Origin of the sequence: Clostridioides sp. GD02367, from assembly GCF_045900275.1 — a bacterium.
GTDB classification, from domain to species: domain Bacteria; phylum Bacillota; class Clostridia; order Peptostreptococcales; family Peptostreptococcaceae; genus Clostridioides; species Clostridioides difficile_A.
The window spans coordinates 1-51,504 of sequence record NZ_JBJODK010000020.1 but is presented as its reverse complement, the minus strand read 5'-3'; the positions used below and the strand labels follow the sequence as shown (position 1 = coordinate 51,504).

At 29.6% G+C, this 51,504-nt stretch carries 39 protein-coding genes and 1 pseudogene; 8 read left to right on the top strand and 32 right to left on the bottom strand.

The features are described from left to right. Window positions 1-27 precede the first annotated feature (27 nt). Together mgtA and Q3223_RS18965 are read left to right on the top strand one after the other, a co-directional pair. Window positions 28-1,452: pseudogene (gene mgtA, locus Q3223_RS18970) on the top strand (magnesium-translocating P-type ATPase); the annotation flags it as partial. 542 nt (window positions 1,453-1,994) lie between these two features. Continuing rightward, window positions 1,995-3,533: an ABC-F family ATP-binding cassette domain-containing protein gene (locus Q3223_RS18965; protein ID WP_407812392.1), complete on the top strand. Its 1,539-nt coding sequence runs from the start codon at window positions 1,995-1,997 to the stop codon at window positions 3,531-3,533. Between the two features lie 175 nt (window positions 3,534-3,708). On the opposite strand, the gene Q3223_RS18960 is transcribed toward Q3223_RS18965, so the two are convergent. Then, on the bottom strand, window positions 3,709-4,422 hold the full coding sequence (locus Q3223_RS18960) for a response regulator transcription factor (RefSeq protein ID WP_054271776.1): 714 nt from the start codon (window positions 4,420-4,422) through the stop codon (window positions 3,709-3,711). Between the two features lie 311 nt (window positions 4,423-4,733). Here Q3223_RS18960 and Q3223_RS18955 point away from each other — a divergent pair, with 311 nt between their 5' ends. Beyond that, a complete protein-coding gene (locus Q3223_RS18955; protein WP_153885153.1) occupies window positions 4,734-4,946 on the top strand; it encodes a glycosyltransferase in 213 nt (70 codons plus the stop codon). Here Q3223_RS18955 and Q3223_RS18950 read toward each other — a convergent pair. The 5 genes from Q3223_RS18950 to Q3223_RS18930 all read right to left on the bottom strand — a co-directional run bounded on the left by Q3223_RS18950 (window position 4,909) and on the right by Q3223_RS18930 (window position 9,709). Further along, on the bottom strand, window positions 4,909-6,288 hold the full coding sequence (locus tag Q3223_RS18950) for an MATE family efflux transporter (RefSeq protein WP_407812391.1): 1,380 nt from the start codon (window positions 6,286-6,288) through the stop codon (window positions 4,909-4,911). The two genes, Q3223_RS18955 and Q3223_RS18950, sit on opposite strands and share 38 nt — an antisense overlap. 250 nt (window positions 6,289-6,538) lie before the next feature. Further along, a complete protein-coding gene (locus tag Q3223_RS18945; RefSeq protein WP_223195635.1) occupies window positions 6,539-7,060 on the bottom strand; it encodes a CDP-alcohol phosphatidyltransferase family protein in 522 nt (173 codons plus the stop codon). Between the two features lie 21 nt (window positions 7,061-7,081). Next, entirely contained in the window at window positions 7,082-7,876 is a 795-nt protein-coding gene (locus tag Q3223_RS18940; protein ID WP_176702494.1) for an ABC-2 family transporter protein, read from the bottom strand. Continuing rightward, complete coding sequence (locus Q3223_RS18935; RefSeq protein ID WP_054271779.1) at window positions 7,873-8,727, bottom strand: ABC-2 family transporter protein; 855 nt, start codon at window positions 8,725-8,727, stop codon at window positions 7,873-7,875. Before Q3223_RS18935 ends, Q3223_RS18940 begins: the two co-directional genes overlap by 4 nt. Beyond that, complete coding sequence (locus Q3223_RS18930; RefSeq protein WP_284182435.1) at window positions 8,720-9,709, bottom strand: ATP-binding cassette domain-containing protein; 990 nt, start codon at window positions 9,707-9,709, stop codon at window positions 8,720-8,722. The genes Q3223_RS18935 and Q3223_RS18930 overlap by 8 nt, the downstream gene beginning before the upstream one ends. A 706-nt stretch (window positions 9,710-10,415) precedes the next feature. Between Q3223_RS18930 and Q3223_RS18925 the strand changes: the two genes are divergently transcribed. Further along, window positions 10,416-11,372: a GGDEF domain-containing protein gene (locus tag Q3223_RS18925; RefSeq protein ID WP_284182436.1), complete on the top strand. Its 957-nt coding sequence runs from the start codon at window positions 10,416-10,418 to the stop codon at window positions 11,370-11,372. Window positions 11,373-11,584: 212 nt separating this feature from the next. On the opposite strand, the gene Q3223_RS18920 is transcribed toward Q3223_RS18925, so the two are convergent. The 16 genes from Q3223_RS18920 to Q3223_RS18845 form a co-directional block, all read right to left on the bottom strand. Further along, a complete protein-coding gene (locus tag Q3223_RS18920; protein WP_284182437.1) occupies window positions 11,585-12,280 on the bottom strand; it encodes a hypothetical protein in 696 nt (231 codons plus the stop codon). Continuing rightward, window positions 12,273-13,004: an ABC transporter ATP-binding protein gene (locus Q3223_RS18915; RefSeq protein ID WP_054271783.1), complete on the bottom strand. Its 732-nt coding sequence runs from the start codon at window positions 13,002-13,004 to the stop codon at window positions 12,273-12,275. Before Q3223_RS18915 ends, Q3223_RS18920 begins: the two co-directional genes overlap by 8 nt. Before the next feature lie 453 nt (window positions 13,005-13,457). Beyond that, the gene (locus Q3223_RS18910) at window positions 13,458-13,586 is read right to left on the bottom strand and encodes a hypothetical protein (protein ID WP_255645921.1); all 129 of its coding nucleotides are present in this window, start codon (window positions 13,584-13,586) and stop codon (window positions 13,458-13,460) included. Next, a complete protein-coding gene (locus Q3223_RS18905; protein ID WP_219673702.1) occupies window positions 13,583-13,795 on the bottom strand; it encodes an RNHCP domain-containing protein in 213 nt (70 codons plus the stop codon). The genes Q3223_RS18910 and Q3223_RS18905 overlap by 4 nt, the downstream gene beginning before the upstream one ends. Before the next feature lie 655 nt (window positions 13,796-14,450). Next, complete coding sequence (locus tag Q3223_RS18900; protein ID WP_284182438.1) at window positions 14,451-14,597, bottom strand: hypothetical protein; 147 nt, start codon at window positions 14,595-14,597, stop codon at window positions 14,451-14,453. 201 nt (window positions 14,598-14,798) lie between these two features. After that, a complete protein-coding gene (gene rlmD, locus Q3223_RS18895; protein ID WP_074179246.1) occupies window positions 14,799-16,157 on the bottom strand; it encodes a 23S rRNA (uracil(1939)-C(5))-methyltransferase RlmD in 1,359 nt (452 codons plus the stop codon). Window positions 16,158-16,331: 174 nt separating this feature from the next. Beyond that, on the bottom strand, window positions 16,332-18,092 hold the full coding sequence (gene pyk / locus Q3223_RS18890) for a pyruvate kinase (protein ID WP_054271840.1): 1,761 nt from the start codon (window positions 18,090-18,092) through the stop codon (window positions 16,332-16,334). Between the two features lie 51 nt (window positions 18,093-18,143). Then, window positions 18,144-19,103, bottom strand: coding sequence for a 6-phosphofructokinase (gene pfkA / locus Q3223_RS18885; RefSeq protein ID WP_054271841.1), 960 nt, complete (start codon window positions 19,101-19,103; stop codon window positions 18,144-18,146). Between the two features lie 208 nt (window positions 19,104-19,311). Continuing rightward, on the bottom strand, window positions 19,312-22,881 hold the full coding sequence (locus Q3223_RS18880) for a DNA polymerase III subunit alpha (RefSeq protein ID WP_074179245.1): 3,570 nt from the start codon (window positions 22,879-22,881) through the stop codon (window positions 19,312-19,314). Between the two features lie 153 nt (window positions 22,882-23,034). Continuing rightward, entirely contained in the window at window positions 23,035-23,985 is a 951-nt protein-coding gene (gene whiA / locus Q3223_RS18875) for a DNA-binding protein WhiA (protein WP_054271843.1), read from the bottom strand. A 16-nt stretch (window positions 23,986-24,001) separates the two neighbouring features. Then, window positions 24,002-24,427, bottom strand: coding sequence for an NUDIX hydrolase (locus tag Q3223_RS18870; protein WP_003416968.1), 426 nt, complete (start codon window positions 24,425-24,427; stop codon window positions 24,002-24,004). Window positions 24,428-24,495: 68 nt separating this feature from the next. Then, on the bottom strand, window positions 24,496-25,602 hold the full coding sequence (yvcK, locus tag Q3223_RS18865) for a gluconeogenesis factor YvcK family protein (RefSeq protein WP_176702492.1): 1,107 nt from the start codon (window positions 25,600-25,602) through the stop codon (window positions 24,496-24,498). 11 nt (window positions 25,603-25,613) lie between these two features. Continuing rightward, entirely contained in the window at window positions 25,614-26,471 is an 858-nt protein-coding gene (gene rapZ / locus Q3223_RS18860) for an RNase adapter RapZ (protein WP_054271845.1), read from the bottom strand. A gap of 27 nt (window positions 26,472-26,498) precedes the next feature. Continuing rightward, the gene (locus Q3223_RS18855; RefSeq protein ID WP_054275752.1) at window positions 26,499-27,215 is read right to left on the bottom strand and encodes a PHP domain-containing protein; all 717 of its coding nucleotides are present in this window, start codon (window positions 27,213-27,215) and stop codon (window positions 26,499-26,501) included. 3 nt (window positions 27,216-27,218) lie between these two features. Continuing rightward, window positions 27,219-28,133 (bottom strand): UDP-N-acetylmuramate dehydrogenase, encoded by a 915-nt coding sequence (murB, locus tag Q3223_RS18850; protein WP_074179242.1) that lies wholly within the window; start codon window positions 28,131-28,133, stop codon window positions 27,219-27,221. 272 nt (window positions 28,134-28,405) lie between these two features. After that, the gene (locus tag Q3223_RS18845) at window positions 28,406-29,176 is read right to left on the bottom strand and encodes a formate/nitrite transporter family protein (RefSeq protein ID WP_284182439.1); all 771 of its coding nucleotides are present in this window, start codon (window positions 29,174-29,176) and stop codon (window positions 28,406-28,408) included. Window positions 29,177-29,493: 317 nt separating this feature from the next. Here Q3223_RS18845 and cls point away from each other — a divergent pair, with 317 nt between their 5' ends. The 4 genes from cls to Q3223_RS18825 all read left to right on the top strand — a co-directional run bounded on the left by cls (window position 29,494) and on the right by Q3223_RS18825 (window position 35,497). Next, on the top strand, window positions 29,494-30,975 hold the full coding sequence (gene cls / locus Q3223_RS18840) for a cardiolipin synthase (RefSeq protein WP_054271849.1): 1,482 nt from the start codon (window positions 29,494-29,496) through the stop codon (window positions 30,973-30,975). A 317-nt stretch (window positions 30,976-31,292) separates the two neighbouring features. Then, window positions 31,293-31,790, top strand: a complete 498-nt coding sequence (locus Q3223_RS18835) for an NAD(P)H-dependent oxidoreductase subunit E (protein WP_003416946.1) — start codon at window positions 31,293-31,295, stop codon at window positions 31,788-31,790. A 16-nt stretch (window positions 31,791-31,806) separates the two neighbouring features. After that, entirely contained in the window at window positions 31,807-33,693 is a 1,887-nt protein-coding gene (locus Q3223_RS18830; protein WP_054271850.1) for an NADH-quinone oxidoreductase subunit NuoF, read from the top strand. Window positions 33,694-33,715: 22 nt separating this feature from the next. Beyond that, on the top strand, window positions 33,716-35,497 hold the full coding sequence (locus tag Q3223_RS18825) for an NADH-dependent [FeFe] hydrogenase, group A6 (RefSeq protein ID WP_054271851.1): 1,782 nt from the start codon (window positions 33,716-33,718) through the stop codon (window positions 35,495-35,497). Window positions 35,498-35,619: 122 nt separating this feature from the next. Here Q3223_RS18825 and Q3223_RS18820 read toward each other — a convergent pair whose 3' ends face one another. From Q3223_RS18820 to Q3223_RS18775, 10 genes are all read right to left on the bottom strand, one after another. Next, entirely contained in the window at window positions 35,620-37,416 is a 1,797-nt protein-coding gene (locus Q3223_RS18820; RefSeq protein WP_284182440.1) for a MutS-related protein, read from the bottom strand. A 146-nt stretch (window positions 37,417-37,562) separates the two neighbouring features. Next, complete coding sequence (hprK, locus tag Q3223_RS18815) at window positions 37,563-38,492, bottom strand: HPr(Ser) kinase/phosphatase (protein ID WP_054271853.1); 930 nt, start codon at window positions 38,490-38,492, stop codon at window positions 37,563-37,565. Further along, window positions 38,492-40,309: an excinuclease ABC subunit UvrC gene (uvrC, locus tag Q3223_RS18810; RefSeq protein WP_074179240.1), complete on the bottom strand. Its 1,818-nt coding sequence runs from the start codon at window positions 40,307-40,309 to the stop codon at window positions 38,492-38,494. Before uvrC ends, hprK begins: the two co-directional genes overlap by 1 nt. A 257-nt stretch (window positions 40,310-40,566) precedes the next feature. Continuing rightward, window positions 40,567-43,392, bottom strand: coding sequence for an excinuclease ABC subunit UvrA (uvrA, locus tag Q3223_RS18805; RefSeq protein ID WP_284182441.1), 2,826 nt, complete (start codon window positions 43,390-43,392; stop codon window positions 40,567-40,569). 18 nt (window positions 43,393-43,410) lie between these two features. Then, a complete protein-coding gene (uvrB, locus tag Q3223_RS18800) occupies window positions 43,411-45,417 on the bottom strand; it encodes an excinuclease ABC subunit UvrB (RefSeq protein WP_054271856.1) in 2,007 nt (668 codons plus the stop codon). Window positions 45,418-45,566: 149 nt separating this feature from the next. Continuing rightward, the gene (locus Q3223_RS18795; protein ID WP_407812390.1) at window positions 45,567-46,829 is read right to left on the bottom strand and encodes an alkaline phosphatase family protein; all 1,263 of its coding nucleotides are present in this window, start codon (window positions 46,827-46,829) and stop codon (window positions 45,567-45,569) included. 62 nt (window positions 46,830-46,891) lie between these two features. Then, window positions 46,892-48,196, bottom strand: a complete 1,305-nt coding sequence (locus Q3223_RS18790; RefSeq protein WP_407812389.1) for an ABC transporter substrate-binding protein — start codon at window positions 48,194-48,196, stop codon at window positions 46,892-46,894. A 30-nt stretch (window positions 48,197-48,226) separates the two neighbouring features. Then, window positions 48,227-49,087, bottom strand: a complete 861-nt coding sequence (locus tag Q3223_RS18785; RefSeq protein WP_054271859.1) for a carbohydrate ABC transporter permease — start codon at window positions 49,085-49,087, stop codon at window positions 48,227-48,229. 37 nt (window positions 49,088-49,124) lie between these two features. After that, entirely contained in the window at window positions 49,125-49,994 is an 870-nt protein-coding gene (locus Q3223_RS18780; protein ID WP_074179237.1) for a carbohydrate ABC transporter permease, read from the bottom strand. Then, window positions 49,978-51,048 (bottom strand): ABC transporter ATP-binding protein, encoded by a 1,071-nt coding sequence (locus Q3223_RS18775; protein ID WP_054271861.1) that lies wholly within the window; start codon window positions 51,046-51,048, stop codon window positions 49,978-49,980. The genes Q3223_RS18780 and Q3223_RS18775 overlap by 17 nt, the downstream gene beginning before the upstream one ends. Between the last annotated feature and the right edge of the window lie 456 nt (window positions 51,049-51,504).

The window sequence follows — 51,504 nt, the reverse complement described above, 5'->3', positions numbered from 1 at the left end:
ACAGGAACCCTGTGACTTTAGTCATGGGAGGTTCAGGAAATTCCATTTGATTTTAATAGAAGAAGAATGAGTGTAGTAGTTAAAAATAAATTTGGAAAAACTCAGCTTATCACAAAAGGTGCTATTGAAGAAATGTTATCAATCTGTACTCATGTTGAGTATAAAGATGAGATTCAATTAATGACAGATGAAATATGTAAAGAAGTTATTGCAACAGTTTCTAAATACAATGATAAAGGTATGAGAGTTTTGGGAATTGCACAGAAAAACAATCCTTCACCTATAGATGAATTTTCAGTTTCTGACGAAAGTAACATGGTTTTAATAGGTTATCTTGCATTCCTTGACCCACCAAAGGAAAGTACATCTAGTGCAGTAAAAGCTCTACTTAAAAATGGAGTTGATGTAAAGGTTCTAACTGGTGACAATGATGCAGTAACAAAGTGTATTTGTAAACAAGTAGGCATCAAAATTGAAAATATCTTGCTTGGCTCAGATATAGAAGGCCTGGATGATAAAAATCTTGATAAAATGGTAGAACATACAAGTATATTTGCAAAGCTTTCTCCAGAACAAAAATCTCGTATAGTTGAATCTCTTCGCAGAAATGGACATATTGTTGGATTTATGGGAGATGGTATAAATGATGCTGCTGCTATGAAGGCATCTGATGTTGGAATATCTGTAGATACCGCAGTTGATATAGCTAAAGAATGTGCAAATATTATACTACTTGAAAAAGACCTTATGGTACTAGAGCAAGGTGCTATTGAAGGAAGAAAAACATATGCAAATATTATAAAATATATAAAGATGACTGCAAGTTCTAATTTTGGTAATATGTTCTCTGTATTAATAGCAAGTGCATTCTTGCCATTTTTACCAATGTTACCAATTCAACTCTTAATATTAAACTTAATTTATGATATTTCATGTATAACTATTCCATGGGATAATGTAGACGATGATTATCTAAAAATTCCAAGAAAATGGGATTCATCATCTATAAGTAAATTTATGACTTGGATTGGTCCAACTAGTTCAGTCTTTGATATTACAACATATATACTAATGTATTTTGTAGTATGCCCAAATGTATTTGGTGGAAGTTTTCATAGCTTAGATACTATAGGTCAGCTTGGGTTTATATCTCTATTTCATGCTGGATGGTTTGTAGAATCTTTATGGTCTCAGACATTAGTTATTCATATGATAAGAACTCCACACATCCCATTTATTAAAAGTCGAGCTTCATGGAAATTAACTCTTTTTACAACAATGGGAATTGTGATTGGTACTATTATACCATATACATCTCTTGGTCATGCTATTGGTATGATGCCACTTCCAGGTATATATTTTATTGGATTGATTTTTACTATTTTATCTTATATGGTTTTAGTAACTATATTAAAAAAGGTATTTGTAAAAAAATATGGAGAATTATTATAATTAAAACTATCCTTCATCTTAATAATATAAATTTTAATTTATTATGTTATCAAAGTGACTACATGAAAATAATTTTCTTGTTGACTATAACTATGTATTATGATAACATAACTTAAGTTATAATTAGTAAATTATACTTTAAATAAATAAGATGATACCAAAAGTACAAAGTACAGTTTAAATATAAATAAACTAGAATTAAGATTAGGATGTGAATAATTATGATTTATATAGAATTAGTTAAACTTGTTAGAAAACTTAACTCTACACAAATGTATACGATGAAGCGTTGTGTAGAGGTTAATCTGGAGGCTTAGAGCTTTCTATCTTCGTCGGCAAATATAGGTTAGTATAGTTTTTTTAGCTATGCTTATTTAAAATCGCCTATTTGCCGATAGATATATAGATTTTCTGGTCATAGACAACAATGCTTGTCTATGACCTTTTGTTTTTCCAAAAGCAGAGGTCGGCATTTTAGAATGCCTTTCCTCTGCTTTTTTTATTTTCATAAATTTTTTAATAAAAGAAAAGGAGTTTGAATTATGAGTTTATTAAAAGTAACTAATTTATCACAAGGTTTTATGGATAAGTCACTGTATGAGAAAGCTAACTTTGATTTATTCAAAGGTGAACATATTGGTATAGTTGGTCAAAATGGTGTAGGGAAAAGTACCTTAATCAAAATTTTATTAGGAGAAGTTATTCCAGATGAAGGAGAAATTAAATGGCAAACTAATATCAAAATTGGTCATCTAGACCAATATGCAGAAATTAATAGAGATACAACAATATCCCTCTATTTGCACTCTGCATTTGAAGAGCTTTATAAAATAGAAAAAGAGATGAATTTGCTATATCAAGAGAGTGCTCTGTCTGGAAATGAACAACTACTAATTAAGGCATCAGAATATCAAGAACAACTAATAGCAAACAATTTCTACTCTGTAGACAATGAAGTTAACAAAATAGCAAATGGTCTTGGGTTAGATTCAATAGGAATGAATCGTGTAGTTGAAGAACTTAGTGGCGGGCAAAGAGCAAAAGTAATCTTGGCGAAATTACTACTTTCTAATCATGAAGTTTTATTATTAGATGAGCCAACAAATTTTTTAGATAAGGAACATGTTGAGTGGCTTTCAAGTTATTTAAATACATTTGCTGGAGCATTTATTGTAGTTTCCCATGATTTTGACTTTTTAGAGAAAATCTCTACAGGCATTCTTGATATAGAATTTGGTATGATTAAGAAGTATCATGGAAAATACTCAGAGTTTCTTAAACAAAAATCACATTTAAGAGAGGATTATATTAGAAGATATCAAGCACAACAAAAGAAAATAGAAAAAGAAGAAACATTTATACGTAAAAATAAAGCTGGAGTAAATTCAAAAATTGCAAGAGGAAGACAAAAACAATTGGATAAAATAGAAAGAATAGCTCCTCCTAGCTTTGTAGGAAAACCAAATGTTCAATTTTCAGAGATTGAAATATCTGCTCAAAATGCTCTTACAGTTACCAATCTTGAAGTCGGCTACTACTATTCTTTGCTTCCAAAACTAAATTTATCTGTTGATGGAGGTCAAAAAATAGTTATAACTGGATTTAATGGAATTGGTAAATCAACTTTGTTAAAGACATTAGTTAAAGATATTCCTTGTATCGCTGGAAGTTTTAAGTTTTCAGAACAAGTTAAAATTGGTTATTATGAACAAGATTTAAAATGGGAAAATCCTACTAAAACACCACTTCAAATAGTGGCAGATAAGTATCCAAAATTTAATACAAAAGAAATTAGACGTCACCTAGCTAAATGTGGAGTAAAAGAAGAGCATGTTTCAAGAAGTGTATCTACTCTAAGTGGTGGTGAACAATCTAAGGTTAAATTATGTTGTATGATGTTATCTCCTTGCAATTTTTTGATTCTAGATGAACCAACCAACCATTTTGATGCAGAAACAAAGGATGCTTTACAAAATGCCTTGAAACAGTTTAAAGGAAATATCATACTAGTATCCCATGAAGAAAAATTTTATAAAGGTTGGATTGATAAGGTATTTAATATAGAAAAACAATTAATATAAATCTATCTGTAATATTGTTTAATCAATACTTCAATACATGTATTAATCTTTTGGCTGAAGTTTCATTGCTAAGAAACTTAAAAAATAAGAATCTACTAGATTATAAAGTCTATTACTAGAATACAAATATTAATAGGCACTCATAAATAAGTGCCTATTAATATTAAAATCCATTCTAATCAACTCTATTTACAAGTTTATATCCTAGACCTTTAACTGTTATAAGTATTTTAGGATTTGAAGGATTATTTTCAATTTTTTCTCTTATATGACGTATATGTACCATAATTGTATTATCACAGATGCTACTATATGCCCCCCACACTTGTTCATATAATCTTTCTTTACTTATAATTTTATTTACATTTTGAGCCATATAACTTAAAAGTTGATACTCTCTTCCAGTTAACTCAATTTCATTTCTATCTTTATAAACACGACTTCCTTCTGTATCTATAGTAATATTCCCTAACTTAATAAATACATCATCTGATGGTATAATGCTTTGGTATTGTTGTCTACGTAATTGAGCTTTAACTCGAAATACAACCTCTCTTGGGCTAAATGGCTTCGTTATATAATCATCCCCACCACTACTAAGACCAAGTATTTTGTCAATATCATCATCTTTTGATGAAAGAAAAAGAATTGAACAGTATGAGAACTCCCTAATTTTTTTACACACTTCTATTCCATCCACATCTGGTAACATTATGTCAAGAATAATGACATCTGGGCATTCTGTCTTACATAAAGAAATAGCATCTAAACCATTGTAGACTTTAACAATATTTTTAAAACCATCATTTATAAGTACTTCTTCAATTAAATCTATTATATCTTTTTCATCATCCACGAGTAATATTTTTTTATTAAAGTATGTCTCCATTTTAAAATCGCTCCTATAAAGAGTTCTTATTTTTTGTCTATTTCATCCCTCTCACTCCCTAGGTTCTGCTTAAAGTATATTCAAATAATTAAATAAAATCAAGTATATATATCTATCGATTAATGAAAACTATTTACTATATGCATGTCAATGCATATTTCACAGTATAATTCGATGTTTCATAAATATGTCAAATTAAAGAATATAGGATAAATGAATAAAATATTGTATCATCCTACTATATATGAAAATTTTATTTATAAATTCACCTTTTTCTGGACATGTCTACCCTACTCTTGGGTTAGTAGAAAATTTATATTTATCCCTTTACACCACAACTTGAAATATTAGAAAAAGCAGATGTTTTTATTACTCATGGTGATTTAAATAGTGTTATGGAATCTCTTTATTTTGGAGTTCCTATGGTGGTTAGGCTAAATGATATACAGTTAAAAAGATATATGTTAACTATGATTATTCTTATATTTATATATAGTTATACTTATTCTTATATTTATATATAAAACTAACTGTTAAAAATAAGGTTAATAACTCAGCAATTGGTACCGCTAGCCATATACCATATATATCAAATATATTTGGTAATATCAGCAAACCTATAGTTATAAAGCCAAACGTACGTAAAAAAGATAGTATTGCAGATATTTTTCCATTTGATAGTGCTGTAAACATAGATGATGTAAAAATATTGAATCCACAAAAAATAAAACTAAAAGAAAATATATAAAATCCAGACCTTGCAATCTTATAAACATTACTTCCTCTTTGAGAAAAAATCTCTACTAAACTTGGTGAACATATCATAGAAAACACAAACACCAATAAAGAAGCTATTGAGATAAATAACATACAAATTTTAAAAATGTATTTTAATTGTATATTATTTCTGCTTCCATAATTATAGCTTATTATTGGAGCAACTCCCATTGAAAAACCTATATAAATTGAGGTTAAGAGAAACTGAGAATAAATAATTATTGTAATAGCCGCAACTCCATCTTCACCAATCAACTTCATCATTATAATATTAAATAAAAAAGTGGTAACTGCTGTGGATAATTGACTTACCATTTCAGATGAGCCATTAAAACAAGTCTCAAACAACACTTTCTTATCTATTTTAGGTATACAAAATCTAAGTACCCCATTACTTTTTGAAAAGAAACCTAACCCTGCAATAGTAGGAATCAAATATCCTATACCAGTTGCAAGCGCTGCCCCACCAAGACCCATTTGTAATGGAACAATAAACACATAATCTAAAATTATATTAGTACACCCTGCACCTATTACTAACCATAATCCAAACTTTGGTTTTCCAGCTGTCACAAATAGACTTTGAAATAATACTTGTAATATGTTGGCAAAAGCGAAAATCAAAATAATAAGAAGATATGAGCGACAATATTTAATCAAAATCTCACTTGCTCCTAACCATATAATAATATAATCCATAAATACAAATCCAATACCAGTAATTATCATCCCAAGTACAACTCCAGATAACACAATTAAAGTAAAAACCTTATTTGCTTCATCAGTCTCACCGCTTCCCATCTTACGAGCTACTATAGCACTCCCCCCAGTAGCAAGCATCGTTCCAAGTCCAACTATAATATTAATAATAGGACAAACAATATTAATTGCTGATAAAGCATTTGTATTAACAAATCTTGATACGAATATAGTATCAACAATTGTATATAATCCCATAAAAACCATCATAAAAATAGTGGGAAATGCAAATTTTAATAGAGAAAACAAATTAAATCTTTGTGCAAGTAAATTATCCTTCGCATGAAGATTATCTTGTTTCCGATTTTCTGAATAAGATATATCACTCATTCAGGTCATTCTCTTGTGCATTACTTATATTTAAAATTATATCCAACCTATTAGACATTAAAGGACCTCCTTTCTCCATAAAGATTATATCTAATTACTTGGATAGATTTTTAATTAATCTTGCTATTATACGTTATCATAATATCTAAAAATAACTCCTTATCCTTTACTCCAAGCATTTTATGATTTTAATCACTAACACTTGTTTTTATTGTTTAGTATCACATGAAACCTGTTTACTTATAAACATTCATATAGTATCTTTTTTCAACTCTTTAGAAAATATATGTATCAGTACTTCTTCAATAGCCGAGATACTTGCTACAACACAAATAATACTAGTAAGCAAACTTATGTTAACCAGATTATAAAATAAAGGTAAACAGAACAACATAAATCCAGATATTTTATTTCCATATGTGTGTAATATAAAAAATGTATTGTATTTATAAATTACTATAATTATTGATGTAATACGAATGATAGCAATTACTACTACCCATAACACTATATACTTTGGTATATTTATTATGGGAAATATAATAACAGATGTGGAAATTACAAAACATATATCTGCTATGCTATCAAGCCTTGAGCCAAATTCACTTGTTAGATTCATTCTTCTAGCTATATATCCATCTAAAAAGTCACTTAAGCCACAAACAATATAGATTATAAAAAATAAATTAGAGAATACTTCTGTTTTAAGTAATACTATTGATAAAATAACTCTAAATATAGTAATAATATTTGCTATATTTTTAATTCTCATCACCTCAAAGCTGTAAAGTTATTAACTACTTGCACTTTTATAATGCTTCATACCTAACTTCCAAAATCTCCACATAAATAATGTAAACAAGAATACAATTAAGATTGAATATATCAATCCATTCATTGTTATTGTTCCTGACAAAATTTGAGTTGGAATTGTTGACATAATTCCATATGGTAAAATTAAATAGAATAATAATTTAAAAACACCTTCATATATTACTCCAGGAATTTTCATGTTCATTGGTAATAAATTATCTTCTAGTCTCATTATAGCAGAAGATGATATAACAAAAAATGAAACTGTTCGAAGTATAATACCTACATCATAGAAAAGCAATGTCATCAATAATACCATACAGATATACATTATTATTGTGATATAAGTTATTTTTGGATTTAATTCAGATACCCCATATAAAACTATAAGTATACTTGCCAAAATTAATGGAGATGAACCAATATTAATGTTTTCAAATGTCAATCTAAATAGTGGGTCTATTGGTTTTGTAATATAATAATCTAACTCTCCTTCTTGAATCTTCCTTGGAATATCATAAATACCAAAACAGAAAATTGTCATATTTATTGCATTTATTAATGAAAAAGTTCCTATAAATATTAACATCTCTCCATGTTGCCAACCTCCTATTGAGTCTATATGAGAATATATACCATTAAACATTAATAGTTGTAATATAAATAGTGAACTATCTACAAAAAATGCTCCAAAAAAATCAAATCTAAATACCATCATCTTTGATAATTTCATCCTTAATAACATAAATATTATTTTAAAATTTTTTTTCATCATATACCCACCCCATCAAATAGTGTTCTCATTCTTTTATACATAATTTTATTCAATATAAAAAAGAACAAAACCCATAATGATATAATAATCAAGCCTTGTACTGCCTCATTACTGTTTCTTCCTATTAGTAACATAGATGGCAAATATGTTGTATAATAAAATGGAAATACCTTCATGACTGTTACTAAAACTTCTGGTAAAAGTATAAGTGGTATCATTGTTCCTGTAACAAATTCAGAGATATTTTCAATTATCATTCTAAAAAAACCAATCTCAAGAAATTTAAATGACAAAATACCAATAAAGAAATGGAGTTGCATCATAAAAATAAGCCCTAAAAAAATCATTAAGATTGAAATTACTATTTGAACTGGATTAGATGTAAAAGCAAAATCCAATTTAAATATGAAAATCCATACAAAAGCAGAAATCATGTTAAATACAAAATAGAAACATGTCATTCCAAAATTTTTAGCAATAAAATAATTTTGAACATTAATTGGAATAATCATATATTTTGAAAATGTACCTAGTTTTACACGATTACATATCTCTTCACTAGTACTCTTTGACATATCAATACCTGATAAAAATGAGCTTATTATGTAATAAGACAACATTGAATTAAATGTAAAACCAGAAACTATTTTATTTTCACCAAAAACTGCTTTCCATAAGATATAAGCAAATAAAATTTTTATAATAGTAAACATCATATTAACTACTACATCAAATCTCCAGATAAGTTGTACTTTAAAATTAATTTTGGCTACTTCATAATATCTTCGGATATTTTGTTTAAATTTATAAAACATTGAATGACTAGAATATACCTGATTGTAGTTACTCACGATACTCCTCACTTCCTTTCTTATATATTCTCTCTACAATATTACCTATATCTTCTTCTTCAATTATCACGTCCTTGACATCATAATTATCAAAAATCCATTTAACAGTTTCATTTCCTCTTTCTTTTGGCATAACTACTGATATCTTATGCTTCGTTTGCTCAATGATTTTACAGTCTTTAGGAAATTTAATATCAGCTTCATCAGCGAAACTAACTGTTATTTTTTTATATTTCTGGAAATGATTAAACAATTCTTCTGTAGAGCCATCATATATTTTATGACTATTTTCTACAACGATACTTCTACTACATAGGCTCTTAATATCCTCCATATAATGAGAAGTAAGTATAATAGTAGTCCCCTTTGTTTCATTCACTTCTTTTAGAAAATATCTAATTTGTTTTTGTGCTACTGCATCTAGACCTATTGTTGGCTCGTCTAAGAACAATATTTTAGGATTATGCAGAAGGGCTACTATTAATTCCATTTTCATTCTCTCCCCTAAAGAAAGCGTCCTAACTTGAACGTTTAAATACTCTGATACATCAAATAATTCGATAAAGTAATCCAAGTTTCTTTTATACTCTTCATCAGATATATCATATAACTCTTTAAATAAAAGAAATGTATCTGCTGGTGTCAATTCAAAGAATAATTGACTTTTCTGTCCCATAACAATAGCGTACTGTCTTTTAAAGCTATTTTCCAATTTATTAGGATAATAACCCATAACAGATATATCTCCAGAAGATGGTGAAATAATACCAGTTAGCATCTTAACAAGAGTGGTTTTACCAGCTCCATTTTGACCTATTAATCCAACAAATTCTCCTTCCTCCACTTTTAAATCAAATGATGATATAGCTGTTTTCTCTGTGTATTTCCTGTTAAATAAAGATTTTACACTTCCCATAAGCCCTGCTTCTTTCTCAAATCTTTTATAAGATTTAGTCAGATGCCTAAGTTCAATTATACTCATTTCAACTACCTCCATATTTTATAATTTATATAAAAAAAGCCCACAGGTATATCTGCCTTTTTCTGTGCATGTATTGACCAGCACAAAAACAGAAAACTCCTGTGGACTAGAAAAGTTAATACTTTCTATTTCAACATAATTATAACCAAAATAATACTATGCAAAATTAATAAAAGCGTAGCAGATTAAAGCCTACTACACCATAGTTTAACAAAGTAATATATATTTCAAATACTATCTGTTGTCATATGTCAGTTATCTATAAAGGCAGAATAAGACACACAAATTAAATGTATCAAAAATACACTTAAAAATTCTGCTTATACAGAATATATGCGTCTCCAACTATTTAATTGTTGGTTACCATTATATAACTCCGACATCAAGGCACTCCTTTCATAGTATCATTATTGACATCATATCATAAAGATTATTTATGTTCAAGTATAGATTAAAACTCTAATTCATTTAGATTTATTTTATTTCTTCATAGTTAAATTCAAATCTAATTTACCATTTTTCTTCATAGTTTTAAAATGTAATACTTCTATTAAATTGATTACTTTACTATAATAATTTTATTATAAAAAACATACTTCTCTTTACACATGATGCAATTTATTTAGTTCTATATTATAATATTGTAATAATAGTTTAATTTATAATACACTAAAACTATAAACTGCAAATCTTAAGGGGGTAATCCATGGAAGATAATACAATACAAAAAACATTAAATGATTTATCAAAAAAGATTTGGCATATTTATGTTTTAAATCCAGAAGAAGAAGGTATTAAATTTATTATTTCCTTATTAGATGATAACCTTACATTAATTGGAACAGGAAAACATGAATTTTATGAATCATTAGAAGAATTTATTATGAATCTTAAAAAAGACCAAAAAGAATCAGAACAGATAGACTTTAAAATTATAGATGAATGGTATTCATGTGTCAAAGTCACAGATGAAACTTTTATCGTATATGGAACTCTTTGGGTTATAGAAAAAGATTATTTAGAAAAAGATGTTTATATAGAAATGGATACTCGCTTTACAATAGTATATAAAGTTACAGGTGATATAATTAGACTTATGCATGTACACCATTCTATTCCAAATTTTGACCAAATGAAAGATGAATATTATCCTAAAACTATAGCTGAAAGAGCACAAGAAGCATTAGCGATGGCACATGAGTTTAAGCAAAAATCAGAAAAAGACCTCATGACTGGACTATATAATCGACATTTTTTTGAAGTACATATAAAAGAAATGCTTGAAACTGTTTCACATGGCTACTTTTACATTTTTGATTTGGATAATTTCAAACAGGTAAACGATATATTTGGTCATATTCGAGGAGATGAGATACTAATACATTTTTCAGAAATTTTGACTAAAGTATTTATCAATGATGCTATTATCGGAAGACTTGGTGGAGATGAATTTGCTGTTTTTGAATATGGCAATCAATCAAAAGAGGATGTTGAAAATAAAGCAAAAAAGGTTTTAGAATTGTGTTCTAGTAGCAACGCTTGCTCTATAGGTATATCTAGATTAGAAAATAATTTAGATACATTTCAATCTTTATATAAACAGTCAGATTATGCTTTGTATTATTCAAAAAGAAATAATAAAGGAAGTTTTAGTTGGTTTTAGCACTAAATATATTCAAATATAAAGTAACATCCAAAATGGTATACTCTTATTATATGCCATTTTGGACACTTATATAAAATTTATTACTATTCTAACTCATACCTTTTAAAACAAATACTCTTCACAAAATTTCATATGATGTATATACTAATGAGCAAATGCAATGAATAGTCTTTCAATTTGACTTTAGTATAACTCATATTTCTTTCTATTTATCCTTCTAAATAATTGATTCTATTCGCTAGTGACTTAACGCTAAGAAACGAAACTATTATTGAAAATATTGTAGTGGCAATTATTGGTATCATTGTAAGAGGTGAAAGAGATAAAATATTAGTAACTAAAGCACAAAGTATTACTGCTACCACAATTGCTGTTGGTACAGATTTACGCTTGAACCCGACTGACATTGATATTGCTGAAAATCCTCCTGCTATAATGGCCATCATCAATGTTATAAAAATAGACTTACTTATTATACTAATTGAAAGGCTATCATTAACAATTGGAAAAACTGCTTCACTTAAGAAAAAAATAACAAACATGAGTAAATTACTCAAAATCATTCCTCCAACAGTAAATAAAGTTACTAATAAGAATTTAGAATAAAATACCTTTTTTCTTTCAATTGGATAAGAAAATAGTAACATAGCTCGTTTGCCGATATATTCATCAATAATAAATCGTGAGTGCATCACAGAGCCAAGTACACAAAAACATGCCATATTTATAGAACTAGTAATAGATAGTATACCTATATAATCAAAAAATTCCCCATCTGAACCTATCATAGACATATATGCAAACATATATAGCATACAAAAACTACACATAGTAATGATTCCTGTAGCTATTAGATAAATTTTAACATTGATACGCCTTAATTCTAATCTCATCAAATTATTCATATGTATTTCCCCCATTCATAATATTAAAGAAATACTCTTCTAACCCCTCTGGAAATTTTTCCTTAATAGACAATAAAGTAATTTCTTCCACAATACTACCATTTACAATCACACCAATAATATCTGCTATATACTCAATTTCACTGAGAATATGGCTAGATATTAGAATAGTCATATGTTCTTCTTGAACAAGTCTTATAAAAAGTTCTCTCATTTCTCGTATTCCCATTGGGTCTAGACCATTTATTGGCTCATCAAGTATTAAAATACGTGGTTTATGAATAATCGCTCTAGCTATCCCTAATCGTTGTCTCATTCCAAGAGAAAATTTAGATACAGGCTGTTTCCCTATGTTAACAAGCCCTACATCATTTAATGTTTTTTCAATATTAGCATCAATACAACCCATATACTTAAGGTGTATTTCCAAATTTTCTGTAGCAGAAAGATGGTCATAAAAAATAGGAGATTCAATCATACATCCAAGTTGTTTCAATATCTTGTTATGGTTTTTACCAATATCTAAACCAAGAATATTTATTTGTCCATAAGTTGGATTTAATAATCCTGTTATGAGTTTAAAAATTGTTGTTTTTCCTGCACCATTTGCTCCTAGAAACCCATAAATTACGCCCTGTGGAACTGTCATATTACATCTACAAATAACTTCTTTCTCACCAAAAGTTTTGGTTAAATTTTGAACATTAATAATTTTATTATTCATACTAATATCTCCTCATGTTTTAATTAATAGATATTTCTTTTCACTCTACATTCGGTTATCAAACATAAACACCAAGATATCTCCTCATACAGTTATATAAATTAACTATTCTTATATAAATCTATAACAGTCATCATGTTGACTATTATAGATTATCACAGGCTCAGAATATTGTCAATATGATGACTATAATAACATATTTAAATAATACAATAAATTAATTTTGCCACCAAGGCCTCATTAAAGTAATAAGTTGGTGGCAAATCTAACATGTTAATAGTATATATACTAAGAAAATGAATGCACAGAATAAAAATAACTCTCATCTAGTCGTGGCATGTCGTCCTTTATCATCATCTATATGCATTTCCTTTGTATTCAAACGCTCTTCGCCCAGCATACAATTTAATTAATGAAGATTTTGCAACCCTTGATGAACCAAGCAGAGCCATATTACCTGATAAAGGTTTTTTCCTGTGAGATAATACGTGCAATATACAAATCATTATATTCGATACTCTGAGTGATAAAGCTGCTATCTAGACCATATTCCTGTAAATCAATCTGTTTTATATCATTCATTTTTCATCCTCCTTTTCTATCTTCTCAGTAATTTTTTCAAGTGGGAAAGGTGGTTGTGCCAACGGTTTTAGTGCAATAGATATCAATTTCACTGGATTGTCGTCTGCTGCCACTTCGTTAGAACTAAGATGACCACATCGTTTACAAATAAAGTTATCCATACAGAAATTATCCTGATAATAAGCTCGTTTTCTATTTGTATAATTCATTTTTCATCCTCCTAAAAATAAACATCTTATGCTTTACACTAAATCTCATTTCTTTTTAAAATCTTTTATGAGACTTAGCTAATTTACTAAGTTCAGTAATATTCACTTTTATTACATGAATATCTTGTATTTTATACAAAAAAAGTCCACAGGTATTTGTATCTGCCTTTTTATGTGGTATATATTTACCTACACAAAAACAGAAAACTCCTGTGGACTAAAAAATTTAATATTTTCTATTTCAACATAATTATATTCAAAATAATACTATGTAAAATTAATAAAGGTGTAGCAGATTAAAGCCCACTACACCACAATTTAACAAAGTAATATATAATATTATTATTTGTTGTCATATGTTAGTTATCTATAAAGGCAGAGTAAGACACAACAATTAAATGTATCAAAAATACACTTAAAAATTCTGATTATACAGAATATCTATGTCTCCAACTATTTATTTGTTGGTTACCATTATATAAAACTCTGACATCAGGCAAAACTCTCCTTTTATAATAATATTATTGCTATTTTATCATAAAATATTTTTATATTCAATTACAATTTAATATACCCAGACATTTAACTTTATCTCTTTTTTACTATAAAGGTCAAAACAAATTCTTATTTTTAGCTATACTCTACTATAAAAACTCTATTTAGTTTTGTTTTTATTACTATCTAATACTACTCCAATAAGTAACCCAATAGATAAACCAATAGCTAAATTTTTAAATATTAAACCCAAAATAACACCAAAGCATAATCCCAATCCCAAATAACTTACGTTCTCATCTTTCATGTCTCTTACTCTCTCCTATCCATATTATATTAAAATAATCTATATTGCCTTTTAAAAGTGCATCTCTTACATTCTTAAATTTTATAAGATTACGAGCTTTGTTCCTTAATTTATCATTTTAAAATTTTAATTTATAAACTAAATTTGCCACCGAAATTAAATTACAGTGGCAAATACAATATATCATCTATATAAATATTACTATTTCTTGACTATCTTAGCTACAGTTTCCACATGTGTAGAATGAGGGAACATATCTACAGGCTGGACCTCAACACATTTAAATCCATGCATATTTAGATAATCTAAATCTCTCGCTAAAGTAGAAGGATTACAAGAAACATAAACTATTCTCTCAGGATTCATTGAAACAATAGTTTCTAGGACTTTTTCGTCACATCCCTTTCTAGGTGGGTCTACAACTACGACATTAGCAGTTTTACCCTCACTATACATCTTAGGCACAACCTCTTCTGCCTTGCCAACATAGAATTCTGCATTATGTATGTTGTTTAATCTAGCATTTATCTTAGCATCCTTTATAGCGTCTTCTATAATTTCTATACCATAAACTTTTTTAGCCTTTTGTGCCAAAAATAAAGATATTGTACCTATACCACAGTAGATATCAAAAACAGTATCAGTATCCTTTAGATTTGCATACTCAAGAGCTTTATCATACAATACTTTAGTTTGGACAGGATTTACTTGGAAAAATGATAATGGTGAAATCTCAAACATTAAGTCGCCTATATAATCATTTATTTTTCCATCACCATAAATAACTATATTTTCTCTTCCCAAAATAGCATTTGTATCTTTCTGATTTACATTTACAACCAAAGTTTTAAAACCAGGTATATTTTCCTTAAGTACAGAAGCTAATTCTTTAAGATATGGAAGTTTATTTCCATTAGCCACTAATACAACCATCACTTCTTTAGTTGTAAAACCTATTTTTGTTACCAAATGTCTAATTAATCCTGTATGAGTCTTTTCATCATATATACTCACTTTATAAGCTCTTATATATGTTTTTATTATCTTAACAATTTTGTCATTTATCTCATGTTGTATTACACATTTTTCTGTCGATATTACATCATGAGTCTTCTTTTTATAAAAACCAATAATTGGGACACCATCATTCTTTTGTATTGGAAATTGTGCTTTATTTCTATATCTATATGGATTCTCCATTCCTATAGTGTCATGAACTTCTACATCTTCTAACTTACCTATTCTAGTAAGTACTTGCTTAACTTCATTCGTTTTCATTTCAAGCTGCTTATTATAATCTAAATCCTGTATCTGACATCCTCCACAATCCCTAAGATTATCATTACACACTCTTTTTACTCTAAATGGAGACTTTTCTATTATCTCAACAATATCTCCTACAGCATAATTTTTCTTTACTTTATTAATCCTAACTTTGACCTTATCTTGTATTAATCCGCCCTCTACAAAAACTGTAATACCATTGTACTTTCCTACTCCTACTCCGCCTTGTCCAATGTCTACTATATCTACAATATACACCTCGTTTTTCGAAAGCATAAATCACCCTCCAATCAATCTATTATATTTAAACCTTTACAAACTTTTTGCTTTAAATTTATATTAAAATATTGCTATTAACTAAACTATATTTTTTACTAAGCTACAATATTTTATTTTACCAAAAAAAAAGGAGCTTATAAAGCCCCTTGATAAATAAATTTATTATTTTTCCTATAAAACTCTAGTTGAACCTCTATATACCACACCTCTTGATGCATCCACAGTTACAACATCTCCATCTTTTACTAGATTTGTTATATCTGTAGCAGACACGATAACTGGTATATCTAAGTTTATACCTACAATAGCTGTATGTGATGTCATTCCACCATTTTCCGTTACTACAGCTCCTGCTTTCTCTATATAATTGTTCATTTCAGCATCAGTAGTAGTAGAAACAAGTATGTCTCCTTCATTGAAATCTATACAAGTCTCACCATTCTTTACTATACGAACTTTACCTTCAACTGTTTGATTACCTACACCTATACCTTGAACAATTTCTTCACTTATTACATGTACCTTTATTAAGTTAGTAGTTCCGCTTACTCCTACTGGTACTCCAGCAGTTATAACTACTAATTCTCCATTATCTATATAATCTGCTTGTCTAGCTGCTTCTATTGCTTTTTCTATAACTTCATCTGTATTTCCTGCAACAGAAGATTTAACTGGATAAACTCCCCATGTAAGAGCTAATTTATTCATAGTCTTTTCATTATTTGTAGTGGCTATTATTGGAGATTTTGGTCTAAACTTAGATACCATTCTAGCAGTGTATCCTGAAGAAGTAGATGTTATTATAGCTGATGCATTTAAATCTACTGCTGTTGTACAAGTTGCATGACTTATTGCATCTGTTACAGTAACATTGTTAGTACCATTTTCCTTTAGTAATCTATCATAATCTAAAGTTTCTTCTGTTCTTTTTGCTATTGTAGCCATCATTTTTACTGCTTCTACAGGATATTTTCCAGCAGCAGTTTCTCCAGATAACATTATCGCATCTGTTCCATCATATATAGCATTAGCAACATCTGTAACTTCTGCTCTTGTTGGTCTTGGATTTCTTATCATAGAATCAAGCATTTGAGTCGCAGTTACAACTGGTTTTGCTAATTCATTACATTTTTTTATCATCATTTTTTGAACTATTGGCATCTCTTCAGTAGGTATCTCAACACCTAAGTCACCTCTAGCTACCATTATACCATCAGAAACCTTTAATATTTCGTCTAGGTTCTCTACACCTTCTTGGTTTTCTATCTTAGATATTATTTGTATATCGGTTGCATTATTATTCTCTAGTATTTCTCTTATCGCTAGTACATCAGATGCCTTTCTTACAAAAGAAGCTGCTATATAATCTATACCTTGACTTATCCCAAACTCTATATCGCTTATATCTTTAGGAGTTATTGCTGGTAAATTTATCTTAACACCAGGTACATTTACTCCTTTATGATTTTTAACTATTCCCGAGTTTTCAACAATACAAACTATATCTTCCCCATTTATTTCTTTTACTCTTAAACCAACTAGACCATCATCTATTAATATAGAATCTCCTGCTTTAACGTCTTCAGCAAGTCCTTTATAGCTTACTGTACACATTTCTTTAGTTCCCATAACGTCTTTCATAGTTATAGTAAACTTTTGTCCTTCTTCTAAAAGTACCTCTGGGTCTTCAAAATTACCTGTTCTAATTTCTGGACCTTTAGTGTCTAATAATATAGCAACTGGCTTATTTAATTTTTCTCTAACTTTTTTCGCCATATCTATTCTTTCCTTATGCTCTTCATGTGAACCATGAGAAAAGTTAAATCTACACACATTTAGACCATTTTGCATAAGTTGAGTTAAAACTTCTTCACTTTGTGATGCTGGACCTAGTGTACAAACAATTTTTGTCTTCTTTACATTATTTAACATATTTGCTCCTCCTGAGATATTATTCCACAGATTTATTTTTAATACTAAAACTTATATAGATAATATTTTTGCCATCTCATAAGCTTCTTTATCAAATACTTTCTTTTGAGCTAAAGCTTCACTTATTTCTAAATCAATTATCTTATTTTCTTTTATTCCTACAACTCTAGCTGATTTTCCATCTAGTAATAATTCTACTGCTCTTACACCAAGTCTACTTGCTAGTATTCTATCAAATACAGTTGGGCTTCCTCCTCTTTGGACATGACCCAATACAGTTACTCTTAAATCTGCTCCTGACTCTTTTTTAAGTTCTTTTTCTAAATCGCTAGCACTTCCGACTCCTTCTGCTAGAACGATTATACTATGTCTCTTACCTCTTTTTTGAGTAGTCTTTAGTCTTAAAGCGACTTCATCCACTTTAATTTCTACTTCTGGTACTATTATAGTTTCAGCTCCCCCTGCAAGACCTGCATATAGAGCTAAGTCTCCACAGTGTCTTCCCATTACTTCAACTATATTAACTCTTTCATGAGAAGATGATGTATCTCTTATCTTACCTATAGCATCTATAATAGTATTCATTGCAGTATCAAATCCTATAGTATAATCTGTATATGCTAAATCATTGTCTATAGTTCCTGGTATACCTATAGCTGGAAATCCTAAGTCACTAAGTTTTTGAGCTCCTGTAAATGAGCCATCTCCACCAATTACAACTAAACAATCAATTTTATACTTTTTAAGAATTTTTACTGCTTTTAGTCTACCTTCTTCTGTTTTAAATTCTTCACATCTAGAAGATTTTAATATAGTTCCTCCTCTGTGTATGATATCTCCAACAGAAGATAAGTTCATTTCAGTTAAATCTTCCTCTAGTAATCCCTTATATCCTCTATTGATTCCATATACTTTGCATCCATAATATATTGCTGACCTTACAACCGCTCTAATCGCAGCATTCATTCCTGGAGCATCTCCTCCACTTGTTAGTAATCCTATAGTTTTCATTTTTTACCTCCTTGGATTTTATGTCAATTTTTTATTATAATCATTGTTATTGTATGTTAATGGACTTTTTTTGTCCCTATATCATTTTTCAATCCCATCAAGACTAAAAAAATTAAATGTCCTTAAATGTCCATTTTGTGATATTATATCACAAAACGGACAATATTTTTCATATTATTATAATATATTTAGATTTTTATCCAAAAAACTAAGCTTTTATTTTTATGTTATCTTTAGGAAGTAACTTTTCTAAGTTATTTATAAATTCATCACATATACAGGTCAATACTCCTGTCATTTTATACGCTTTACGCTTACCATTTATATTTTCATCCATAGGATATAGGTATATACTATCATTGCCTGGATGTTGTTTAGCTATTTCTACAATATTATTGGTTGTATCTGTGTCAGACATACTATCTATTTTCAAATACAATTTTTTACCACTTTCTGGTTTAATATTTTGTATACTTTTAGTTCTTCCTGAATTGTAGTTTCTAGTTGCAAAATCAGTGCTATCGTCTATATCTTTTATTTCTCTAGCTATAAGTTTTGCATTTTCGCCTTCTTTTATACTTAATGTTCCTTTTACATAGATTATATTATCTTCATTTAAAATGACATTGTATTTTTGTAACAATTGAGGAAAAACTACTATTTCTATAGCACCATACAAATCTTCTAATTCAATAAATGCCATAATTTCATTTCTCTTTGTAGTTTTTATAGTTTTATTCACAATCATTCCGCCCATTATGGCATCTGTTTCATTCATTTGTATATATGCTTCTTCGTCCTCTTTTAATGAATTTAATTTTCCATTATCTATAGATGTCTTTTCTTGCAACTCTTTTTCAAATTGTGATAAAGGATGTCCACTTACATACATTCCCAGCACTTCCTTTTCAAGGTTAAGTTTCTCTCTTTCCTCATACTCTTGCCTTTTAGGTAAACTATATATTTGTTGAAAATCATTATCTTCTTCACTATCTCCAAAAGCATCAAATAGAGAAATTTGACCTTGAACATTTTTCTTTCTATCCATAGATACACTTTCTAATAAGCTTTCATAACCAACCATTAAGCTAGCTCTATTTTCACTTATATTATCAAAAGCTCCACATTTTATTAGACTTTCTATTACTCTTTTATTTGTATCTTTTTGGTCTAATCTTTTAACTAAATCTACTAAATCTACAAATAATCCATTAGATTCTCTTTCATCAATTATGTTGTTTATTATGTTTACACCAACATTCTTTACAGCAGCTAGGCCAAACCTTATATTATTCCCTTCAACTGAAAACTTTGAAAAACTTTTATTTATATCTGGAGGTAATACATCTATTTCTAATGCTTTACATTCTCTTATATACTCAACTACCTTGTCAGTATTTCCCATAACACTTGTTATTAATGCTGCCATAAATTCAACTGGATAATATGTTTTTAGATAAGCTGTCTCATATGCTAAAACTCCATATGCTGCTGCATGTGATTTATTAAATGCATAACGAGCAAAGTCTATCATATCATCAAATATTTTATTAGCTATTTCTTCTTCTACACCATTTCTTATGCAGCCTGCAATTTCTATGTTACCATCCTCATCAAACTTACCATGAATAAAATACTGTCTTTCTTCTTCCATTACATCCATCTTTTTCTTACTCATGGCTCTTCTAACTAAGTCACTTCGACCATAACTATAACCGCCCAAATCTCTAACAACCTGCATAACTTGCTCTTGATACACCAAACAACCATAGGTTACTTCCATTATAGGCTTTAGTTTTTCATGTAGATATGTTACATCTTTTGGATTACTTTTATTTTTTATATATGCAGGTATAGAGTCCATTGGACCTGGTCTAAATAGAGATATTCCCGCTACAATATCTTCAAAGTTGTCTGGTCTTAGTTGCTTAATAAAGCTTCTCATACCAGCACTCTCCAACTGGAATACTCCTAATGTATTTCCAGATGAAAGCATCTCATATACCTTTGGGTCATCATAATCCATCTTTGAAAAGTCTATTTTTTCTGTATAATTTTTTATAACTCTATTTTTTTCTATTAGGTCAAGAGTATCTCTTATAACTGTCAGCGTTCTTAATCCAAGAAAGTCCATCTTTAAAAGACCAAGTTCTTCAAGTGTCGTCATAGTAAATTGTGTTGTTATTGCATCTTGATGTTTATATAAAGGCACATACTCATCCACAGGATTTTTTGATATAACTACTCCTGCTGCATGAGTAGAAGCATGTCTTAGCATTCCTTCTATCTGTTTAGATATATTTATTATCTCTTTTGTTTCAGGGTCTTGGTCATACAATTCTTTAAGATTAGGATTTGTATCTAGAGCTTTATCTATTGTCATTCCTAAAGCAAAAGGAATTTCTTTAGCTATCTTGTCAACTTTATTGTAGCCTATATCTAACACTCTTCCAACATCTCTTATTGCAGCTTTTGCACCCATTGTCCCAAAAGTTATTATTTGTGCGACATGGTCATCACCATATTTTCTCTTTACATAATCTATAACTTCTTCTCTTCTCTCATAACAAAAGTCTATATCTATATCTGGCATAGATATACGTTCTGGATTTAAAAAACGTTCAAACAAGAGAGAATATTTTATTGGGTCTATATCAGTTATCTTAAGTGTATAAGCCACGATTGAGCCTGCTGCACTCCCTCTACCTGGACCTACTATAATATTATTTTCTTTAGAGAAATTTATGAAATCCCATACAATTAAGAAGTACTCCACATAACCCATTTTTTCAATTACATCTAATTCATAATTTAACCTCTCTAATACCTCATCACTAGGACTATCATATCTCTCTTTTAGTCCATTAAAACATAGCTCCCTTAAGTAAGTTTCTGGTGTATATCCTTTTGGAACATCATACTTAGGAAGATGTATAGTATTAAAATCAAACTCTACATTACACATGTCAGCTATTTTCGTAGTGTTGTCAATAGCTTCTAATGCATATGGAAATAGTTCTTCCATTTCTTCTCTTGATTTCAAATAAAACTCATCACTACCAAATCTCATTCTATTTGGGTCATTTAATGTTTTTCCCATTTGAATACACATAAGTACATCGTGTATCTTTGAATCTTCCTTATTTACATAGTGAACATCATTAGTTGCAACCAGTGGAATACCAGTCTCTTTTGATAACTTCACTAGTCCAGAATTTACTTCTTTTTGCTCAGGCAAATTATGGTCTTGAATCTCCAAAAAGAAATTTTCTTCTCCAAATATATCTCTGTAATCAATAGCAAATTGTTTTGCCTTATCATAATTTCTATTCATTAAAGCACGTGCTACATCTCCTGCAAGACATGCAGAAAGTGCTATAATCCCTTTATTGTGTCTTTTAAGTTCTTCCATGTCAACTCTAGGCTTATAATAAAAGCCTTCTACATATGAAGTTGAAACTATTTTTATTAAATTTTTATAACCTTCTATATTTTTAGCTAATAGAACTAAATGTCCTTGATATTTATCATAGTTTGGGTCTTTATCTCTAAGCCCACGTGCAGCTGTGTAAACTTCACACCCTATAATTGGCTTTATTCCTTCTTCTATAGCTGTTTTGTAGAAATCTATAACACCAAACATACAACCATGGTCAGTGATAGCTATTGAGCTCATATTTAACTCCTTAGCTCTTTTTATAAGTTTTTTCACCCTCGAAAATCCATCAAGTAAACTATACTCAGTATGTACATGAAGATGAGCAAAATCTTTGTTCATTAAATCACCTCCTGTTTTATAAATTTAATTTTACCACAAATATATGTCTTAAAACAAAAACAGAGACTTTTATCTCAAAATAGGGATTAACTTCAACATATCCCATTATATGTTAAAAATTAATACTTATCCTGAGATTGTCCCCTCATTTTATTACAACGATTTTTTTCTCAAATCTGTCGCGATTTCCTCTATTTTTCTAAGTCTATGATTTACACCAGATTTTCCTATTGGTGGCTCTAACATCTCTCCAAGTTCTTTGAGAGTCATGTCCTCATACTCAATTCTAATCTTAGCTATTTCTTGTAGATTTTCTGGCAAACTGCTAATTCCTATAGTTTCTTGTATGAACTTAATATTTTCCACTTGTCTTACTGCTGCATTTACTGTTTTAGAAAGGTTAGCTGTCTCACAATTTACTATCCTGTTTACATTATTTCTCATTTCTTTTACTATTTTAGTATTTTGGAGACTTAAAAGAGCGTGGTGTCCTCCTATAATACTCAGCAAATCAGATATTTGCTCACTTTCTTTAATATAAACAACATGATTATTTTTTCTAGCCACAATTTTACTATTAAAACCTAAAGAGTTTATAAGTTCTTTTAAAGAATCTGCAAACTCCTCATTGTTAGTCACAAATTCCATATGATAGTTCTTTTCTGGGTCACTTATAGAACCTCCGCCAAGAAAAGCACCTCTTATGAAAGCTCTTTTACACCCTTCGTGTTTAATTAAGTTATCTGGGATTTTGTTTATAGTAAAAAATCCTTCTTTATCTTCAAGTATACCTAATTTTTTTAATAATATTTCTGAACCCATTTCACTCGTTACCATTAATACATAACTGTTATTTCTCTTCAACATTTGATTCTTATTTACAGAGATTGTAGTATTAATATTAAAATTCTTTTTTAATAACTTAAATACTTTTCGGGCTATCGAATTTAATTCAGTTGTTATCTTTAGATTTAGCTTTTTATATCCAACGATTTGTATACTTCCCCCTGATTTGACTAAAGCTGATAATTCAGCTATATTACAACATTCATTCTCAGATACAATTCTCGCTAGTTCATTTTTGGTTTCAGTTGAAAAAGACATCTCTATCACCTATTAACTAATTTTTCTTTAACCTTTTTTTTATTTCTTGTAAAGCAACCTTTATTATCTCCTTTTCATCATCGTACCTAGCTAGGTCTACTACTCTATCTAGATGGATAAATTTGGCATCAATAAAGCCTTCCTCTTTTTGTGGAATAGTATCCATATTCTTTGCTTGCATCAAATACCAAAAAACTGTTTTATGAACTGCTCTGTTTTCATCCCAGTTTTCTTTGAATGTATAATGTATTTCACCTAAATATTTCAATATATCTGCCTTTACTCCAGTTTCTTCACTTACTTCACGTAATGCTGCCTCTTGGTTATTTTCCCCTTCTTCTACTTTTCCTTTGGGTAGCACCCAATCTCCATTGAACTTCCTTAGTAAAAGAATCGTATTGCCAAACAGGACTACACCACCAGCACTAACCTCTTCTCTCATCGATGTTCACTCCTTAAAACTAACATAATGATAAGGATTTCTACACAATTTTTTAAAATCCTTTTTTACTAACTTTTGTTGTAATTATGATTTAGGGCTAACTCAATAACTATGTTAGATATATACTTTGCATCATGTCTTATATAATTATTTTTTATTTCAATTAAATTCTTTTCTACAGTTCTTATACCCATATCTTTTAATTTATCTTTTTGCTTTTTATCTAGCAAAACTTGTTCTGCTCCATCTTGCCTATATAAGTTGAGCATTTCCTCAGGTAATATCTCATTATTTGCTATTACATAATCTATCAAATTTTCATCAGTATGCTTTACTATAGCCTCAACATGTTCTAATACATTATAACCTTCTGTCTCGCCTGGTTGAGTCATTATATTTGATATATATACTTTTGGAGCTAAAGACGATTTAATGGCATCTACAATCCCATCTACAAGCAAATTTGGTATTATACTTGTATATAGGCTTCCAGGACCCATGATTATAATATCAGCATCATAAATGGAAGCAATAACATCCTTTAATGGTTTTACATCTTTTGGACTTAAGAAAATTTTGTCAATAGAGCTTTTCTGACTTTTTGACTCTTCAGGTATGCTAGATTCTCCATTTATTATGTTGCCATTCTCCAATTTCGCAACCAAGTTTACATCTTCTAAAGTTACTGGCAAAACTCTTCCTGTTATAGCAAAAATCTCACTTAATTTATACACAGCTTTTTCAAAGTTTCCATATAATCCATTCATAGCAGCTAAAAATAGATTTCCAAAACTCTGACCTTTCAAAAGTCCTTCTGTAAACCTATATTGCATGACTTCATTCATTGTTGGTTCTATATTTGCAAGTGCTAATAGACAGTTTCTTATATCTCCTGGTGGTAGCATCCCTAAGTCTTCTCTCAGTACACCTGAACCTCCACCATCATCAGCAACAGTAACAATCGCAGTTATATTCTGTGTAGTATGTTTAAGACCTCTTAAAAATACTGACTGACCAGTACCTCCACCTATCACAACCACATTTGGGTCTCTATTTTCAACAATAGACCTTTGAAATAATTTTACTTTTTCATTCTTTGCTTTCTTATATATAAATAACGATACAATTAATGCAATCCAACCTAAAATTCCTACAATAATAAGTAATTTAGCCATGTTTGCCTCCATTATCGTAACATAGAGTCTCTGTGTTTCTTTACAACCCTATATCCTTTATTAGATAAATCCTCCGCTATAAGATTTGTTATAGTAACTGACCTATGTCTTCCACCTGTACATCCAACACCAATTACTAAATGTTGTTTTCCTTCCTCTATATATTGAGGCACTAAAAAATGAATCATATCTAAAAGTTTTATATAAAATTCTTCACTTATTTTAGAATTCATAACATAGTCTCTAACTTCTTTATCATCACCCGTTTTAGACCTTAATTCCTCAATATAATAGGGATTTGGAAGAAATCTTACATCGAACACTAAATCTGCATCAGCAAGTATACCATGTTTAAATCCAAAAGATACTACAGATATTGTTAAGTTTGGATTATCTTCACCAGAAGAATATATTTTCTTTATTTCTTCTTTAAGGTCTTTTGGCTTCATATTAGTTGTATCAATTATACAAGTGGATAATTCCTTTAAAGGCTCCATTATTTTTCTTTCCATTTTTATACCTTCTGGAATCTGCATATCTTTTGCCAATGGATGATTTCTTCTTGTCATTTTATATCTTTTTAACAATACATCATCATTACAATCCAAATATACCATTTCATATTCATAATTTTCTTTTTCCAAGTAATTTAAGCTTTCATGAAGAGCTTCAAAAAACTTTCTTCCTCTTATATCTATACCTAGAGCAACTTTATCAATACTTGAATTCGGCTGATAACATAATTCTGCAAATTTAGTTATCAAAGCAGGAGGTAGATTATCTACACAATAAAATCCCATATCCTCTAAAGCTCTCATTGTCTCACTTTTTCCAGATCCTGAAAGACCTGTAACTATAACAAATTTCATTGCTAACTCCTCCCTTTTATCTTATGTTTATTCTATTATAATGTTTTCTACTAATGATACATCTAGATTAGAATCAAATATAGTCTTTATAGCCAGTTCAAAGTCACCAACTCTTTGTGGACAATGTGCATCTGAGCCTATTACAAATGTATTTTTTAACTCTTTTATCTTGTTTAACTGATTTACATTTAAAAAAGAATGGCTACTATTTATTTCAAGTCTAGTATCTGTCTTTTTTGCTATCTTTGCTACTTCTTCTATATAAACATCGCCTTTATCTCCAGGATGAGTAATTATAAAAATATCATTATTACTCATTGCATTTATTACAGCTTTTGTATTATATTCTTTTGCTTTTTCAGTTTTGAATACATAATTATTACAATGATTTAATAGACTTTTGAATGATGTTGGAGTAGAACCAAAATGATATCCAGCCATAATATAATCAAATTCTTTAATAAATTTATCTTCCATATCTATATTGCCTTTATCATCTAATATGTTACATTCCATACCCAAGAGTATATTTATATCACCATATTTATCATTCAAATAGTTTACTTCTTCTCTCATTTTAAGAATATCTTTTTTCTTTACACCATATGCAATATGCTTATAACTATGGTCTGATATCCCTATTGTCTTTATTCCTTTAGAAATGGCCACCTTTACATTGTCTTCAATAGTCCCTTTTCCATGACTATATAATGTATGTGTATGATAATCAGCCAGTATTTTCATCAGTTAATCCTCTCCAAGTATTTTGACTTCTTCTTCCAACATAACCCCAAACTTGGCATATACAGCACTTTTTATAACATATATTAAATCTAAGATATCTTTAGCATTTGCTTCTCCTCTATTAACTACAAATCCGCAATGCTTCTCAGACACTTGTGCTCCTCTCAAAGTAAGACCTCTTAATCCAGTTTCTTCTATTAATTTACCTGCAAAATATCCTGTTGGTCTTTTAAATGTACTTCCTGCACTAGCAAAATTTAATGGTTGTTTAGTTATTCTTCTTGTTGCCAAATCGTCCATTAAACTTTTTATTTCATCATAATTGCCTTTTTGCAATTCTAATTCTGCGGATAAAGCTATATAGCCATTTTTTGATATTATGCTTTTTCTATACCCAAATTCCATCTGTTCATTTGATAGTTCAAATATATTTCCTTCCATATCCATCAATTTTACTGACTTTACTATATCCTTCATTTCACCACCATATGCTCCAGCATTCATGGCTAATGCTCCTCCCAATGTTCCAGGTATTCCTGATGCAAATTCAAATCCTTTTAATTCCTGCTTTTGAAGAGCTTTACCTAAAACTGATAATAAAACTCCTGACTGAGCAATCATCCTAGTATCATTTACCTCATAAGAATTGAAATTATCTGCCAATTCTATTACAACGCCTCTTATTCCACCATCTTTAATTAAAATATTTGAGCCATTTCCAATTATTAAATATGGAATTGATTCCTTTTTCACCAAAAGAAGTACATTTTTTAATTGCTCTTCTGTTCTAGGTCTAACCAATATATCTGCTGGTCCTCCTACTCTAAATGAAATATGCTTTTTCATAGGTTCATCAACCTTTATATCATCTTTACTTAATATATTTAATAAATTTTCATATATATCTTGATTATTCATTGTATTTCCTCCCAAATTATACTGAACTTTAGCTGTCATTCTTATTTAAATTACATTAATATATAGTATTAACTATATTCAATAATATATGATTTTGCTTATCATATGGATTTTATATTTTTAGTTTCTTAATTACAAACTATATTCAATAAATATATAATAAATTAAAAAAAAAAAAATAACAACATATAAAAGAATATAAATAATTTAAAAAAAGCATCAATATCACTGATATCAATGCTTTAAAAGGCAATTTAATTCGTATTATTTATCTAACTATTTTTAACATAGCAAAGATAATAAATTCCTCCAACTATTATGGAGCCTCCAACGATATTTCCAAGTGTTACAAATACTAAATTAGTTATGAATTGAACCATAGTTATATTTGCTCCTAATACCATCCCCATTGGTATAAAAAACATGTTTGCAACGCTATGTTGGAATCCACATAACACAAATAACATTATTACTGTCCAGCATGAACCTAACTTTGAAATTACATCTTGTGACGCTGTAGCCATCCATACAGCTAAAACTACTAGAACATTACAAAGTATTCCTTTTAAAAACATGGAAACCATAGTTGAATTAACTTTAGCTTCTGCCACAGCTATAGCTTTTGTAGCTACATCCCCTGTCAATGTAGAAGAATAAAATAAAATTGCTACTAACAAAACTGAACCTACTAAATTTGCAAAATAAACCAGTCCCCAGTTTCTTAACATTTTTCCTAATGTTATTTTTTTGTCCATAAGTGGAATAAGCATTAAAGTATTTCCAGTGAATAACTCTGCTCCTGCTACCACTACAAGCATAAGACCTACTGGAAATATCATAGCACTTAAAAAACTAGCTACCCCTGGGTCTATCTTAGAAAAAGTCTGACTAACTATCATACTTCCCAATGCCCCTAACCCTATAAATGCTCCTCCAAATAAACCTAATAAAATTGCATTTTGTGTTGAAATATTCGCTTTTTTGATGCCAGCACTTATTGTTGCTTGTGCTGTTTCCCCAGGTGTCAAGAATCCTTTACTCATAAATCCTTCCCCCTTAAAAATTATACTTTTCCTTGTCTTTTTATGGCAATAATTATATAATAACAATATGATATATAATAAATTTTATTAACATAAAAAATATACTATATGCATATATATAGCTGTCTCATATAATTATACTATTTATTATATACCAACTTTGTTAATTTCGAAATAATTTATATTGAATTTGAAAAATTTACCTCTCGATTATTTATTTTACTTTTTTATTGTTGAGGTATTATATATAATAGATATATGTTTGTGTTATTATATATAATTACTTATTTTAATAAATATTTGAAGGAGGAAATTTTATGTTTGATATATCATTTTTCGAAATGTCAATATATGAAATAGCAGTTACTACAATATATATAATTAATTTCATGGTTATACTGAACCTTATCTTTAGGGAAAAAAGAAACATAAATACAACTCTAACATGGCTTCTTATATTAGTGTTAATCCCTGCACTTGGATTCATACTTTATATAGCTTTTGGTAGAAACATTTCAAAAAACAATATGTTTAGATTAAAAGAAAAGGACGATAAGATAATCAAAAGTAACATACTAGATACTCAGGTTAAGTTACAGTCTACTTCTGAAATTGATTCAGATATACATCAACATAAGGATATGATTTATGCATTAGCTAACTCAAATAATGCTCATTATACCAATAATAACGATGTGTGGATTTATGCTGAGTCTAGTCAATTTTTTAACAGTCTTCTTGAAGAACTTAAAAAGGCTAAAAAATATATAAACATACAATTTTACATTTTCAAAGATGACAAAATCGGAACTGAAATAATCGACATTCTAGTAGCTAAAGCTAAAGAAGGTGTCGAGGTAAGACTTTTATTTGACGCCGTTGGTGGTAGAACACTAAAGAATAGTACACTTTCTAGACTTAAAGAAAGTGGTGTTAAGGTTGGAAGTTTCTTTCCATCATTCTTAAAAATTGTAAACTTTAACTTAAACTATAGAAATCACCGAAAAATTGTTGTCATTGATGGTAAAGTAGGATTTGTAGGTGGATATAATGTTGGTGATGAGTATTTAGGTAGAAATCCAAAATTTGGTCTATGGAGAGATACACATACCAAACTCACTGGTGATTGTGTAATTGACCTAAATATGAGATTTATCCTTGATTGGAGATACACAACTAAAGAAGATTTAGACTTAGAGAAGTACTTTATAGAAGAAGAAACAAACTCTAATCATCCTTCTGAAAATATTGGGATTCAGATAGTATCAAGTGGTCCAGATATATCAGAGCTTGACGAAATTAAATATGGTTACCTTAAAATGATTCAGAAAGCTAGAAAGTATATATATATACAGAGTCCTTATTTAATACTTGATGCAACATTTATAGATACTTTAAAAATAGCTTGTTTATCTGGTGTTGATGTAAGAATTATGATTCCTTCTAAACCTGACCATCCTTTTGTATACTGGGCATCATATTCATATGCAGGAGAACTTTTAAACTTTGGAGCTAAAATTTATACTTACGGTCAAAATGCATTTTTACATGCTAAGACGATAGTTATAGATGACTCTATCTGCTCTATAGGAACAGCCAATATGGATATAAGAAGTTTCGAACTTAATTTTGAAGTAAATGCATTTATGTATTCTTCAAAAAAAGCACTGGAACAAAGAATTATATTTGAAAATGATATTTTAAATTCAAAAGAAATAACATTAGATATATATAATTCTAGGTCTACTTATATAAAAATCAAGGAATCAATTTCTAGACTATTATCAGCAGTTTTATAAATCTTTTATTTTATAAAAATTTTACATTCCGGTTTATTTTTTAAAGTTTTTTATATATATTATTTTTTTTTTATTGAATTTAGTTCATTTTTTTTATTTTTTTTAACTATTCTGAATTATTTTATATTATAATAGACTAGTATAGTTTTTATTTTTGATAGGTAACTTTTTTGCATTGTTTTTATGAATAAAGAAATTGTTGTATATTGTTCTTTCTTTATTGTTTTGGTTTTGTTCACCAACATAAGGTTGGGGTCAACTCATGGTTAATTATTTTTTGAGAAATAATAACTTTAAAAAGAAAAGGGGGATTTGTTATGTGCGATTTTATTTCACACAACAAGCAATTATTTGACGAACTAGATATATTTATTGACTCTCTTGCAACAAAAGAAGGTGCGTTAATACAAGTTCTACATGAAGCACAAGGTATATTTGGATATCTTCCAAAAGAAGTTCAGCTTCATGTTGCTAGAAAACTTGGAGTAGCTCCTGCAAAGGTATATGGGGTTGTTACATTCTATTCTTATTTTACTACAGAACCTGTAGGTAAGTATAAAATCAGTGTCTGTCTAGGTACTGTATGTTTTGTAAAAGGTGCTGATAAAATATTAAGTGCTTTTGAAAAACAACTTGGTATAAAAGTTGGAGAAACTACTAGTGATTTTAAATTTTCTTTAGAAGGTTTAAGATGTTTGGGGGCATGTGGTTTAGCTCCAGTTGTTACTGTAAATGGTAAAGTTTATGGTAAGGTGAAACCTGACCAAGTAAGTGAAATATTAGATACTTATAGAGAATTAGAATTGAATTGTTAAGAGGGGTGAATAAATAATGCGTAAAGTAAATTCATTTGATGAATTAAAAGTTTTAGCTGATGAGCTGAAACCTAATCTTAGCTTAAGAAAAAATTATTCTAAGGAAAATGTATTAAGAAGAGAATTACTTGTTTGTTGTGATACTGGATGTACATCTTCAAACAGTATGGAAATAGTTAGTGAATTAGAAAATGAAATAAAAAAATCAGGAATCCAAGACAAAGTTACTGTTCGTTTGACAGGTTGTTTTGGCTTCTGTGCTCAAGGTCCTATCGTAAAAGTTTATCCTGATAACGTTTTCTACGTGAAGGTTGAACCATCAGATGCTGAAAAGATAGTTCAAAGTCACTTAATTAGAAATACAGTTGTTGAGGAATTATTATATGAAGAAGAATCTTTAAGCAAAAAAGTAGAAGAACAAGAAGAAATGTCTTTCTACAAAAAACAGTTACGTATAGCTTTAAAAAACTGTGGACTTATTGACCCAGATAGCATAGAAGAATATATTGCCAATGATGGTTATTTAGCTCTAGGCAAATGTTTAACTTCTCTTACTCCTCAAGAAGTTATTGCAGAAGTAAAAACTTCTGGTCTTCGTGGTAGAGGTGGTGCTGGTTTCCCTACTGGCTCTAAATGGGAAGCTGCTTCAAAAAATCCTGCTGGCCCAACAGATAAAAAATTTGTTGTTTGTAATGCTGACGAAGGTGACCCAGGTGCATTTATGGATAGATCAGTACTTGAAGGTGACCCTCACAGTGTACTAGAAGCTATGGCAATATGCGGATATGCTATAGGCTCTGATACAGGTTACATATACATAAGAGCAGAATATCCAAAATCTATAGAAAGATTAAAAGTAGCTATAGCTCAAGCTGAAAAATACGGTTTACTTGGTGAAAATATATTAGGTACTGGATTTAACTTTAAACTAGAATTAAAATACGGTGCAGGAGCTTTCGTTTGTGGTGAAGGTACAGCTCTAATGCATTCAATTGAAGGTAGACGTGGTGAACCTAGAATGAAGACTTATAGTTCTTCTAAGAGTGGTTTATGGAAATCTCCTACTTGCTTAAACAATGTTGAAACTTTTGCCAACATACCAGCAATCATACTGAATGGCGGAAGCTGGTTTGCTAACTTAGGTACTGAAGATTCTAGTGGTACTAAAGTCTTTGCTCTTGGTGGAAAAGTTGAAAATGTAGGGCTTGTTGAAGTTCCAATGGGTACTACTTTAAGAGATATTGTATTTGAAATTGGTGGAGGAATCCCTGAAGGTAAACAATTCAAGGCAGTTCAGACAGGTGGTCCATCTGGTGGATGTATACCAACTGAGCATTTAGACATCCCTATAGACTTTGGTTCATTAAGCTCTATAGGTTCAATGATGGGTTCTGGTGGTATGCTTGTTCTTGATGAATCTGACTGTATGGTAGATATAGCCAAGTTCTTCCTTGAGTTTACTGTTGAAGAATCTTGTGGTAAATGTACTCCTTGTCGTATAGGTACTACAAGATTATTAGAGATATTAACTAAAATTACAGAAGGTAATGGTACTCTACAAGATTTAGATGACCTAGAAAACCTTGCTGAAACTATACAAACTGCTTCATTATGTGGTCTTGGTAAAGCTGCTCCAAACCCTGTTTTAAGTACTCTTCAATATTTCAAAGATGAGTATATAGCTCACGTTGTAGATAAGAAATGTCCTGCTGGCAAATGTCAAAACTTACTTTCTTACTTTATAACAGATGCTTGTAAGGGTTGTACAAAATGTTCTAGAGTGTGTCCTGCTGGTTGTATAACAGGTTCTGTTAAGGAACAACATACAATAGATACTTCTAAGTGTCTAAAATGTGGTGCTTGTATAGATAATTGTACATTTAACGCTATAATCAAGAAATAACTTATTTGGAGGAGGAATAACAATGAGTTTAGTTAATTTAACTATTAATGGCAAACACGTTTCAGCACCTAGTGGAACTTCTATCTTAGATGCTGCGAAATTAATAAATATAAAAATACACAACCTTTGTCATTTACATATGAACGAAATAGATAAGCTTGACACTTGTGCTTCTTGTCGTGTTTGTATGGTTGAGACAGAGAGAGGCTTAGTTCCAGCTTGTGGAACAGTTATAAAGGAAGGTATGAGAGTTCAAACTAATAGTGCAAAAGCATTAAATGCTCGTAGAACTATTGTTGAATTATTGTTATCAGACCATCCACAAGATTGTTTTGTATGTGAAAAAAATGGAGACTGTGAATTACAGACTATAGCTGCCGATTTAGGAGTAAGAAAAATAAGATATCAAGGTTCTAAATCTTTTGCAGGTAAAGACACTTCTACTAAGTCTTTGGTTAAAGACCACTCTAAGTGTATATTATGTAGAAGATGTGAAACTGTATGTAATGATATACAAACAGTAGGAGCATTATCTGGAGTTAATCGTGGATTTAATACTTTAGTTAGTACATTCTTCAACTCTGATATGGTTGAGACAGAGTGTACATTCTGTGGTCAATGTATATCTGTCTGTCCAACTGGAGCATTAACAGAAGTAGATAATGTACCTAAGCTTTGGGATGTTTTAAATAAAAAAGAAAAAACTATAGTAGTTCAAGTTGCTCCTGCTGTAAGAGTTGCAATTGGTGAAGAATTTGGATTAGAACCAGGTTCAATTTCTACAGGAAAAATGGTAGCTGCTTTAAAAGCACTTGGATTTGAACATGTATTTGATACGAACTTTGGTGCAGACTTTACTATCATGGAAGAGGCTACTGAATTTATAGAAAGAATCCAAAGTGGTGAAAATCTTCCTATATTGACTAGTTGTTGTCCTGCATGGGTAAACTTCTTAGAGCATAATTATCCAGATAAGTTAAATTTAGCATCTAGCTGTAAGTCTCCTCAAGGTATGTTTGGTTCTATAGCTAAAAATTACTATGCACCTAAAATATTAGGAATCAATCCTGAAGAGCTTTATGTTGTATCTGTAATGCCTTGTGTAGCTAAAAAATATGAAGCTTCAAGAGAAGAATTAAGTGAGTCTGGAATACTAGATGTTGACCTTTCTATCACTACTAGAGAATTAGCTAAAATGATAAAAGAAGCTGCTATCGATTTACCTAATCTTCAAGACCAAGATTTTGATAATCCTTTAGGAAAATCTACAGGTGCTGCATCTATATTTGGAGCAAGTGGTGGAGTTCTAGAAGCTGCTCTACGTACTTCATATGAAAAGATAACTAATAAGACTTTAGATAATGTAAACTTTACTAATGTTAGAGGTCTTAAAGGAATCAGAGAAGCAAGCATAGATGTTGATGGAACTACAGTTAATGTGTGTATTGTAAATACACTTAAAAATGCTAGAAAGATTATGGATAAGGTTAGAAGTGGAGAATGTAAATATCACATTATAGAAGTTATGGCATGTCCTGGTGGATGTGTTGGAGGTGCTGGTCAACCTTATCACCATGGTAATACTGAAATAGTTGATAGACGTGCAAATGCATTATATGAAATAGATAGAAATAAAGCTATTCGTAAATCTCATGAAAATCCTGATTTACAGGCTATTTATAAAGACTTCTTTGGAGACCCAAATAGTGATGTAGCTCATAAATACCTTCATACTCATTACTTCGATAAGAGTTGTATTTATGGAGAATGCCCACAAGAATGTGCTTGTGAGGAATCTAAATAAGCTCTAACAATTATAAAAATTAAGTGTTATTAAATAAAAGGATTGTCTTAAAATACTCTTAAGTACTTTAAGACAATCCTTATTAGTTTACTTTAATACAACTTCCTAGTCTTATATATTAATTAAAGAATTCCAGCCATTTTCATAAGTTGTTTTGCATTTGTAGTTTTACATCTTCCATCTTTTATCATATAGTCAAAATGAATTTTATCATCTACATAGTACTCTGAGAAATGATAGTTTACAACTTCAACATCTCCACTACCTGAAAGGTCACATAACTCAAAATCATGTGTTGTAACCATACTTATAACCCATGGTCTTGATAATTTCTTTACTGCCTCACTTGCTCCAATAATTCTATCAGCAGAGTTAGTTCCCTTAAAAATCTCATCCACTAAAACCAACATTGGTAATTCTTTTAAGCTATATTGAATCATTGATTTTATTCTAAGAATCTCAGCATAAAAAGTTGATATTCCTTGGCTTACATCATCTTGTATTCTCATAGATGTAAATATAGCCATACAAGTTGCATCAAAATTCTTAGCACATACTGGTCCTCCTGCATATGCTAATACTAAATTCACTCCTATACTTCTTAAAAATGTTGTTTTTCCAGACATATTTGAACCTGTAATAATACATGTCTGAGAATTTAATTGTATTGAATTTGCTATAACACTTTTTTCTGCTATTAATGGATGATATACTTCTTCAACTTTTAGCCTTGGAATGTCTTCATGTTTTATTACTGGAAAACATGTATTCTCCTTTACATGACCAATAACTGTTAAACTTATTAGAGCTTCAAATTCTCCAATAGATTCTAGCCACCCTCTAATTTGATTTCCATACACACCTTTCCATCGTTCCAGTGATTCTGCACAATGATAATTCCACATAAGAACACCACAAGCAATTATATATAATATCTGATTATATCTTAAATTTACAGCATTTCCTATTGAATTTAGTTGTTTAATACCTTTTGAAACGCCACTTCCCTTAGAAAGTTTTTTTTGTAATTCTTTTAAGTAATCACTCTCAAATGTCTCTTTTTCTAAAACCTCAAACATCTTTTCATATACTTGTATATTTCTACTAAATGAAAATAATGGTGAAAGAGTCTGCATAAGTCTCGTATGCCCAAAACCACTAAATCCCAACTGTATTATGAAAAGTAGAAAAACAGGCAAAATAGGTAAAAAACCTAATGTAAAAAATATAAAAGATAGGATTGTAGCAGTAGGTAGACCCCAAGTAAAAATATGCATCCATTTTGGTATATATACATCCTTATTTTCTCCATACTCTATGAATGCTTCTATACTACCATCAGAATTATTTTTTTGCTCCTTACCAATTATATTACCCAGTGTTTGAATATGAATAGAAAAATCATCTTTTGATAAAAGTTCTTTTATTGCTATTTGTCTCTCTAAGATTATCTTCTCATCTGGATTTTCATTCCATAATGACTTAGCCAAGGACTTCTTACCATAAGATGTATTAGCCACACAGATATATTGATACAATGAAGCTCTTCCAAACAAATCTAAATCTTTTGCTTGTGAATTTTCATCTTCTAAGTATTCTTTACCATCTATTTTAAATTCTTTCCAGCCATCTCCAAATCGTTTTATATACTTGTCTATTACATCAATCTTACTTTTAAAATACATTTCTTCTTCTTTTACTTTATTATGAATAACTAAGAGTGCTATAAACGCTACAATCGCTACAACTCCAACAAAAACACCCACTATATTTTTATTGTAAAGTCCAATAGCAAATCCTACTATCACTATCAAAAAAGAGATTAATCTCGCTGTACTTATATTATTTGACTTTTTACTTAAGAGCAATTCTTTTTCAGTAGTACTTTCTAAAAGTTTACTAAAATAGTCTATTCCCATAAAAAATTCCAACTTTCTTGTTATATAATAAAATCCAAATATAAAATTAATCTAGTGCAGTTTTAATCTATTACTTTAAATTATCCTTATCTAATATATATTATTAATAAATATTAGATACAACTTAATTTTAATATCAGTCTGCACTACTTAGTATCAATTAATTTTGATAGTTTTTTAGTAAACTCTTGTGCTGCATCATATCCCATTCCTCTTTGTCTAAAATTCATTGCTGCTACTTCTAATATCATAGCAGTATTTCTTCCAGGCTTAACAGGTACAACTAGTTTCTCTACATTGACACCAAGTATCTCTTCATATTCTTTATCAAGCCCAAGTCTGTCATAATACTTAGTCTCATCCCAAGCTTCTAGATGAACTACTAAATCTATCATTTTAGAATTTTTAATTGCTCCTACTCCATATAGACTTCTAACATCTATTATCCCTATTCCTCTTATCTCAAGAAAATGTCTTATCAATTCAGGTGACTGTCCCATCAGCATACTTTCATCCAGTTTTCTTATTTCCACAGCATCATCTGCAACTAGTCTATTTCCTCTTTGAATCAGTTCTAACGCTGTTTCTGACTTTCCTATACTACTTTCACCTTTTATCAGTACACCTATTCCATAAATATCAACTAACACACCATGAATTGTTGTGTGTGGTGCTAATTTATTATCCAAATAATTTGATAGTCTATTTATAAGTCTAGTTGTGTTTCTATTTGTACTCAAAAGTATTCTCTTATATTTTTTAGCTTTTTCAATTACATCTGGCTTGATTTCCAAGTCTCTAGAGATTATTAGAGCAGGTATTTCATATGAGAAAAATCTATCCAACACTTCTTCTCTAATAGTATTATCCATTAATCCAAAGAAATTATATTCTGTCTTCCCAACTATTTGTATTCTTTCATACGCAAAGTAATCAAAATATCCTGCAAACTGTAACCCTGGTCTATTTATATCTTGAGAGTAGACATAATAATCTACATCATCAGGCATGTACACTACTTTTAACTTCAAGTCTTTTATTATCTCTCTTATCGATACCTTATTGCTAGTTTCCATTAGTTTTCTTCCTTCCTAAAAAAATTATAAACATTATCTGCAATGCTTTTATTCATTCCCTCTACTTCTAAAAGTTCTTCCATAGTAGCTTTTTTTATAGCATCTACATCTTTGAAGTGATTTAATAATGATTTCTTTCTTTTTTCACCTATTCCTTGTATATCATCTAAGATAGATTTTGTCAAAGCTTTATTTCTTAAACTTCGATGATATGTTATTGCATAATTATGAACCTCTTCTTGTATACTAGCAATAAATCTATATAAATTGGTTGTTTTATCTAGCTCTATTTCTTTTCCTTTACATATCAATCCCTTGGTTCTATGCTTATCATCCTTGTACATTCCCCAAAGAGGTATATCTACATCATTAAGTTCTAATACTTTTTTTACTGCGCTAACTTGTCCTTTTCCACCATCCAATAATATCAAGTCAGGTAAATTTCCATGTTTTAATCGTCTATCTACAATTTCAGCCATAGAATCATAATCATTAGGTCCAATGACTGTTTTTATTTTATATCTTCTATATTCTTTTTTATCTTTTTTAGCATTTGTATATACTACCATAGAGCCAATCGAGTCTACGCCTTGTATATTTGATATGTCATAAGCCTCTATCCTTATTGGTAACTTTGCTAGATTTAATAGACGTTTTAATTCTTCTAATGCTCCAATACTCTTTTCATATTTTCTCTTATTCATATCAGAAAACTTTTCAAGATACTCTATAGCATTTTTTCTTACCATTTCAACTAAGCTTTTCTTTTCTCCTTTTTGTGGTACTCTTATAGTTACTTTTTGACCTTTTTTGGATGACAACCATTCCTCTAATATAGAACTATCTTCTATCTCATCTTCTATAATTAATTCTTTTGGTATATACTCTTGTTCATTGTAAAATTGTTTTACAAATGAACCTAATATAGAGGCTCTTGGGCTATCCATTACACCTTCTAATATAAAATGTTCCCTACCTACAATCTTACCATTTCTGATAAAAAATACCTGTACACAGGCTTCATTATGGGCTCTTGCCATTGCAACCACATCTTGATTTAAGTCACTTACATTAGTGTCTATTTTCTGTTTCTGTATCATCTCTTCAAGACTCTTTATTTTATCTCTATATACCGCAGCTTCCTCAAATCTAAAATTCATAGAACTCTCATTCATTTTTTCCTTTAAAAGCTCCATCAATTTCTCTTCTTTACCAGATAAGCACATTATAATTTCTTCTATCATCTTTCCATATTCTTCTTTAGAAACATTTCCTGTACAAGGCCCTAGACATTTATTTATATGCAGATTTAGACAGGGTCTTGTTTTATTCTTTATCGCTTTTTCGATATCTATTTTACAACTTCTTATTGGATAGGTACTATTTATAAGTTCCAAAGTATCATTCACAGCAGTTATATTAGTATATGGTCCAAAATACTTTGCCTTATCTTTAAGAACTCTTCTAACCTTTAAGATTCTCGGATAATCTTCATTTGTAGTTACTTTGATATATGGATAAGTTTTATCATCTCTAAGTACTACATTATACTTAGGTCTGTATCTTTTTATTAGATTACATTCAAGTATTAATGCCTCCAACTCTGAATCCGTTATAATATACTCAAATTTATATATATTTTTAACCATAGATTTTACTTTAGATGTATGGTTTTTTGAAGATTGAAAATACTGCCTTACCCTATTTTTTAAAGATATGGCTTTTCCCACATATATTATATGGTCGTATTTATCTTTCATTAAATATACTCCGGGCTCAGAAGGTAATTTTTTTAAATGTTCTTGTATATCAAACATATAGCCCTCCAAAACATTAAATTTTATATTAAAATTATACCCTAAAATGTGAAATTTAAAAAGTTATACAGTTTCCAGTACTCTAAACAAGTTAAAGTCCATATCCCCCTTCCATAATTGATTTAAAAACAAACCTTATGAAGAGCAATATGGACTTTATACTTTTATTGACTACTTACAACTTATATTTAATTAGCTTCTAAAAGATATAATCAGCTTATATCTCTAATTTTAAAACTTATCACATTTTAGATGATTTAAGAAAAATATTTCTTTAAAAATTGACCAGTATAAGACCCATCAACTTTAGATACTTCTTTTGGTGTTCCAGTTGCAACTACAGTTCCACCTTTATCTCCACCTTCTGGTCCTAGGTCTATTACATAATCACAAGTCTTTATGACATCTAAATTATGTTCTATAACTATAATTGTATTTCCTGTATCTGCTAATCTTTGTAGCACTTGGATTAGCTTGTCTACATCTGCCATATGAAGTCCAGTAGTAGGCTCATCTAATATATACAATGTCTTTCCTGTTGGTCTTTTACTAAGCTCAGCAGCTAATTTTATACGTTGTGCTTCTCCTCCTGATAATTGAGTTGAAGGCTGACCTAATTTGATGTATGAAAGACCTACATCCATTAAAGTTTCTAATTTTCTTTTTATATTTGGTATGTTTTCGAAAAACTCAACAGCTTCTTCCACATTCATATCCAATATATCAGATATAGTTTTATCTTTGTATTTTACTTGTAGTGTTTCTCTATTATATCTTTCACCCTTACAAATTTCACAAGGAACATATACATCAGGTAAGAAATGCATTTCTATTTTTATTATTCCATCACCCTTACAAGCTTCACATCTCCCACCTTTTACATTGAAACTAAATCTTCCTTTTTTATAACCTCTTGCCTTAGCTTCATTAGTTGCTGCAAAAATATCTCTTATAAAATCAAATACACCTGTATAAGTAGCAGGATTTGAACGAGGTGTTCTTCCAATTGGGCTTTGGTCTATATTTATAACTTTATCTATATTTTCAATTCCTTTTATTTCTTTATGGTTACCAGCTCTTTGTTTAAGTCTATTTACTTTACTTGCTACACCTTTGTAAAGTATGTCATTTATTAGTGTACTTTTACCAGAGCCTGAAACACCTGTTATACAAGTAAACTTACCTAATGGGAATTTTATATCTATATTTTTTAGATTATTTTCTGATGCTTTAATTATTTCTATAAAATTTCCATTTCCTTCTCTAGTAGTCTCAGGAAGTAATATTTGTTTTTTACCACTTAGATACTGACCTGTTATTGAGTTTTCATTTTTAATTATTTCATCCAAAGTTCCTTGTGCAACTATCTCACCACCATGTATACCTGCGCCTGGTCCAATATCTAAAACATAATCAGCCTCTCTCATTGTGTCTTCGTCATGCTCTACAACAATTAAGGTATTTCCTAGGTCTGTTAAGTGTCTAAGTGTACCTATAAGCCTATCATTGTCTCTCTGATGAAGTCCTATACTTGGTTCATCAAGTACATATAAAACCCCAACAAGTGCAGAACCTATTTGAGTTGCTAATCTTATACGTTGTGCTTCCCCTCCTGATAGAGTTCCAGCTTTTCTTGATAAATTCAAATAATCAAGACCTACATCTCTTAAGAACATAGCTCTTCCTTTTATTTCTTTTATAATCTCATGAGCTATAAATCTCTGTTTCTCTGTAAGGGTTATATTTTCCATAAAATCAATTAATTCATTTACAGATAAATTTGTAACTTCCATTATGTTTTTACCATCAACCAAAACAGATAGGACTTCTTTTTTAAGTCTCATACCTTTACATTTTGGACATGGTCTTTCTGCCATATATTCTTCAATCTTATCTCTCATGTACTCCGAGTTAGTTTCGTTGTATCTTCTCTCTAAGTTTACTATTACTCCTTCAAAGTACGACTTATAATTTCTAGTTCCTCCAAATTTTGATTCATAAGTAAACTCTACAATTATATTGTCCTTACCATAAAGTAATTCCTCAACAAAATCCTCTGGTAAATCTTTAAATGGTGTTGTCAAAGATACATTAAAATGTTCTGCTAAACTTTTTATCATTTTACTATAGTAAGTATCATCATTAACACCTGTTGACCCCCATGCTGCAACCGCACCTTGTTTTATTGACAAATCTTTATTTGGTACGACTAACTCTGGGTCAACTTCTTTACTTTCTCCAAGACCATTACAAACATCACAAGCACCAAAAGGAGCATTAAATGAGAACATTCTTGGAGATAATTCTTCTATACCAATTCCGTGTTCTGGACATGCAAATTTAGTTGAAAAAAGAATTTCTTCTCCATCTATTATTTGAGCTATTACAAGACCATCTGATAACTTAACTGCAGTCTCAATCGAATCTGCCAATCTAGATTCAATTCCATCTTTAATTACTATTCTGTCTACCACAACTTCTATATTATGTTTTTGATTTTTATTCAGAACTATATCATCGCTAACTTCATAATTTTCACCATTGACTCTAACTCTTACAAATCCTTCTTTTTTGATATTATCAAAAACCTTTTTATGTGTACCTTTTTGACCTCTAACAATTGGTGAAAGTATTTGTAATTTCGTTCTATCTGGAAAATCTAGCATTTTATCAACTATTTCTTGGATAGTCATTTGACTTATTTTTTCACCACATGTAGGACAATATACATCTCCTACTCTTGCAAATAATAATCTTAAATAGTCATATATTTCTGTTACTGTTCCAACAGTAGAACGTGGGTTTTTTGAAGTAGTCTTCTGGTCGATTGATATAGCTGGTGATAACCCCTCAATATATTCTACATTTGGCTTTTCCATTTGACCTAAAAATTGTCTAGCATATGCTGATAGACTCTCTACATATCTTCTTTGACCTTCTGCATATATTGTATCGAATGCCAAAGAAGACTTTCCAGAACCTGATAACCCTGTAAAAACAATAAATTTATCTCTTGGTAATTCTAAATCTACATTTTTTAAATTATGCTCTTTTGCTCCTCTTATTATAATTTTATCTTCCATAATGTTGTTTTTACCTTTCTATTTTTCCAATTTTTCTTCTAATTGTTTTACTTTATCTCTAAGTTCTGCTGCTCTCTCAAATTGTAAGTTTTGAGCAGCCTCCATCATCTCTGATTTTAATTTTTCTATATTATCTCTTATTTCATCTTTATCATCTGTGTCAGAGATTCCATATACAACTTCTTCCTCTGCTACCTTAGTAGCTTCTATACTATCTCTTATACTTTTTTGTATAGTCTTAGGAGTAATATTATGTTCTTCATTATATAGATTTTGTATATCTCTTCTTCTCTTTGTCTCATCAATAGCATTTTGCATTGAATCAGTTATTCTGTCTGCATACATGATTACTCTTCCATTTTCATTTCTAGCTGCACGTCCAATAGTCTGTATTAATGCTGTTTCGGAACGTAAGAAACCTTCTTTATCAGCATCCAAAATTGCTATAAGTGAAACTTCTGGTATATCTAATCCTTCTCTAAGTAGATTTATTCCTACAAGTACATCAAACTTTCCTAGTCTTAAATCTCTTATTATTTCGGTTCTTTCTAATGTAACTATATCTGAATGCAAATATTTAACTTTTATCCCTATCTCTTTAAGATAATTAGTCAAGTCCTCACTCATTTTTTTGGTTAAAGTGGTTATAAGTACTCTTTCATTTTTTTCTATAGTTTTAGTTATTTCTCCTACCAAATTGTCTATCTGATTATTGATAGGTCTTACTTCTACAATTGGGTCTAAAAGTCCAGTTGGTCTTATTATTTGTTCTGCTATAGTTTCTGAATGTTGAATTTCATAAGGCCCTGGTGTAGCACTTACAAACAACATCTGATTTATATTTCCTTCAAATTCTTGAAAATTTAATGGTCTATTGTCAAGTGCGGAAGGTAATCTAAATCCATTCTCTATAAGAGATGTTTTTCTAGACCTATCTCCTGCATACATACCTCTTACTTGTGGTATAGTAACATGTGCCTCATCTACAATTATTAAATAATCATCTGGAAAGAAATCCATTAAAGTATATGGCTTTTCTCCTTCTTCTCTACCTGTAATATGTCTTGAATAGTTCTCTATACCTTGACAAAATCCTATTTCTTTTAGCATTTCTATATCGTACTTAGTCCTTTGTTCAATTCTTTGAGCTTCTAAAAGTCTATCATTTTCCTTAAAAAATTTTATTTGCTCTTGAAGTTCGTCCTCTATTTCTACAATTGCCTTTTCAATTCTTTCTGGTGTTGTTACATAGTGAGATGCGGGGAATATAACAATGTGGTTTCTAGTACCAACAATCTTTCCTGTTACATAATCAATCTCTGTTATTCTATCTACCTCATCACCAAAAAACTCTATTCTTATTGCTTTCTCATCGTTACTTGCTGGGAATATCTCTAGTATATCTCCTCTAACTCTAAAGGTACCTCTTGTAAAATTTATGTCATTTCTTTCGTATTGTATCTCTATTAACCTTTTTATTACATCATCTCTGTCTCTTTGCATACCTGGTCTTATAGATAGCATAAGTTCTTTATAGTCTTTTGGATCACCCAGTCCATATATACAAGATACAGATGATATTATTATAGTATCTCTTCTTTCTAAAATAGATGCCGTAGCAGAATGTCGAAGTTTATCTATTTCATCATTTATGCTTGCATCTTTTTCTATATAAGTGTCACTGTGAGCTACATATGCTTCTGGTTGATAGTAATCATAGTAACTTACAAAATATTCAACTGCATTGTCTGGGAAAAATTCTTTAAACTCACTGTAAAGCTGTGCTGCTAGTGTCTTATTGTGAGCCATTATTAGGGTAGGTTTTTTAACTTGCTGAATGATGTTTGCCATTGTGAATGTTTTTCCTGAACCCGTTACTCCTAATAATGTTGAAAATTTCTCATTTCTATTTATAGAATCCACTATTGATTTAATAGCTTCTGGTTGGTCACCTGTAGGTTTGAAGTCTGATTTTATTTTAAAATCCACGGTATCACTCCTTTTTCGAACATTAGTTCCTAACATTTATTATTATATCATACCTTTATAAAATTGTTTAAGTTATTTTAAATATTTTACCCATTTAAATTTTACTTAAATCTAAAATATAAAAAAAGACTTCTATCTTTACAATAGAAGTCTATAATACATGGAAAATAAATACTTCATCCAATTTATATGATAAAATCAAATGCCTCTTTTTCAGCTCCATCCAACGTTAAACCAAATAACTTTAATATAGTTGCTGCATGTGCCCTCAAATCTCCATTCTCTATAACCACACCACTTTTAATGTTAGGTCCAAAAGCTATAAATGGAGGTCTATTACCCTTAGTAGGTAAATGACCATGTGTTGCAACAGCAAATTTATAATCTTTTATATCAGAATCCTTTATAATATTTCCTTCTACATCATTACCAAACGAAATTCCTTCAATTCCTTCAATTACCATTTCAAAATCACCTTCAAGACCAAGTTCAGATGCTTCCTCTTTGCTAAAAATATTTTCTATGAATAATTCTTCTTTAAACTCCTCAAGTAGTTCTCTTAACTCTGTTAATCTATCTAAGTTATTTACTATTATCTGAGCTGATATACCAGAAGAATTTACATAGGCATCAAAATGTTTAACTTCTCCATCTTCTACTGTTATAAATCCTCTTGATTCAAGTAAAACATTTGGATTTATAACTTTGTCAACTCTAAGATGACCATGGTCTCCAAGTATTATAAAGTTTGTATCTTCATATGTACCTGCATCCCTTGTAGCTTGAATTATATCTCCTAGCCATTCATCATTCATTTTCAATGCTTCATCCACTTGCTCATTAAATAATCCATAATTATGTCTTGTATGGTCCAATGTCGCCAAATGTATCAACATTAAATCAGGCTTATAGTCCTTTATAATATCTACTGCACAGTTTAATCCAAACAAATCCATGTTAGGTTCTAGCTTCCAATCAATATAATGACAATGTTTATTATAAATACTATCCATTATAATCTTACTAGAACTTTTTTCAAAAGTCTCTCTTGGATCATCGTCTCTATTAGGTGCCCATATTTCTGCAATATTAAAGTCTATATTTGGATTTGCTCCCATTACAGGCCATAATACACTAGCTGTAGTTAAATTATTTTCTTTTGCTACATCTAAAATAGTTTTTGTTTTTATATCCTTTGAATACCAATACCAATCTTTGCTTTCTTTATTTGGGTCAAATTTTTCATTATGATATATACCATGCTTTTTAGGATATACTCCTGTAACCATGCTAGTATGGCATGGATATGTTAAAGTAGGATATACACAATTTATATTTTTTACTATAGAGCAATTCTCTAATATAGATTTAAAATTTGGGAGATTTTTTACAAATTTCAAGTCTTTTTCAAATAAAGAATCTACTGATAATACTATAACTTTTGTCATTTACATTACCTCTTCATTCATATATTATTAAATACTTTTAATCAGTTTATGGCTATAAATAATTATTTATTTGTTTTATCTATTACTGCTTGCATTGCAGAAGTTCCTTTACTTACTGCATCTTTTGGAGATACATTTAAGTCAGTAAGTCCCTTTTTAATTTCATCCATTAGCTTATCAGTTGCTTCTTTATATCCATTTAACATTGGAAGTGCTACAGCATATTGTAACTGGTCAGTTGCAACTTTATATTGAGGTTTCTCTTTATATAGTGTTTGTAATTTTTCAGACTTAGTTGCATCGTCAGTTGTTGGTAAGTACCCTGTTGATGAACTGAATTGAACTATCTTATCTGTTTGAGTCATCCATTTTATAAATTCTGCACTTGCTTCTTTTTCTTTATCTGTTCCACCTTCAAGCATAACTAGATTTGCTCCACCTGTAGGAGTTGCGTATTTTTGATTCTTTGGTAAAAATGCTGTTGATATTTCAAATTTACCTTCTGTTTGTTGCATAAGTCCTGCTAAATCAGCTGTTGATGTAAATATCATGCCTACTTTACCATTTACAAAATCTTGTTTTGCCACATCCCAAGCATTATAATCTTCTCCAGGAGGCATTTTCATTATTCCATCTTTCATCATATCTTGCCAGAATTTAACTGGTGCTTGCCCTGCTTCATTATTAAACGCTACTTTTTTACCATTAGTTATTTCTCCACCACTTTGCATTACCATAGCTTCATAGAACCAAATATCTATTGGTGTTTCAAAACCATAAGTATCTTCTGATTTATTCGTCATCTTACTAGCATAATTTTTAAGTTCTTCCCATGACTTTGGACCTGAAGGGTCAAGACCTGCTTTAGTTGCCATATCTTTATTTATGTATAATATTGGAGTACTTCTATTAAATGGCATCCCAACAAACTTGTTTTCGTAATATGAATTTGTTAAAAGACCAGAAAAAAATCTTTCTTGGTATGTTTTATCAAAATACTTGCTCATATCTACTAAAGCTCCTGCTGATGCAAATGTACCTGTTTGAGTTATTTCTAGTAATGTTACATCTGGTTGGTCTTTAGAAGTTAAGGCTGCCTGTAATTTTGTTGCATTTTCATAGTAATCTTTCTGTTTTAGCATATTTACTTGTACATCTTTATGCTCACTATTAAACTGGTCAACCATTTTTTGTGCAGTTTCTCCATTAGTTCCACCCAAAGGAGCCCAGAAATCTATCTTTGTAATATTGCTATCAGTTTTTTCCCCTTTAGATGTATTTGAATCATTAGAATTTGAACACCCAACTAAAGAACCTAATAATAATGTTATTGCTAATCCTGTTGCTAATTTTCTTTTAAGCTTCATTTTCATCCTCCAAATTTAGTCTTTAATTTTTTATTTTATTCCTGAATACATAAAAGCTTCTTTTACCTTTTTATTTGCAAATATATATACAAGAATTATTGGTAAAATTAGAATTATATTTCCTGCCATTATTACATTCCATGCAGTAATTCCTTCTGAAGATTTAAGAAGTGCCACCCCTATTGGTAAAGTTCTTATGGCATCTGTATTTGTCATTACTAGAGGCCAGAAGTAATTGTTCCAATGATATATAAAATTGAATAATATAAATGTTATTACTGCTGGTTTTGCCATAGGAACCATTACTTTAAACATTATCTTTAAATCAGAAGCATTATCTAGTTTAGCTGCTTCAATAATCTCATCTGAAATCTGCATGAAATTTTGTCTAAGTAGAAATATACCAAATGAAGATGTCATAAATGGAATTATAAGTGGAACATATGTATTTATAAATCCAAACTTACTCATCATCATATATACTGGTAAAAAAGTTACTTGTGGTGGAATCATAAGCCCTATAAGTAAAAGTCCAAATAATACCTTTTCGCCTTTAAATCTAATTTTAGAAAATGCATAAGCTGCTGGAACCATCACTAAAAACTGTATGATTAAAACACTTCCTGTTACAAATACACTGTTTAGTAAATATCTAAAAAATGGTCCTGAATTCCATGCTGTGCTATAATTTTCTAACACTATATCATTTGGTATTATAGTAGGTGGTAATTGCATCATTTCTTGTGGATTTTTAAAAGATGTCGATAACATCCATATAAAAGGAAATATAAATATTGCAGATAAAAGTAATAAAACTAATACTTCTATTGATTTTGATGCTATTTTCTTTATATTAATTTTGTCTTTTTTGATAGGTTGTATAATATCCATTTTCTCCTCCTTCTTGATAGGCCTTATGTCTATTTTTTTATTGATAGTGAACTTTCTTTGACAGTAATCTGAAATTAGCATATGTAGCAATCATAACTATAGCTAGTAAAAACATACTCGCTGCACTTGCTTGTCCTATATCATAATATATAAATCCAGACTCATATATATAATAAGACAACATATTGGTTGAACCTAATGGCCCACCTTGTGTCATTATACTTATCTCATCAAACACTTGAAATGATGCAGTTGTTGTTGTTATCATAAGAAAAAATATTGTTGGTGACAATAATGGCAATGTCACTTTAAAGAAATTAGTTATCTTGTTCGCGTTATCTAATTTAGATGCCTCATATATATAGTTTGGTATGGATTTAAGACCTGACAACACTATTAAAATATTATATCCAAGAGTTTTCCATATTCCTATTAGAATCAGTGACATTAAAGCTGAGCTTTCACTTGAAAGCCATTTTGATGTTGGTAAATGTAGTGTTGACAGTATCCAGTTTAAAAAGCCATATTGTGGCTCCATAATCCAAAGCCACAATACAGCTACAGATACTAGTGAAATTACATGTGGTGTAAAGATTATACTTTGCGTTAAATTGTGTATTATAGAGTTTTTATTTAACCAAACAGCAAGTACTATAGCTAATGAAATAGATATAACTACCATAAAGAAAGTATAAATTGCTGTATTAGTTATAGTTTGTATGAATTCTGGATTCTTTAAGAGTTCTGTATAGTTATTTAAACCTACATTTTCAAAAGTCGAACTAAGAAGACTTCCTGATTTAAAACTTAAAGATATTGTCTTGATTATTGGATATACTATAAACAAAAGAGTTCCTATAATAGCAGGTGTTATATATAAATATGCTTTGTTAAATTGCTTTTTCATAAATATCTCCTTTGATTTTAGAATACATATTTTTACATTTTTTTAAATCTTCTACTCTTTCTCCATACTTATCAAAATAATATAAATCTTTTTCTAACACGCTTATTCTTAAGGTTCTTCCAATATCAAATATATCATTTTCTGTTTTAACTCTTATCTCACTATCAAGAACAGATAGACAATATATAGTTTCATTTCCCAAGACTTCTTTAGTAACTACTTTTCCAAATAAGCTAAATACACCATCATTTTTTCCATCTATATTTATACTCTCTAGTGTTGCTTTTTCTGGTCTAAATCCAAGCTTAACATCATTTTTGATATTTAGTATATTCATGCAAGGATTTCCAATAAACTGGGCTACAAATAAGTTTTTAGGATTTTGATATATTTTTTTTGGGGAACCTATTTGCATTATCTTACCTTTGTTCATTATCACTATCTTATCTGCCATCGACATTGCCTCAACTTGGTCATGAGTTACATAAACAAATGTAGATTTTAGTTTTTGATGTAATTGTATTAATTCTGTTCTCATTTGGTTTCTTAATTTAGCATCTAAATTTGATAATGGCTCATCCATTAAAAATACCTTTGGATTTTTAACCATAGCTCTAGCAAGTGCTACTCTTTGTCTTTGACCTCCAGATAAATTACCTGGTTTCACATTTAAATATTCTTGTAATCCTACCACATCAATAACTTCTGTTATAAGTTGTTCTCTCTCTTCTTTAGGTACTTTCTTATTCTTAAGACCAAATTCTATATTTTCTTTGACAGTCATGTGTGGATATAACGCATAGTTCTGAAATACCATAGCTATATCTCTTTTACTAGCATCCGTTTTTGTTACATCATTTTCTTCAATTTTTAATTTACCTGAAGTTATATCTTCAAGACCTGCAATCATTCTTAGTGTAGTAGATTTACCACATCCACTTGGGCCTACCAACACTGTAAAAGAACCATCTTCTATAGTAAGATTTAAGTTTTCTATAACGGTATTTTTTTTATTATAAGATTTTGTGACATTTTCTAGTCTTATATCTGCCATTTTTTATCCTCCTAAAATATTTGATTTCATTTTATGATTTGCTTATAGATTAATAATACTCTTAATTTGTAAAGGATATATTAAGACAAAGTGAATATATAGTAAACTTATTAAAATGAAGGTTAAATTGTAAACATTTTTTGTTAAATATACTAAACTTAAATGAATATGCTATTTATATTATTTATAACTTTCTATAGTTTCTATATTTAATATTTAGTATAACAAGAGAATTTTAATTTACAGAATGATATATAAGACTCTTTATTTTTATAAGATTAGAGTTGAAAATAAAAGAAAATAAAAAAGACCTCTATGGGGGATAGAGGCCTTTAAGTGGGGGAGATTGAGTAATTTATTTTTGCTATATTAAGTTTTACAATTATATTATGTCCCAAATTTGTAGGGTCTAAACATAAAAAACAAAACTTTTTTTAATTTTAATAAATTTACTCA

What these genes read in the sequence shown, in the direction of transcription:
- Q3223_RS18965 (WP_407812392.1), top strand. Translation starts at nt 1,995, where the DNA reads ATGAGTTTATTAAAAGTAACTAATTTATCACAAGGTTTTATGGATAAG.
- Q3223_RS18960 (WP_054271776.1), bottom strand. Translation starts at nt 4,422, where the DNA reads ATGGAGACATACTTTAATAAAAAAATATTACTCGTGGATGATGAAAAA.
- Q3223_RS18950 (WP_407812391.1), bottom strand. Translation starts at nt 6,288, where the DNA reads ATGAGTGATATATCTTATTCAGAAAATCGGAAACAAGATAATCTTCAT.
- Q3223_RS18945 (WP_223195635.1), bottom strand. Translation starts at nt 7,060, where the DNA reads ATGAGAATTAAAAATATAGCAAATATTATTACTATATTTAGAGTTATT.
- Q3223_RS18940 (WP_176702494.1), bottom strand. Translation starts at nt 7,876, where the DNA reads ATGATGAAAAAAAATTTTAAAATAATATTTATGTTATTAAGGATGAAA.
- Q3223_RS18930 (WP_284182435.1), bottom strand. Translation starts at nt 9,709, where the DNA reads ATGAGTATAATTGAACTTAGGCATCTGACTAAATCTTATAAAAGATTT.
- Q3223_RS18925 (WP_284182436.1), top strand. Translation starts at nt 10,416, where the DNA reads ATGGAAGATAATACAATACAAAAAACATTAAATGATTTATCAAAAAAG.
- Q3223_RS18920 (WP_284182437.1), bottom strand. Translation starts at nt 12,280, where the DNA reads ATGAATAATTTGATGAGATTAGAATTAAGGCGTATCAATGTTAAAATT.
- Q3223_RS18915 (WP_054271783.1), bottom strand. Translation starts at nt 13,004, where the DNA reads ATGAATAATAAAATTATTAATGTTCAAAATTTAACCAAAACTTTTGGT.
- Q3223_RS18910 (WP_255645921.1), bottom strand. Translation starts at nt 13,586, where the DNA reads ATGAATGATATAAAACAGATTGATTTACAGGAATATGGTCTAGATAGC.
- Q3223_RS18905 (WP_219673702.1), bottom strand. Translation starts at nt 13,795, where the DNA reads ATGAATTATACAAATAGAAAACGAGCTTATTATCAGGATAATTTCTGT.
- Q3223_RS18900 (WP_284182438.1), bottom strand. Translation starts at nt 14,597, where the DNA reads ATGAAAGATGAGAACGTAAGTTATTTGGGATTGGGATTATGCTTTGGT.
- rlmD (WP_074179246.1), bottom strand. Translation starts at nt 16,157, where the DNA reads ATGCTTTCGAAAAACGAGGTGTATATTGTAGATATAGTAGACATTGGA.
- pyk (WP_054271840.1), bottom strand. Translation starts at nt 18,092, where the DNA reads ATGTTAAATAATGTAAAGAAGACAAAAATTGTTTGTACACTAGGTCCA.
- pfkA (WP_054271841.1), bottom strand. Translation starts at nt 19,103, where the DNA reads ATGAAAACTATAGGATTACTAACAAGTGGAGGAGATGCTCCAGGAATG.
- Q3223_RS18880 (WP_074179245.1), bottom strand. Translation starts at nt 22,881, where the DNA reads ATGAACAAAGATTTTGCTCATCTTCATGTACATACTGAGTATAGTTTA.
- whiA (WP_054271843.1), bottom strand. Translation starts at nt 23,985, where the DNA reads ATGTCTTTTTCAACTGAAACCAAAAATGAACTAGCGAGAATTGTATCT.
- Q3223_RS18870 (WP_003416968.1), bottom strand. Translation starts at nt 24,427, where the DNA reads ATGAGAGAAGAGGTTAGTGCTGGTGGTGTAGTCCTGTTTGGCAATACG.
- yvcK (WP_176702492.1), bottom strand. Translation starts at nt 25,602, where the DNA reads ATGGCTAAATTACTTATTATTGTAGGAATTTTAGGTTGGATTGCATTA.
- rapZ (WP_054271845.1), bottom strand. Translation starts at nt 26,471, where the DNA reads ATGAAATTTGTTATAGTTACAGGTCTTTCAGGATCTGGAAAAAGTGAG.
- Q3223_RS18855 (WP_054275752.1), bottom strand. Translation starts at nt 27,215, where the DNA reads ATGAAAATACTGGCTGATTATCATACACATACATTATATAGTCATGGA.
- murB (WP_074179242.1), bottom strand. Translation starts at nt 28,133, where the DNA reads ATGAATAATCAAGATATATATGAAAATTTATTAAATATATTAAGTAAA.
- Q3223_RS18845 (WP_284182439.1), bottom strand. Translation starts at nt 29,176, where the DNA reads ATGAGTAAAGGATTCTTGACACCTGGGGAAACAGCACAAGCAACAATA.
- cls (WP_054271849.1), top strand. Translation starts at nt 29,494, where the DNA reads ATGTTTGATATATCATTTTTCGAAATGTCAATATATGAAATAGCAGTT.
- Q3223_RS18835 (WP_003416946.1), top strand. Translation starts at nt 31,293, where the DNA reads ATGTGCGATTTTATTTCACACAACAAGCAATTATTTGACGAACTAGAT.
- Q3223_RS18830 (WP_054271850.1), top strand. Translation starts at nt 31,807, where the DNA reads ATGCGTAAAGTAAATTCATTTGATGAATTAAAAGTTTTAGCTGATGAG.
- Q3223_RS18825 (WP_054271851.1), top strand. Translation starts at nt 33,716, where the DNA reads ATGAGTTTAGTTAATTTAACTATTAATGGCAAACACGTTTCAGCACCT.
- Q3223_RS18820 (WP_284182440.1), bottom strand. Translation starts at nt 37,416, where the DNA reads ATGGGAATAGACTATTTTAGTAAACTTTTAGAAAGTACTACTGAAAAA.
- hprK (WP_054271853.1), bottom strand. Translation starts at nt 38,492, where the DNA reads ATGGAAACTAGCAATAAGGTATCGATAAGAGAGATAATAAAAGACTTG.
- uvrC (WP_074179240.1), bottom strand. Translation starts at nt 40,309, where the DNA reads ATGTTTGATATACAAGAACATTTAAAAAAATTACCTTCTGAGCCCGGA.
- uvrA (WP_284182441.1), bottom strand. Translation starts at nt 43,392, where the DNA reads ATGGAAGATAAAATTATAATAAGAGGAGCAAAAGAGCATAATTTAAAA.
- uvrB (WP_054271856.1), bottom strand. Translation starts at nt 45,417, where the DNA reads ATGTTAGGAACTAATGTTCGAAAAAGGAGTGATACCGTGGATTTTAAA.
- Q3223_RS18795 (WP_407812390.1), bottom strand. Translation starts at nt 46,829, where the DNA reads ATGACAAAAGTTATAGTATTATCAGTAGATTCTTTATTTGAAAAAGAC.
- Q3223_RS18790 (WP_407812389.1), bottom strand. Translation starts at nt 48,196, where the DNA reads ATGAAGCTTAAAAGAAAATTAGCAACAGGATTAGCAATAACATTATTA.
- Q3223_RS18785 (WP_054271859.1), bottom strand. Translation starts at nt 49,087, where the DNA reads ATGGATATTATACAACCTATCAAAAAAGACAAAATTAATATAAAGAAA.
- Q3223_RS18780 (WP_074179237.1), bottom strand. Translation starts at nt 49,994, where the DNA reads ATGAAAAAGCAATTTAACAAAGCATATTTATATATAACACCTGCTATT.
- Q3223_RS18775 (WP_054271861.1), bottom strand. Translation starts at nt 51,048, where the DNA reads ATGGCAGATATAAGACTAGAAAATGTCACAAAATCTTATAATAAAAAA.